The 57671-nt window shown below is 49.1% G+C and carries 55 protein-coding genes (1 of these 55 running past the window's edge); 44 read left to right on the forward strand and 11 right to left on the reverse strand.

The window, feature by feature from the left end; genetic code table 11:
* The first annotated feature begins 225 nt into the window (after positions 1 to 225).
* The 4 genes from K8S15_04525 to K8S15_04540 all read left to right on the forward strand — a co-directional run bounded on the left by K8S15_04525 (position 226) and on the right by K8S15_04540 (position 3537).
* Positions 226 to 1305: a glycosyltransferase family 4 protein gene (locus K8S15_04525; GenBank protein MCD4775300.1), complete on the forward strand. Its 1080-nt coding sequence runs from the start codon at positions 226 to 228 to the stop codon at positions 1303 to 1305.
* Between the two features lie 18 nt (positions 1306 to 1323).
* Positions 1324 to 2148: a DUF3108 domain-containing protein gene (locus K8S15_04530; protein ID MCD4775301.1), complete on the forward strand. Its 825-nt coding sequence runs from the start codon at positions 1324 to 1326 to the stop codon at positions 2146 to 2148.
* Positions 2145 to 3053 carry a ribonuclease HIII gene (locus K8S15_04535; GenBank protein ID MCD4775302.1) on the forward strand — a complete coding sequence of 303 codons (909 nt, stop codon included), beginning with the start codon at positions 2145 to 2147 and terminating at the stop codon, positions 3051 to 3053. The genes K8S15_04530 and K8S15_04535 overlap by 4 nt, the downstream gene beginning before the upstream one ends.
* Positions 3054 to 3222: 169 nt before the next feature.
* Positions 3223 to 3537: a hypothetical protein gene (locus K8S15_04540; protein MCD4775303.1), complete on the forward strand. Its 315-nt coding sequence runs from the start codon at positions 3223 to 3225 to the stop codon at positions 3535 to 3537.
* A gap of 5 nt (positions 3538 to 3542) precedes the next feature.
* Here the strand turns inward: K8S15_04540 and K8S15_04545 are convergent, their stop codons facing one another.
* Positions 3543 to 5936, reverse strand: a complete 2394-nt coding sequence (locus K8S15_04545) for a PD-(D/E)XK nuclease family protein (GenBank protein ID MCD4775304.1) — start codon at positions 5934 to 5936, stop codon at positions 3543 to 3545.
* Between the two features lie 139 nt (positions 5937 to 6075).
* Between K8S15_04545 and K8S15_04550 the strand changes: the two genes are divergently transcribed.
* Entirely contained in the window at positions 6076 to 8472 is a 2397-nt protein-coding gene (locus tag K8S15_04550) for a prolyl oligopeptidase family serine peptidase (GenBank protein ID MCD4775305.1), read from the forward strand.
* 137 nt (positions 8473 to 8609) lie between these two features.
* A complete protein-coding gene (locus K8S15_04555; protein ID MCD4775306.1) occupies positions 8610 to 9587 on the forward strand; it encodes a hypothetical protein in 978 nt (325 codons plus the stop codon).
* A 145-nt stretch (positions 9588 to 9732) separates the two neighbouring features.
* Here K8S15_04555 and K8S15_04560 read toward each other — a convergent pair whose 3' ends face one another.
* The gene (locus K8S15_04560; GenBank protein ID MCD4775307.1) at positions 9733 to 11799 is read right to left on the reverse strand and encodes a S9 family peptidase; all 2067 of its coding nucleotides are present in this window, start codon (positions 11797 to 11799) and stop codon (positions 9733 to 9735) included.
* 193 nt (positions 11800 to 11992) lie between these two features.
* Between K8S15_04560 and K8S15_04565 the strand changes: the two genes are divergently transcribed.
* The 21 genes from K8S15_04565 (at position 11993) to K8S15_04665 (ending at position 28730) form a co-directional block, all read left to right on the forward strand.
* Positions 11993 to 13231, forward strand: a complete 1239-nt coding sequence (locus K8S15_04565; protein ID MCD4775308.1) for an aminotransferase class I/II-fold pyridoxal phosphate-dependent enzyme — start codon at positions 11993 to 11995, stop codon at positions 13229 to 13231.
* Positions 13215 to 13556 carry a hypothetical protein gene (locus K8S15_04570; protein MCD4775309.1) on the forward strand — a complete coding sequence of 114 codons (342 nt, stop codon included), beginning with the start codon at positions 13215 to 13217 and terminating at the stop codon, positions 13554 to 13556. Before K8S15_04565 ends, K8S15_04570 begins: the two co-directional genes overlap by 17 nt.
* Positions 13549 to 14070 carry a 2-amino-4-hydroxy-6-hydroxymethyldihydropteridine diphosphokinase gene (folK, locus tag K8S15_04575; GenBank protein MCD4775310.1) on the forward strand — a complete coding sequence of 174 codons (522 nt, stop codon included), beginning with the start codon at positions 13549 to 13551 and terminating at the stop codon, positions 14068 to 14070. The genes K8S15_04570 and folK overlap by 8 nt, the downstream gene beginning before the upstream one ends.
* Entirely contained in the window at positions 14067 to 14717 is a 651-nt protein-coding gene (locus tag K8S15_04580; GenBank protein MCD4775311.1) for a deoxynucleoside kinase, read from the forward strand. Before folK ends, K8S15_04580 begins: the two co-directional genes overlap by 4 nt.
* Positions 14714 to 15571 carry a pantoate--beta-alanine ligase gene (gene panC / locus K8S15_04585; GenBank protein ID MCD4775312.1) on the forward strand — a complete coding sequence of 286 codons (858 nt, stop codon included), beginning with the start codon at positions 14714 to 14716 and terminating at the stop codon, positions 15569 to 15571. The genes K8S15_04580 and panC overlap by 4 nt, the downstream gene beginning before the upstream one ends.
* Before the next feature lie 23 nt (positions 15572 to 15594).
* Positions 15595 to 15954 (forward strand): aspartate 1-decarboxylase, encoded by a 360-nt coding sequence (locus K8S15_04590; GenBank protein MCD4775313.1) that lies wholly within the window; start codon positions 15595 to 15597, stop codon positions 15952 to 15954.
* 38 nt (positions 15955 to 15992) lie between these two features.
* Positions 15993 to 16907 (forward strand): NTP transferase domain-containing protein, encoded by a 915-nt coding sequence (locus tag K8S15_04595; GenBank protein ID MCD4775314.1) that lies wholly within the window; start codon positions 15993 to 15995, stop codon positions 16905 to 16907.
* Entirely contained in the window at positions 16904 to 17404 is a 501-nt protein-coding gene (locus tag K8S15_04600; GenBank protein MCD4775315.1) for an HIT domain-containing protein, read from the forward strand. Before K8S15_04595 ends, K8S15_04600 begins: the two co-directional genes overlap by 4 nt.
* Positions 17404 to 17901, forward strand: coding sequence for a LytR C-terminal domain-containing protein (locus tag K8S15_04605; protein MCD4775316.1), 498 nt, complete (start codon positions 17404 to 17406; stop codon positions 17899 to 17901). The genes K8S15_04600 and K8S15_04605 overlap by 1 nt, the downstream gene beginning before the upstream one ends.
* A gap of 27 nt (positions 17902 to 17928) precedes the next feature.
* On the forward strand, positions 17929 to 18309 hold the full coding sequence (rsfS, locus tag K8S15_04610) for a ribosome silencing factor (protein MCD4775317.1): 381 nt from the start codon (positions 17929 to 17931) through the stop codon (positions 18307 to 18309).
* The gene (argS, locus tag K8S15_04615; protein MCD4775318.1) at positions 18284 to 18997 is read left to right on the forward strand and encodes an arginine--tRNA ligase; all 714 of its coding nucleotides are present in this window, start codon (positions 18284 to 18286) and stop codon (positions 18995 to 18997) included. The genes rsfS and argS overlap by 26 nt, the downstream gene beginning before the upstream one ends.
* Positions 18978 to 19964: an arginine--tRNA ligase gene (locus tag K8S15_04620; GenBank protein ID MCD4775319.1), complete on the forward strand. Its 987-nt coding sequence runs from the start codon at positions 18978 to 18980 to the stop codon at positions 19962 to 19964. Before argS ends, K8S15_04620 begins: the two co-directional genes overlap by 20 nt.
* A gap of 33 nt (positions 19965 to 19997) precedes the next feature.
* Positions 19998 to 20915: a sugar kinase gene (locus tag K8S15_04625; GenBank protein MCD4775320.1), complete on the forward strand. Its 918-nt coding sequence runs from the start codon at positions 19998 to 20000 to the stop codon at positions 20913 to 20915.
* Positions 20912 to 21943 carry a phosphoribosylformylglycinamidine cyclo-ligase gene (gene purM / locus K8S15_04630; GenBank protein MCD4775321.1) on the forward strand — a complete coding sequence of 344 codons (1032 nt, stop codon included), beginning with the start codon at positions 20912 to 20914 and terminating at the stop codon, positions 21941 to 21943. Before K8S15_04625 ends, purM begins: the two co-directional genes overlap by 4 nt.
* 139 nt (positions 21944 to 22082) lie before the next feature.
* Positions 22083 to 23282 (forward strand): 2,3-bisphosphoglycerate-independent phosphoglycerate mutase, encoded by a 1200-nt coding sequence (locus tag K8S15_04635; GenBank protein ID MCD4775322.1) that lies wholly within the window; start codon positions 22083 to 22085, stop codon positions 23280 to 23282.
* Positions 23283 to 23284: 2 nt separating this feature from the next.
* A complete protein-coding gene (locus K8S15_04640) occupies positions 23285 to 24280 on the forward strand; it encodes a hypothetical protein (GenBank protein MCD4775323.1) in 996 nt (331 codons plus the stop codon).
* Positions 24273 to 25178, forward strand: coding sequence for a quinolinate synthase NadA (nadA, locus tag K8S15_04645; GenBank protein MCD4775324.1), 906 nt, complete (start codon positions 24273 to 24275; stop codon positions 25176 to 25178). The genes K8S15_04640 and nadA overlap by 8 nt, the downstream gene beginning before the upstream one ends.
* Positions 25175 to 25888, forward strand: a complete 714-nt coding sequence (locus K8S15_04650; protein ID MCD4775325.1) for a gamma-glutamyl-gamma-aminobutyrate hydrolase family protein — start codon at positions 25175 to 25177, stop codon at positions 25886 to 25888. Before nadA ends, K8S15_04650 begins: the two co-directional genes overlap by 4 nt.
* Positions 25888 to 26754 (forward strand): class I mannose-6-phosphate isomerase, encoded by an 867-nt coding sequence (locus K8S15_04655; protein ID MCD4775326.1) that lies wholly within the window; start codon positions 25888 to 25890, stop codon positions 26752 to 26754. Before K8S15_04650 ends, K8S15_04655 begins: the two co-directional genes overlap by 1 nt.
* Positions 26755 to 27783 (forward strand): NTP transferase domain-containing protein, encoded by a 1029-nt coding sequence (locus K8S15_04660; protein MCD4775327.1) that lies wholly within the window; start codon positions 26755 to 26757, stop codon positions 27781 to 27783.
* Positions 27784 to 27890: 107 nt separating this feature from the next.
* Positions 27891 to 28730 (forward strand): hypothetical protein, encoded by an 840-nt coding sequence (locus K8S15_04665; protein MCD4775328.1) that lies wholly within the window; start codon positions 27891 to 27893, stop codon positions 28728 to 28730.
* A gap of 98 nt (positions 28731 to 28828) precedes the next feature.
* Here K8S15_04665 and K8S15_04670 read toward each other — a convergent pair whose 3' ends face one another.
* Positions 28829 to 29314, reverse strand: a complete 486-nt coding sequence (locus tag K8S15_04670; protein ID MCD4775329.1) for a L,D-transpeptidase — start codon at positions 29312 to 29314, stop codon at positions 28829 to 28831.
* A 241-nt stretch (positions 29315 to 29555) separates the two neighbouring features.
* Here K8S15_04670 and K8S15_04675 point away from each other — a divergent pair, with 241 nt between their 5' ends.
* On the forward strand, positions 29556 to 30755 hold the full coding sequence (locus K8S15_04675) for a tetratricopeptide repeat protein (protein MCD4775330.1): 1200 nt from the start codon (positions 29556 to 29558) through the stop codon (positions 30753 to 30755).
* Positions 30756 to 30850: 95 nt separating this feature from the next.
* Here K8S15_04675 and K8S15_04680 read toward each other — a convergent pair whose 3' ends face one another.
* The 7 genes from K8S15_04680 to K8S15_04710 form a co-directional block, all read right to left on the reverse strand.
* A complete protein-coding gene (locus tag K8S15_04680) occupies positions 30851 to 31048 on the reverse strand; it encodes an acetyl-CoA carboxylase biotin carboxyl carrier protein subunit (GenBank protein MCD4775331.1) in 198 nt (65 codons plus the stop codon).
* 129 nt (positions 31049 to 31177) lie between these two features.
* A complete protein-coding gene (locus K8S15_04685; GenBank protein ID MCD4775332.1) occupies positions 31178 to 32713 on the reverse strand; it encodes an acyl-CoA carboxylase subunit beta in 1536 nt (511 codons plus the stop codon).
* A 34-nt stretch (positions 32714 to 32747) separates the two neighbouring features.
* Positions 32748 to 35180 carry a hypothetical protein gene (locus K8S15_04690; GenBank protein ID MCD4775333.1) on the reverse strand — a complete coding sequence of 811 codons (2433 nt, stop codon included), beginning with the start codon at positions 35178 to 35180 and terminating at the stop codon, positions 32748 to 32750.
* Positions 35167 to 36759: a DUF2723 domain-containing protein gene (locus tag K8S15_04695; GenBank protein ID MCD4775334.1), complete on the reverse strand. Its 1593-nt coding sequence runs from the start codon at positions 36757 to 36759 to the stop codon at positions 35167 to 35169. The genes K8S15_04690 and K8S15_04695 overlap by 14 nt, the downstream gene beginning before the upstream one ends.
* Entirely contained in the window at positions 36662 to 38854 is a 2193-nt protein-coding gene (locus K8S15_04700) for a hypothetical protein (protein ID MCD4775335.1), read from the reverse strand. Before K8S15_04700 ends, K8S15_04695 begins: the two co-directional genes overlap by 98 nt.
* Positions 38851 to 39621, reverse strand: a complete 771-nt coding sequence (locus K8S15_04705; GenBank protein MCD4775336.1) for a hypothetical protein — start codon at positions 39619 to 39621, stop codon at positions 38851 to 38853. Before K8S15_04705 ends, K8S15_04700 begins: the two co-directional genes overlap by 4 nt.
* Positions 39622 to 39743: 122 nt before the next feature.
* Complete coding sequence (locus K8S15_04710; GenBank protein ID MCD4775337.1) at positions 39744 to 41465, reverse strand: T9SS type A sorting domain-containing protein; 1722 nt, start codon at positions 41463 to 41465, stop codon at positions 39744 to 39746.
* A gap of 249 nt (positions 41466 to 41714) precedes the next feature.
* On the opposite strand from K8S15_04710, the gene K8S15_04715 reads away from it, so the two are divergent.
* The 13 genes from K8S15_04715 (at position 41715) to K8S15_04775 (ending at position 53653) form a co-directional block, all read left to right on the forward strand.
* Positions 41715 to 43106: an MBL fold metallo-hydrolase gene (locus K8S15_04715; protein ID MCD4775338.1), complete on the forward strand. Its 1392-nt coding sequence runs from the start codon at positions 41715 to 41717 to the stop codon at positions 43104 to 43106.
* 87 nt (positions 43107 to 43193) lie between these two features.
* Complete coding sequence (locus K8S15_04720) at positions 43194 to 44294, forward strand: hypothetical protein (protein MCD4775339.1); 1101 nt, start codon at positions 43194 to 43196, stop codon at positions 44292 to 44294.
* Positions 44279 to 45001, forward strand: a complete 723-nt coding sequence (gene kdsB / locus K8S15_04725; protein ID MCD4775340.1) for a 3-deoxy-manno-octulosonate cytidylyltransferase — start codon at positions 44279 to 44281, stop codon at positions 44999 to 45001. Before K8S15_04720 ends, kdsB begins: the two co-directional genes overlap by 16 nt.
* Positions 44988 to 45776, forward strand: a complete 789-nt coding sequence (gene kdsA, locus K8S15_04730) for a 3-deoxy-8-phosphooctulonate synthase (protein MCD4775341.1) — start codon at positions 44988 to 44990, stop codon at positions 45774 to 45776. Before kdsB ends, kdsA begins: the two co-directional genes overlap by 14 nt.
* Positions 45777 to 45778: 2 nt before the next feature.
* Positions 45779 to 46258, forward strand: a complete 480-nt coding sequence (locus K8S15_04735; GenBank protein MCD4775342.1) for an HAD hydrolase family protein — start codon at positions 45779 to 45781, stop codon at positions 46256 to 46258.
* Positions 46251 to 47210, forward strand: a complete 960-nt coding sequence (locus K8S15_04740) for a KpsF/GutQ family sugar-phosphate isomerase (GenBank protein ID MCD4775343.1) — start codon at positions 46251 to 46253, stop codon at positions 47208 to 47210. The genes K8S15_04735 and K8S15_04740 overlap by 8 nt, the downstream gene beginning before the upstream one ends.
* Before the next feature lie 7 nt (positions 47211 to 47217).
* Entirely contained in the window at positions 47218 to 48129 is a 912-nt protein-coding gene (locus K8S15_04745; protein ID MCD4775344.1) for a lysophospholipid acyltransferase family protein, read from the forward strand.
* Positions 48083 to 48622 carry an LPS export ABC transporter periplasmic protein LptC gene (gene lptC, locus K8S15_04750; GenBank protein ID MCD4775345.1) on the forward strand — a complete coding sequence of 180 codons (540 nt, stop codon included), beginning with the start codon at positions 48083 to 48085 and terminating at the stop codon, positions 48620 to 48622. The genes K8S15_04745 and lptC overlap by 47 nt, the downstream gene beginning before the upstream one ends.
* Complete coding sequence (locus K8S15_04755) at positions 48615 to 49670, forward strand: hypothetical protein (GenBank protein MCD4775346.1); 1056 nt, start codon at positions 48615 to 48617, stop codon at positions 49668 to 49670. Before lptC ends, K8S15_04755 begins: the two co-directional genes overlap by 8 nt.
* Positions 49667 to 50419 carry an LPS export ABC transporter ATP-binding protein gene (gene lptB, locus K8S15_04760; GenBank protein MCD4775347.1) on the forward strand — a complete coding sequence of 251 codons (753 nt, stop codon included), beginning with the start codon at positions 49667 to 49669 and terminating at the stop codon, positions 50417 to 50419. The genes K8S15_04755 and lptB overlap by 4 nt, the downstream gene beginning before the upstream one ends.
* Positions 50420 to 50453: 34 nt before the next feature.
* On the forward strand, positions 50454 to 51860 hold the full coding sequence (gene rpoN / locus K8S15_04765) for an RNA polymerase factor sigma-54 (protein ID MCD4775348.1): 1407 nt from the start codon (positions 50454 to 50456) through the stop codon (positions 51858 to 51860).
* A 36-nt stretch (positions 51861 to 51896) separates the two neighbouring features.
* Positions 51897 to 52373: an adenosine-specific kinase gene (locus tag K8S15_04770; protein MCD4775349.1), complete on the forward strand. Its 477-nt coding sequence runs from the start codon at positions 51897 to 51899 to the stop codon at positions 52371 to 52373.
* Positions 52374 to 52486: 113 nt separating this feature from the next.
* Positions 52487 to 53653 (forward strand): hypothetical protein, encoded by a 1167-nt coding sequence (locus K8S15_04775; protein ID MCD4775350.1) that lies wholly within the window; start codon positions 52487 to 52489, stop codon positions 53651 to 53653.
* Positions 53654 to 53663: 10 nt separating this feature from the next.
* Here the strand turns inward: K8S15_04775 and K8S15_04780 are convergent, their stop codons facing one another.
* The gene (locus tag K8S15_04780; protein MCD4775351.1) at positions 53664 to 54596 is read right to left on the reverse strand and encodes an NAD-dependent epimerase/dehydratase family protein; all 933 of its coding nucleotides are present in this window, start codon (positions 54594 to 54596) and stop codon (positions 53664 to 53666) included.
* Positions 54597 to 54685: 89 nt separating this feature from the next.
* On the opposite strand from K8S15_04780, the gene K8S15_04785 reads away from it, so the two are divergent.
* The 3 genes in view from K8S15_04785 to K8S15_04795 are tightly spaced (at most 15 nt apart) and all read left to right on the forward strand, a layout consistent with a single transcriptional unit that may run on beyond the window.
* Positions 54686 to 55879 (forward strand): pyridoxal phosphate-dependent aminotransferase family protein, encoded by a 1194-nt coding sequence (locus tag K8S15_04785; GenBank protein ID MCD4775352.1) that lies wholly within the window; start codon positions 54686 to 54688, stop codon positions 55877 to 55879.
* 13 nt (positions 55880 to 55892) lie between these two features.
* Positions 55893 to 57017, forward strand: coding sequence for an N-acetyltransferase (locus K8S15_04790; GenBank protein MCD4775353.1), 1125 nt, complete (start codon positions 55893 to 55895; stop codon positions 57015 to 57017).
* 15 nt (positions 57018 to 57032) lie between these two features.
* Positions 57033 to 57671 carry the beginning of an alanine--tRNA ligase gene (locus K8S15_04795; GenBank protein MCD4775354.1) on the forward strand. Its footprint extends 1149 nt past the window's final position, so 639 of the gene's 1788 nt are visible here — the first part of the coding sequence; its start codon is at positions 57033 to 57035; its stop codon lies off the right edge, out of view.

Raw genomic sequence — 57671 nt, forward strand, 5'->3', positions numbered from 1 at the left:
TCTCAGTATTGATCCAACCGCCTGAGCCATGTTGTAAATTCTTCTTCCTGACGACTTAAGCTCAGAAACCCTGGCCATGATTTCCGCTATGGGAGGCATTTTTATTGCGCTCATTCTTTCTGACGGGGAGAAGCTGTTCATGTGTGCCCTTTCCTTTGGTATATTGCAGCTATGATTACAGAACTATAAATGAGAAACACTTAAGAGAAAACCATTGGAGTTCGATTGAGAATTCTTGTTACCATCAACTGCATAGGTGTTGACGCTTCGGCTGCAGGCGGAATCGCCCTTGCCGGGATGATGGCTGAAACGGGACATACAGTTGCCGTTCAGGCTGCTCCTGACGGCCCCGTTGCGAGGGCTGCAGCCAGGCAGGGCCTTGAATGTACAGATCTGAACCTTCAGAAATCGGCCTTCGTTACCGGTCTTTTGCCCTTTAAGAAACTGATCAGGGGTTTCGCGCCGGATGTGATCTGTACAACCCGGGCTGACGGTCAGACGGCTTCCGCGATGGTTGCCGGTAACGTTCCAATGGTCAGGATAAGATGCGATATCAGGAAACCGCGTTCAGGAAAAACCTGGAAGATGGTGGACAGAAAGACAGATCTTGTCGTATTTCCTTCCTCCTTCATGATAGAAAAGGGCTATATCGGAGAAAGGGAGGGACCCGTTTCGGTAATACCCCACCCTGTGGATACTGATTTGTACTCCTTCAGTGAGGGCAGGGAGATATCTGAACCTCTTCTTGTTTCAATCGGCAGGCTCAGCCCCATAAAGGGACACAGGACACTGATAAAGGCTCTGAAGCTGCTTCCGGGAAATGTTAAGGCCGTAATAGCCGGGGCTCCAAGCCAGCAGTCAATAGAAGAACTTCAGACATTCGCGAAAACTTTAGGAGTGGAGAACAGGATCACTTTATCCGGAAAAGTTGAGAATGTAAGGGATATCATCGCAAGGGGAACAATTGGCGTTGTTACGAGCCTTGGAAGTGAAGTTGTCTCAAGAGCGGGAATGGAAATGATGAGTTCAGGACTGCCCCTGCTGGCGGCAGCCACAAATGGGCTTCTGGACCTTGTGAAGGATGGCAGAACAGGTTTTTTTCATTCTCCTGGGAATTCCAGACAGCTTGCTTCCCAGGCGGAATATCTGATAAGGAATCCTTCTCTTGCCATGAGAATGGGCAGGAAAGCCAGGAGGAACTGCATAGACAGTCTCAGTTATCCCGTAATTGCCGAGACATGGAATCTTGCCCTTACGGAATTGATAAGAGGGAACAAGATCTCTTCTCGCAGGTATCATCAGTAAAGTAGAAAGCAGGTTGATATGACAGCATTTCTTATTGTGATGAGTTTATTATGTGCGGATTCCCTGGAAACCGAAGCCTCCTTTGTGGAATATCTGCCGAGATACGTTGAAAACAGCGCTTTCGGCCCGGGAGAGAGGCTGGAGTTCAGCGTTGAATACGGTATTATCAAAGCGGGAACAGCAGTTCTGGCTGTAACCGGGCCGGAGCAATACGAGGGGCTTATGGCATACAGAATATCAGCAACTGCCAGGTCCAACCCCGCATTCAGTACCTTCTTCGAAGTTATCGATGTCAATGAAGCTCTACTTGACATAGTCCAGTTCCATACCCTCTATTTTTCGAAGAACCTGAGTGAGGGCGATTTTAAATATCAGGAGGAAGTTTTTTTCGATCAGGATGCCGGGATGGTCTACTATCCTGAAGAGACCGATTCTTCACTTATGGAGATGGAGATCCCCCCGCACGCTCTGGACGTCCTGAGCTGCCTATATTTCGCCAGAACACTTCCGCTTGAGGTTGGGGATACTTACTACATAGACAGTCACATAGATAACGAGAATTACCCCCTCGAGATAACCGTTCACGAAAGGGATCACATAAGGGTACCTGCAGGAGAATTCGACTGCATCATGGTTCAGCCCACCCTGCAGTCTCAGGGTCTTTTCGATCAGCAGGGGGAGATATGGGTCTGGCTTACAGACGATGAACGACATATGCCTGTTCTTATGCGCAGCGCTATTGTAATTGGTGAAATAGTATGTGTTCTTAAGGATTACTCAGTCGGGACTCCGATTGAAGTTGAAAACCCGGGTTTCGAGACATATTTAGTTGAAGCCCAGTGATTCCCGGAGGAGAACTCGACCGCAGGATTGATGAAGCAGTTGGAAGACTTGAGAAATCAGGGATTACCGCTGCGAACAGAAGAGTACTGTCCAACGGTATTCGGATAACCTTCAGTGATAACAGCAGAATTTGTGGAATAAATTTTTATTACTCGAAGAAAAAGGGATTTTCAGTGGTTCCTGGTGGCGGAGACAATCGGTTCTCTCAAGAAATAAAAGGAATTCTGATATCGGATGATACGGAAATGCCTGGCGGTACCTGGACCGGTTCTGACGAAGCGGGGAAAGGTGATTACATTGGACCGCTGACAGTGGCTGCAGTCTATGTAAATCGCCAGCGTGCTGAAACGTATCGGAATATAGGCATTACCGATTCCAAGGTGCTGAGTAATGATACAGTTAGTAAATATGCAAGAACGATAAAAGATACTTCGGATGGTTTTTTCTCAATTGTATCCGTTTCTCCTTTGGATTACAACACCAGGTTCAATAAGCTTTCGAAAATAGGAAAAAACAGCCTTGATCTGCTGGCCGAATGTCATGCAGAGGCTATCAGGGAACTTCTAAAAATGAATCCAATGCCTCAATGCGTTATCGTAGACAAGTTTTGTGATGAAAAGCGCATTTCGCATCTTCTTCCTGAAGGAGACTACAGGCTTGACCTCCGGATCAGGGGGGAGTCGGATCCTGCAGTAGCGGCGGCTTCCATACTTGCCAGGGATGCATACCTGAATGGCCTGGATAAGATCTCCGGAAAATTCGGGATCAAAGCGATTTCCGGATCCGGACATCAGACCGATACGATAGCAAGGAAATTCGTTAATGAGTTCGGAGCGGATATTCTTGATGAAGTTGTCAAGGTTCACTTCAAAAACACATTAAAGGTCATGTCCCTGTTCAGTTGAACCTGATTTCCTGTGGAAATTCAATACAGTTGCACTTAGAGTTGTTCTAAAAGGATGTCTGTTCTTGACATGCATAAAAAGTTGCCTTATTTATTGCGCTTGCATTAGGGAGATACTTTCTCCGTCAGATTCGATATTGTGCTAGTTAAAAATCCCGAAAGGAGCTAAAATGAAGTATTTGATAACCGGAATACTTACCGCTTTCATTCTTGTACTTGCCGCCGGCTGCGGAGAACAGGCTGAAGAGACACCAGATGTCCCGGAAGCTGCCGAAGAAGCAATAGAAGCTGCCGAAGAGGCTGCAGAAGAAGCCATGGAAGAAGCCGAAGAGGCCATGGAAGAAGCTGCGGAGGTTATGGAAGAAGCTGAGGAAGCTTTAGAAGAAGTAGTTGAAGACGCACCTGTTGAAGATGCACCTGTTGAAGATGCACCTGTTGAAGATGCACCTGCTGAAGAAGCACCTGCTGAAGAGGTAACTCAGTAATTTCATTACAGCGAAGATAAACCAGGGCGGCGCTTGCGCGTCGCCCTTTCATTAAAAAATTCCTTAATTCTGCTGATCCCGCCTGAGATAAGCTGTATCGATCCGTTTACGAACCAGTGTTCGGGCAACAGACCCAAATAAGGGTATTTCGTGAACCTTCTTCCGATAAGAATAAGGGCTTTACGCTCTCTTCCGTTTCTAATGAGCCTTCCAGCTGCCTGGATTACACGGACCATGCCAGGTATTGCCCAGGTGTGAATAAAGGCATCTCTGCCAAGGTTGGAGTAACTTTCAGATAGTAATTTCATACGGAGGTTCATACCGGGAAGCGATGGTCCTATAACGATTGCTCCGAGAATGTTCTCCGAATGAAGATCGATTCCCTCTGAGAAAACACCACCCGAAACGGTCATAACAAGCTGGTTTTCAGACTCTATACGGTCGATGAATGTTCCTCTTTCTTCGCGGCTCATGCCGGGTGTCTGGATGAGAAGCGGAATATCGCTGTTCTCAAAAAGGCCGGAGATCTGTTCAAGGTAGATATAGGAAGGGAAGAACACCAGCCAGGTGCCGGGTATTGCAAGGTAAATTTCACTAATTCTGTCCCTTAGAAGAGATGATGATTCTCTTCTGTCTTTGTACCTTGTATCTATTTCAGGGATTATCCATACTCCCAGATTCTCCCTGGGAAACGGCCACGCGATGCTCTTTGAAACAGTTTCGCCTCCGCCGGGAAATCCCAGTAGATATCTGAAATGCTCGAAGGGGGTCAGTGTGGCGGAAAAAGCTATTGCGCTAAGGCAGCTTTCAAGCCTGTCCCACAGGAATCCCGAAGGATCGGTACAGAACCACTGAATTATGTAATCGCCTTTCTCGAGTCGGAAAAGAAGGTGATACCTGTTGTCTGAAACCCCTGACAATTTTGAGAAATCAATGACCGCTTTAAACAGTTCCCGCAGTGTTTCGGGAGGATCCCGTAATTCATACATATGGGTGAATAACTTATCTTTATTCAAGGGAGTGTTCGTATCGGGAGGAATCTCAATTTCGTTATCGTCTGAGTTTTCCAGAAGAGCAATCCATTCCCCGAATCCATCAATCCATGGATCAAGCAGTTTTTTTATGGCAGGGGGGCATCTGGAATCCTCAAGAAGCTCCGTTATCCAGGAAAGTTTTATTTGCGGGGAATAGTAATCTCTTGCTCTTGATGGAAGGTTCGCGGCCTCGTCTATAAGAAGGCAGCACATTTCCGAAGTGTTTCTTTCAAGGAAGAATCGTTTCAGGAATACGTGTGGATCGAATACATAGTTGTAATCGCAGACAACAATATCGCATTGCGTGGAAAGGTAAAGCCCCAGTTCGAAGGCACATACTTCAGCACGGCGGGCTTTATCCTTAAGTACATCAGGGTTGATGATCTGAAGGTCAAGCAGGTTCTTAATAATTCCTGAACTGTGGATTTTTTTTCTAAAATCCGCGGCGTAAGGGCAGTCGTCAGCAAAGCAGCGTGACCTGCCCCTGTGGCAGATTCCGGACTTTGCCGTGATGAATATCCCACGCAGTGGTACTCCTTTATCGATTATGAGTCTGAGTGTATCTTCGACTATCTGCTTATGTGTATTCTTGGCTGTAAGGAAAAAGAGCGCAGCTCTTTCCGGTATGGTTTTTCTTATTGCCCCGGTTATTACAGCTGCTGTCTTTCCGGTTCCTGTTGGTGCCTGCAGCATGAGATAACCCTTGTTATCAATGCAGCTTCCAACTTCGTTTAACACTTCCTCCTGACCGGGTCTCAGTGAATTATAGGGGAATTTGAAATTTCCCAGGGCTGCAATCTGCGTGTTTTTACGGATGTCTTCATTTGTAATGTGTTCTGAAACATCTGTGAGCAGATTGTGCCAGAGTTCGTCAAGCCTGCCATCCTTGAAACTTACCGGGAAGGGATATACAGCTCGACTTTTTCTGTCCATGGATAAATACGCAAGGCTGAGCCTGATCTCTTCAATCGGAAAATCCTTCTCAATTGAGAAGGCTTTAGCGTAGAAATACAGCTGGAGGGCGTTGTTGGTTCTGCTATGCACAGGATCTGTGAATTCAGGTTTGCCTCGGATTGTTTTAACTTCCACAATTTCCGTTGAGCCGTCCGATTCCAGAAGGAGATCCATCCGCCCCCTGATAACGAACCGGATACCACCGAAGTTGAGCTCAAGGCTGACTGATATTTCCTTTTGCCAGCCTTTCTTTACCTGCTCCCTCTGGAACGCGGTGTGAACCCTCTGTCTTTCATGAATACTAAGGGGATTTTCCGAAGGAATAAGAGTATCGGGAAGCCTTCCATAATCGATAAGGTTCCCGATGCCCGTTTTGAACGTTTTTGTGGAAGGATCGTATCCGGTAATCATACGTTTACTATAAGCAGTCCTGCAAGTATTGTCACCATCCCGTTCGCAAGTAATTATTCTGAGGATTTTGGAAATCGTTGTATATTATTCTGAAAATCACTGTATTCATGGCTTTACAGCTATTCAGAAAGGGTATCTCATGCTTTTATCAGTTGCAGCGATTATCGCCCTGTTCGGCGCGGATGAATTCGCATCGTCCGGCTATATGGAACCTGACCAGGTGCTCATCGACATAGTTGATGTTCAGTGGGCTCCACGGACCAGCGTTTCTCCCGATTTCCATAACTGGCTTCTTCGATTTCCTCAGGCATATCCCTCAATTGCAGAACTCGCGCAGGACGAACTGAAACTCGCGGGTATGCGGTTCAGCCCACAAACATATGCTCCGACCCGTAGTAGAAAGTTCGTTGATCTGTCCTTGTTGAGATATCCTGGGCTTGAGACAGTAGAAATACACGGCCTGCCGGAAAACCCGCAGATACTCAGCACAAGCTGGTCGCCTGATGGCTCAAGAATTGCTTTCACCAACGAAACCCCGGCTGGGGTTGAGCTGTGGATAATCGATGCCGAGTCGGCTGAAGCGGAGAGACTCACCGGGCCGGTGGTCAGTCTCACCGCCAGCGAATGGCCGGAATGGCTTTCGGACGGTTCCGGTATACTCTGCTGCATCATTCCCGAAGATCATGGAGAATCCCCTTCTGAGAGTCCTGTTCCTTCGGGTCCTGTCATTCAGGAGACAACCGGGGAAGAATCGCCGGCAAGAACCTATCAGGACATTCTGGAAAACCCTTACGATGAGGATCTCTTCGAATACTACCTTACTTCGCAATTGTCAGTTGTCCGGATGGATGGCAGCATCGATGAAGTCGGAAACCCGGGTATTATCTGGTACTATTCCCCATCGCCTGATGCTGAGTACATTATGGTTTCACAGCTAATGAGACCTTTCTCCTATATGGTTACCGCCGGACGATTCCCTGAACTCATTGAAATCTGGGATCTTGAGGGAAACACCGTTTACGAAGTTGCCGATTTTCCCGTAAGGGATGCGATTCCAATAGCCACAGGAAGTACATTCGAAGGACCAAGAAACGTAAACTGGAGGAGCGATACCGATGCCACGCTCACCTGGGTAGAAGCGCTTGATGGGGGAGATGCCGGGGCTGAAGCTGAACTCAGGGACAGGGTTTTCATGCTTGACGCTCCCTTTGATTCGGAACCGGAAGAGCTTCAAAGCCTCCGGAGCAGATTCGGTGGTATTGAGTGGGGGAACGATTCACTTGCCATCGTTTCAGAATGGTGGTGGCCCACAAGGAACCAGAAGTCCTGGAGAGTAAGACCGGGACGGCCGAATTCCAATGCTGAGCTGCTTGTTGACCGTTCATGGGAGGACAGGTACAGTGATCCTGGAATCCCGATAACACACCTCAACAGCAGGGGAAAAAGCGTACTTGCTATATCCCCCGATGGTGGTTACATATATCTTGCGGGTGATGGTGCTTCACCGGAGGGAGACAGGCCTTTTCTTGACAGGCTGGATCTGAATACACTGGAGACCGAAAGGCTTTTTCATTCGCAACCTCCGTACTTTGAACGTCCATCCAGATTCATAAACGATGAATGCACCGAATTCCTTTTCAGGCGGGAGGCAGTTGATCAATACCCCAATTACTTCGTCAGGGATATGGAGGATGATTCCGAAGTACAGGTAACGTTTTACTCCAATCCGGTGACGGTTCTCGATGGTTTGCATAAAGAACTCATTACTTACAAACGTGAGGATGGTCTTGATCTTTCAGCGACACTCTATCTGCCTCCGGGTTACGATGCTACAGACGGCCCTCTTCCCATGGTGATGTGGGCTTATCCACAGAACTACGGTTCGGCTTCAGCAGCAGGTCAAATTTCAGGTTCACCCTGCAAGTTCGATTATATCGGCTGGTGGTCACCTTTAATATGGCTTACACAGGGCTACGCGGTGCTCGACGATACGGCCATGCCCATCGTCGGTGAAGGAGACGAGCAGCCCAACGATACGTTTATAGAGCAGCTTGTCATGAGCGCTCAGGCAGCAGTTGACGAGGTAGTTGGAATGGGAGTGGCTGATCCTGACAGAATAGCTGTCGGAGGGCATTCGTATGGAGCCTTCATGACTGCGAATCTCCTTGCCCATTCGGATCTTTTCGCGGCGGGACTGGCAAGGACCGGGGCGTACAACAGAACCCTGACACCCTTCGGTTTCCAGTCTGAGGACAGATCACTATGGGAAGCCAAGGAAACATACATCGAAATGTCACCCTTCATGAACGCGGATTTGATCAACGAACCGATACTCCTCATTCACGGAGACGCGGACAGTAATTCAGGAACATTTCCGATGCAGAGCGAACGGTTCTTCGCGGCTCTGAAAGGACTGGGGGGAGTTGCCAGGCTTGTCATGCTGCCGCTTGAAAGCCACAGCTACAGGGCACGGGAATCCATTCTTCATGTACTCTGGGAAACCCAGGAATGGCTGAAGACCTATGTCAAGGACTGAACCATCCATGTGCATATGAGGTCTTGATAACAAGGATTGCCGGAACAATCAATCTTTATTATTATTAATTATTCAAATTCATGAGTGGATGCATGGGGCATCCATTTGCCAGGAATTGAATGGTAAAGGAGTTCGAAATGAAGACAGCGTTTGTTTTATGTGTAATCATATCGTTGGTTGCATTCTCGTTTGATGACATCTATATCCAGGCACCTGATAACACCAACCTGGAATTGACAACGGAAGGCTCTTCAGGAAGTTTCGATTTCGCAAGTCCGTTCGGGTATGACGGCAATCCTGATTGTGGAGCGGTCTGGGACGAACCGACAGATCCTCCGCTTTACACCGCAACTCTCCTGAATACCTGGCAGATAGACGGGACTTTTGCCAACCGTGCATTTGGATTGGAATTCATGTCTATCGGTGGAAACTATAGCATTGGCTTCATAGACGGAGGCACAACAGACGCGCTCTACTTCGCGAGTCACACCGACCTGAACACCATGCTCTACGCTTCAGATTTGCATTCGAGCAATTCAAGCCCGTGGGGTACTACCGTGACACCGCCGAACATGACAAACACCGACTTTAGTAGTTCGAACCTTTTCAGAGGCCTATGGACCACATGGAGTTCCTATTCCAACCCAGCAGGAGACGATAGCAGGGGCATCACCAGAACCTCGGATGACTACCTGTGGCTGACAAGGACTACGGGAGCCTCGGGCTCCTACGACCAGTACCTTGGCCGCATGCAGAATGAGAACCCCGGAAGTATCGTATGGTACGACGCTAGTGCTGGATTAGGCGGAACACGACTTTTGAGCGGGCTCACCGACTTTACAAACTTCTCCGGCAACACAGTTCTTGCATACACCATCTACAACTCCGGATGGGTGCGTTTCCAGGAGTACAACGGGTCGGGAATAAGCTTTCTAGGATACGCCGTCCTGCCTGTCTCCTCCGTAGACGGCTCTTACGGAATCTGCTACAACAGTATCCGCGATTCGTTCTACTGGTCCTACTATAAAGACTCACACTACTATGTGGTTGAGATGAGCATCGACGTTACAGCACTCTCCCGTTCCACATGGGGACAGATTAAAACTTCGTTCTAGGTTTTTGATATAAGGGAGCGCGCATTGGCGCGCTCCCTTACAAAGAGTGTCATGTCCTGCATTTAAGCATTATTACCAAAACATACCATACATTTCAATACAAATGTGCATTATCAGAAATCTTCACTTATGTTCTGGATTCCCGCTATTCCTCTCTCAGCAACCCGAGAATGAAAGCGTATTCTTCCGCATAATCACGGAGCCAGCTGAATCGTCCCGAGGCGCCGCCGTGACCGGTTCCCATTTTCACACTGAGAAGGACTGGATCGAAACCGGTATTCAGGTTTCTGATACCGGCTATCCATTTCGTCGGTTCCCAGTAACCAACCTGAGCATCGTTCACGCCTGTATAGACGTAGATGGCCGGGTAATCAACAGCATCAAGGTTATCAACGGGCGAGTATGAGAGTATATACCAGTAAGCCTCCTCACTCTCCCCGGGATTCCCCCATTCGTCGTATTCGTTAGTTGTGAGGGGAATAGTCGGATCAAGCATTGTGGTCAGAGCGTCAACGAAGGGAACTCCCGCTACTACACCCCGCCATAGGTCCGGTCTGAGGTTGATTATTGCTCCCATAAGAAGGCCGCCGGCGCTTTCACCCATGGCGAATACTTTTTCAGTATCGCAATATCCCTCTTCGATTAGGTATTCCGCGCAGTCTATGAAATCGGTGAAGGTGTTCATCTTGTTCAGAACCCTTCCCTGGTTGTACCACCAGCGTCCCATTTCACTTCCACCTCTTACGTGGGCAATTGCGTAAACGAAACCTCTGTCAAGTAGAGAGAGCCTTGTAAAACTGAACATGGGGTCCAAACTGGAACCGTATGCTCCGTAGCCGTATATCAGGAGAGGATTCTCTCCTTCGTGGAAGAGGTCGGTCCTGTATACAAGGCTGATGGGAATCAGTGTACCGTCTTCCGCAGGGGCCATTATCCTGTGAGATTCATACAATGACCTGTCGAAATGTTCTCCAACATCTTCCATCTTCAGTACACGCATTGTGTCGGCGCCTACATCGTAGGCTATGGTTGACCAGGGAGTTGTCATGGATGAGTAGGCGAGCCTTACGGAGTCGGCCGAGCAATCGTAGTTATTGGATGTATAGATAATGGAAGCTTCATCTCCCAGATTAGCGTAGTGTCCTTCACCTGATTCTCTGTCAACGATGTATAGTTTCTTAAGACCATCTGTTCTTACCGAAACGGCTAGAATATCATCGAAAATGTCAATTCCTTCTATCAGAACGCTATCGGAGTAAGGTACAATTGTCTCCCATTCGGGCATTGAAAACGATTCCGATGAAGCCTGCATAACCGAATAGTTTTCACCTTCAGCGTTGGTGAGGAAATAAAACGTGTTTCCGATGGGTTCAACGTAGTATTCAAACTCCTCCGTTCTGGGGTGTATCAACCGGAAAGAATCCATGGGGGTTGCCGCTGAAAGTATCCAGCATTCGGATTCAAGTTTACTTGAAGTTGATATACCCAGCCAGTTTCTGTCATAAGAATTCCATACTCCGGGCCAGAATGTGGGATCGTCCTCTCTGTACACGCATATCTCATCATCGCATCCGATTGTTCTTCGCATTATCCTGTCTGTTCTTCCCCTTGGGTCATTCAGACCGTAAAAGACCATTTTTGAATCAGTTGCCCATGCGATGTCACCGGAAGCATTATGGATGTTATCCAGAATCTGACCTGTCCCTATATCCTGAAAAATAAGTGTATTCCAGTGTCCGCCGGTGGTATCGAATGCCCAGGCGAGCATTGAATTGTCCGGACTTACGCTCATAGCTTCGACCTGGAAGTATTCCCTTCCTGCCGCATGGACATTTTCGTCCAGCAGTATTTCAGCTTCACCGTCGGGATGTTTTCTTCTCATATTCACACTGTACTCATCACCCTCGCGGTATTCGTACCAGTACCAGTAACCGTTGCTGAAGTAGGGAACCGAAGCGTCTTCCTCCGTTATTCTCTCCCGCATTTCCATAATCAGCGTGTCAATCAACAGTGTACATCCACTCATCATGAAATCGGAATAGGCATTCTCCGCTTCAAGGTATTCACTGACTGCAGGATTTTCGATATCCCTCAGCCAGTAGTAGTTATCAATTCGGGTATGGCCGTGGGTCGTGATTTCATGGGGAATGATATCCGCTACAGGGGGCTGCAGCGAAAAAAGCATGAGCATAATGAGCTTTGCGGTTATCATGATTACCTCCGGAATATAAATGAACAGTATGGAGAGTCTACAAAGAATTATAATCACAAATCAGTGATTTTCTATTTCTTTTCCTTAAGAGAACGATAATCAAGGTCTTACGATGAGGAAAGCAAGTTAATATATTAGCCTGTAAAGATATGATATTTGCTTCGGACACTACAGGATTCTGGAAGAGGTTGATTTGAAAGAAAAGAAAAAGGGGAAGCGGGTTGTCATTTCCGCATCCGAGCGGTTGAGTATGCTTCCACCGTACCTGTTCGCGGAGATAGACAGGCAGAAAGAAGCGGCTTTGAGGAAGGGTATGGAGCTTATCGATTTTGGTATCGGGGATCCGGATATGCCGACACCCTCCCACATAGTCCGTGAAGCGCGGGAAGCTGTTGCGGAACCGATCTACCACAGGTATCCAAAGGGAGCCGGAAGCGATTTCTTTCTGGATGCGGTGAAAAACTGGATGAGGGAACAGTTCGGAGTAACTATCGATGAAAGGCTGGATGTGGGAGCCGTCATCGGAACCAAGGAGGGCATCGCTCATGTTCCCATTTTCTTCTGCAATCCAGGTGATGTTGTTCTGATACCAAATCCGGGATATCCTGTATACAGGGCATCGGCAATACTGGCGGACGCGATTCCAGTTGACCTGCCGCTTCTCAGGGAGAATGGATTCGTTCCTGACCTTACATCTTTTGCCAGCGAAGTAATCGACAGCACCAGATTGATTTTCCTCAACTATCCCAATAATCCCACCGGAGCGGTTCTTACCCTTGATCAAATGAAGGAAATAGTTGAATGGGCAAGGCGTGAAGATGTACTTATTGTTAGTGACAATTCCTACAGCCATATAAGATTTGACGGGAAGCCACCGGTATCGTTCCTTCAGATTCCGGGCTCCGAAGATGTCTGCCTTGAATTTCACAGTTTATCCAAAACGTTCAACATGACGGGATGGAGAGTCGGGTTCGTGGCGGGCGGCAGGAATCTTGTGAAGACTTTCATGAGTGCCAAGGAGAACATTGACTCGGGTGTATTCACAGCGGTTCAGAAGGCTGCTGAGAAAGCTCTTTACTCCAACACCTCCGGTTACTTCGGTATCTACAGCAGACGCAGGGAAGTTTTGGTGGCAGGGCTGAAGAAGCTTGACTGGGATGTCTGTGAATCTCCGGGAACATTTTACGTCTGGGTAAAACTCCCCAGGGGCACGCAATCCATGCGATTCACACGAAAGCTGATAACCCATACAGGTATCGTTGTTACACCCGGAAGCGGATTCGGAACGTACGGAGAAGAGTATGTCCGTTTTGCGCTTACGATACCTGAAGAACTCATACACCAGGCAATTGGAAGGCTTGAGCAGAAGGAGCTTTTCAGGCATAGAATAAAGGCTTGGCTTAAAAGGGAGTCGAATGAAGGGCAGGCTTGATCTGAAAAATATCATCCTCCGGGTGAAACTGGGAAGGGAACTCCATGAGAAGATATCCTCCAGGGATGTTCCCGTAACCGCGGTCTGGACGGGTGAGGTTGCCGGAAGCCTGTCGATTGATTACTCTGATGTATGCGACGCTCTTGCAGGATTCGAGGAAAGCGAATACGATTACATTGAAGAACTGACCTCTGATATATTGAACCTGCTTCGAAAGAAGTTTCCAGATGGTTTCTGGGAAGTAACCGTCACAAAGTCTTTCCCGCCGGTTTCCCTGAAGCTTGAATCTGCTTCATTTACCATTGGGGGAGGTGAAAATGGCTGAATTTGCGCTTGGAATGGGCAGTAATCTGGAGGACAGGGTAAAGAATATTATTGAAGGCATCCGCTTTCTTCTTTCCCGTTCAAAGATGGGATCATTCTGCCTTTCAGGTGTTTACGAAACACCTCCACTTGAAGGGGTTGAAGGTGACAGCTTTTTAAATTGCGTCCTTGCGGGAAACTTTTATGGAACTGTGGAAGAACTGCAGAGAGATTGCAGAGGGGCTGAGATCCTGATGGGTTCTATGGTAAGGAAGAACAACGCCTCCAGAACGCTTGATATTGATCTGCTTTTCTTCGATAACATCACCCGAAACGATAAGGATCTCATTCTACCCCATCCGGGATTGCATAAAAGGAAATTCGTACTCGAACCCCTTTCAGAAGTCTGGCATAAAAATATTCCCGGGATGAAAGCTACGCCCGAGGAACTTTTGAAGAATTGCTCCGATACAAGCAGGATATTCAGTATCTACGATATGCCTGACAGAGGCTGCTTCTGGGAGGTGCACAGCTGACGGCTGATTTTGGATACGTAGTTGTTGAAGGTCCCATAGGAGTAGGCAAAACGACAGTATGCAACCTGCTGGCATCCCAATGGAAAGCCGTGACAATTCTTGAGGAAGTGGAAGAGAATCCATTTCTTTCACGGTTCTACAGGAACAGGAAAGCCTGGGCGTTTCAGACCCAGCTGTTCTTTATGCTGAGCCGTTACGGACAGCAGAAGAAACTGGCCCAGCTTGATCTCTTCAGTAAAAAATTCGTTGCCGACTACATGTTCGCGAAGGATAGAATATTCGCTTCCATAAATCTCCAGGATGATGAATTCGTACTTTACGAAAAATTGTGTTCATTGCTGGCAGCTGATATTCCTCAACCTGATCTAGTGATATACCTTCAGGGTTCCTGCGATTCCCTTCTTAAAAGAATTTCCAGCCGCGGAAGATCCTTTGAGAGTGACATAAGCCGCTCCTATCTTGAAAAGCTGACCGATGCTTACAATGATTATTTCTTCAGGGCTAGAAAGCACCCGACGCTTGTAGTGAACACGGATCATGCCGATTTCAGACATAAAGGTGAGGATTTTAACCGTCTGGTTGAGGCCATTGGAAACCATACGGGCGGTGTTGAAAGCTTTGTTCCAAGACTTGGCGGGCGAAGATGAACTGCGTTTCGGTACTGAAAACGGCGAATCAGGTGGGGAAGCTTGTATGCGAGTGGCGAAAAGCGGGGATGACAATCGGATTTGTCCCCACGATGGGAGCGCTGCACAAAGGTCATCTCAGTCTTGTCTCGCTTGCTCTTGAAAAAGCTGACAGAGTGATAGTATCGATATTCGTTAACCCTTCACAGTTCGGGCCCGGAGAAGATCTCGAATCTTACCCGAGAACGTTTAATGAAGACTTGATGAAACTGGAAGAAGCGGGTGCGCACTGTGTATTTTTTCCATCGGTCGAAGAAATCTATCCTGATGGGTTTTCAACCTTCATTCACATTTCCGGCCTTACCGAAACCCTTTGTGGAAAATACAGGCCGGAGCATTTTGATGGGGTCGCAACTGTTTGCGCGGTTCTGTTCGGAATTGTGCGTCCCGATATCGCCGTCTTCGGGAAGAAGGACGCTCAGCAGCTGGCGGTTATTAAAAAAATGGTAAACGATCTAAGGATGGAAGTTGATATCTTTGGCGGGGATATCTTCAGAGAACCCGATGGCCTGGCGATGAGTTCGAGGAATTCTTATCTCATTCCGGAGGAGAGGAAGCAGGCGGCCGCGATATTCAAAGGATTATCGAGGGCTGTCGAACTGGTTTCAGAGGGTGAGAAGAACGTAGAGCGGATATGTAACGCGGTTCGGAAAATCGTTTATCGTGAGGCTCCTCTGGCTGAAATTCAATATCTGGAAGTAGTAGATTCGGGCACGATGGAGGTTCTTTGCGACCTGACCATCCCCGGTCTTCTTGCCATTGCTGTATATTTCACCCATACACGACTGATAGATAACGTGATCCTGAACCCCTGAGGGTTCTTGAAGGAGGATATATTTTGCATAGGTGCTTTCTAGGCGCGAAGTTACACAGAATGGTAATAACGGAGGCCGATCTCAATTATGTTGGCTCGATAACCATTGACAGTGATCTTCTTGATATGTCCGGCATCCTTCCAGGCGAAAGAGTGATGGTGGCTGACATAGAGAGCGGTGCGAGATTTGAGACTTACGTAATGGAGGGCAGGAAGGGAAGCGGAGTAATCTGTGTTAACGGCGCGGCTGCAAGACTGGTTCATACCGGTGACAGGGCGATTATTCTGCAGTACGTGTGGCTGGATAATGCCGAAGCTCCACCGAAAGCAAGAGTAGTGGTTGCGGACGATAGAAATCTCAGCCCATCATTGCTTGATACATGACAGCCTGCATCATTCTTGCCGCCGGCCAGGGAAAGAGGATGAAATCACCTCTTCCAAAGGTTGCCCATCCCGTTCTCGGTGTGCCTATGGTCTTAAGAGTGGTGAAGCAAGCTTTTAAAGCTGGTCTTGACAGCCCGGTTGTTGTTGTAGGCCACGGCAAAGAGAGTGTAATTCCACTTCTGGAGGAAGCGGGAGCTTCGTGGGCAGTTCAGGCTGAACAGCTGGGAACGGCACATGCCCTTTCGTGTGGTTTTAAAGACATGACGTCTGGAAGCGTAACTGTCCTTCTTGGTGATGTACCACTTATAAAAAGCAGTACTATTTCTGAGCTTGAGGAGGCTCGCAGGAAGGCAGGAGCGGCGATAGCTGTGCTTTCAACATTCCCGCCGGATCCTTCAGGATACGGAAGGATAGTACGGGACGGTGACATGCTCTCGGCAATAGTGGAAGACAGAGACTGCACGCCACGGCAACTGAAAACAGGTGAGATTAATACAGGCCTCATGTCATTTGATGGACGCGTCCTTTCCGAATTGTTGAGGAAGATCAAGACCGATAACGACCAGGGAGAATATTACCTGACCGATGCCGTTTCCATTGCCGTAAGCATGGGAATGCCGTGTATCGCGGTAGTCGCCGGGGATTACAGAGAAGTTTCAGGTGTGAATGATCGTATACAGCTTGCCTGCGCAACCGACAATCTCAGGAGACAGGTTCTTGAAGCTCAAATGACCAGCGGTGTTAATATCCCGGACCCCGGAGGGGTGTGGATAGAGGATTCTGTTGAGATAGGCACCGGAGTTTCAATTGGAAGATCGGCAAGATTATCCGGCGAAACGGTCATCGGCGATAACTGCATTGTAGGCGATGGGAGTGTTCTTATAGACACTGCAGTACCTTCCGGCACTATCATCGAACCCTATTCTGTCATGGGATGGAGAGGAACACTGTGAAACACCTCGCTGCTCCCTGGAGAAGCGCATATGTGACTAATTCCAAACCTGAAGACGGATGCGTTCTGTGCAGAATAGGCAGCGAGATGGATAAGGACAGTGAGAATTATGTACTCCACCGTGAGGGTGGTTTTTTTATTGTGCTGAACAGATATCCGTACATCAATGGTCATCTAATGATCGTTCCTCTCAGGCATGCGAATGATTTCGCTGACCTGAACAGCTCGGAACTTGACACTATGATCAGGCTTGTGGTGAAGTGCGAAAAGGCGCTGGCGGAAGGCATGAACTGCATGGGAATGAATGGAGGGTGGAATCTTGGCAGCTGTGCCGGGGCCGGAATTGAGGGGCATGTGCATATGCACATGCTTCCAAGATGGTCCGGCGATACGAACTTCATGGCCACCACTGGTGATACAAGGGTGATCTCTGCTTCCCTGGAGGACAGTTATAGCAGGCTTCAGCCACTATTCAGCGGCGAGGAGAACTTAAGATAATGATAGCAGGCAGAGGTTTTCCATGGAGATGGGTAATAGCAAGCCTGGCGGTTGCCGTCATTGTAATGACCATACTCGTACCACCTCCCGGAACGGTTCAGGATGTTCAGAATGCCGACGAGACGGTTGAAACAGGCTTCACGGAGGAGAACGAACCGGCCATTGAAGTCTGCGTTCCTGATACGATTCGGGTTATGGTTCTTAACGGAACATCGATTGACGGACTGGCTACTCGAACACAGCGACAGCTACTCGGCTCCTCTTCCGATTCAACGATCATCCTTGCTCCTTTTGACCCATCGAATACCGATATAAAACCATTCAAAGAGACTATCATCATATCCCATCTTGCCGATTTGTCGGCAGCGAGAATAATCACTGATATCCTTGGCAGGTCGGAAAACTGCATTGTATGGGAGGTCCCTGAGGGGGATGCTCCCGTTTTTATAGATGTTACCGTTTGTCTTGGTGAGAATGAGGATTTTCCCATTGAATAATTCCCACGAGCACTATGGAGGTGTTTTTTGTCCGAAAGCATTCTAGAGACTTTTGTAGAAGCTATTCACCAGCGTCACGGTTACAAGGTTGTAGCCCTGGACATGAGCGATGTACCACTCACGATGGAAGCTTTTATTCTTGCAACCGCTGAGAACAGGATACAGGCAAGGGCGATTGTTGATCATATAGAAGAAACGGCAAGGAAAACTGGCTTCAGAAAGCACCATATTGAGGGTTACGATGAAGGCAGCTGGATACTTGTAGATTACGTTGATCTGGTAATTCACATATTCCTTCCCGAAATCAGGGAATACTACAATCTTGAAATGCTCTGGAGCGATGTCCCAACTATTGAATACAATGATACGGAGGAACCGCCGGATGACTCCAGCCGCTCTGAGGACTGAACTTGAAAGGATTCTGGAATCTTCTGTCCGCAGCCTCTGGGGGAAACTGATACCGGATGAATTTCGAGCAGTAGTATCGAGATCGGATAACCTTGAATTCGGTGACCTTTCATGTCAGACAGCAATGAAACTCGCGAGCATCGTCAGGAATAATCCTCTATCAATCGCTGCAAAAATAGTTGAAGCCTCATCTGACGGATTTGAGGGAGTATCGGCCGTCAACGTTGATGGCCCCGGATTTATCAATTTCACGCTTTCAGATGATTACCTTGCGTCTGTTGCTTTCCATCTGGCATTCGGAGGACTTCAGTCCCTTCTGCCGGATACAGGACACGGTAGAGAAGCTCTGGTTGAATTCGTCAGCTCAAATCCAACTGGTCCGCTTACAGTCGGCCACTGCAGGCAGGCTGTTCTAGGAGAAACCATCAGCAGCCTCCTGGAAACTGTAGGATGGAGAGTCAGCCGAGAGTATTATTTCAACGATGCCGGAAGGCAGATGAACCTTCTTGGTGAATCACTCGCAGTCAGGTACACCTCCGCGCAAAGCGATGAATCAGACATTCCCGAGGGGGGTTATCACGGAAACTACATTCAGGGCTTCAAGAGGAACAGGACTGACCTGGGAAAGCGACCGGGATACCTTCATCGGTTTCGCCGAAGAAAAAGCGATGGAGATGATACGATCTGATCTTTCCCTTCTTGGCATTGAATTTGACAGATATTTCGCGGAGAGCGAGCTGATACCCGGTGCTGTGACGGAAGCAATCGAAAGACTGTCCGGAGTTACAATTGACGGTAAAAGCCTTGTCTATAGCGATGAAGACGGCTCGGAGAAACTCTGGCTCAGGTTCACATCACTGCGCAGGCCGAAGGACAGGGTGATTGTCCGGGATAACGGAACGTATACTTACAGGATGCCGGATATTGCCTACCATATCGAGAAGTTCTCCAGAAATTATGATCTGATGGTGGATATCTTCGGAGCGGATCACCTGGATACCAGTCGTGACGTAACAAGCGCACTGGAATGTCTACTTGGCATGGAGGAGGTTTCAAAGCGGCTAAAAGTTATTATCCATCAGTTCGTGACACTGGTCAGGGATGGCAGAAGGATAAAAATGTCAACAAGATCAGGTGAATTTGTTACACTCAGGGAACTTATCAGAGACGCCGGCTCGGCTGATGTCACGAAGTACCTTTTCCTGACAAGGAGAGCGGAAGCCCATATGGATTTCGACCTTGATCTTGCCAGGAAACAATCCAGTGAGAATCCGGTTTATTACGTTCAGTACGCCCATGCCAGAATAGCAGGAATACTCCGCGTAGCCAGTGAAGCAGGCATCGAACCTCCGGATGAGTTCTCCGACGAACTTGCGGAACTCCTTGATGGGGAACACGAACGCGAGCTGATGCGTCTTCTTGAATCCATTCCGGTTGAGGTTGCAGCTGCCGCTGACGCGATGGAACCTCACAGGCTTACGGAGATACTTGCAGACCTGGCCACCGGGTTCCACAGATTTTACCAGCATGTAAGAGTGGTCGACAGTGACAGTATAGATGTTTCGGCGGCCCGTCTGATGCTTTGTGAAGCATGCAGACGATGTATCAGCGGCCTGCTTTCAATACTTGGGGTGGATGCCCCGGACAGAATGTAAACCCGGAAAATACCTGAACAGGATTGGTTTAAAATGGCACTTCTTGTAGTTGGTTCTGTAGCGCTTGATACTGTAACAACCCCGGCGGGTAAGGTGGAGGAGGCCCTGGGGGGCTCGGCTATTTACTTCTCACTCGGAGCCGGATGCTTCGATGTGGTTCGGATAGTAGGGGTTGTTGGCCCTGATTTTCCAGTATCCGAGAAAAGATTTCTGGCGGAGCGTAGAATAGATGTAAGGGGTTTGACCACAGGACAGGGTCCCACATTCCGCTGGGAAGGCGCTTACGGCCCTGATTTCGGAGATGCCCGAACAATAAGGACAGAACTGGGGGTATTCGCCAGTTTTGAGCCGATACTTCCGGATGATTATGTAAATACTCCATGCGTTTTCCTTGCTAATATCGATCCTGTGCTGCAGCTGCAGGTATTGGATCAGGTTCATAATCCTCGCTGGATAGCTGTTGATACAATGAACCTTTGGATAGACCAGCAGAGGGACAAAGTACTTGAAGTATTCAGTAAAGTTGATATCGTTTTTGTCAACGCTTCCGAATCGATGCAGTTGTCACGCAAAAGAACTCTTTTTGAAGCCGCTGAATTTATCATCAACTCCGGTCCCCGCTACGCCGTTATTAAAATGGGTGGAGCGGGAGCCATGATCTTTGGAGGAAGTGAACCCTTCGTTCTTCCGGCTTATCCACTTGAAAAGGTTACCGATCCTACTGGAGCTGGAGACACCTTCGCTTCTGGAATGCTTGGATATCTCGCAGGCAGCGACAGTGACCTGAATTTCGAAAGTATGAAGAAGGGGCTGGCTTACGGATCTGTAAATGCCAGTTACGCCTGCAGCGGTTTCGGAGTTGAGCAATTGAGGGAACTGACCCGCGAAGACATCGATTCAAGAATGGAATACTACCTCTCCACGAATCAGCTCGGAGAATTCAGAATATGAAACCAGCCGATTACAAAAACAGCGGCGTTGATATCCTTGAGGGTGAAAGGGCCATCTCCCTGATGAAGGCTGAAGTAAGAAAGACATTCACGAAGAACGTCCTGTCCGACCTGGGCCATTTTGGAGGACTGTTCCGGGCGGATTTCAGCCATATGAAGGCACCAGTTCTTGTAGCAAGTACGGACGGTGTAGGCACAAAGCTCAAGGTTGCAGGCATGATGGGAAATTACGGAACCGTTGGAATGGATCTGGTCAACCATTGTGTGAACGACATTCTCGTTCAGGGCGCGTTACCCCTGTTCTTCATGGATTACATAGCCTGCGGCAAACTTGAGGCGCGAACCGCCGCTGACATAGTATCGGGACTTGCCACCGCATGCAGTGAGAATGGCTGTGCCCTGCTTGGTGGAGAGACAGCGGAAATGCCGGGTTTCTACGGCGAAGGTGATTACGATGTGGCCGGAACCATTATAGGATTGGTCGAGAAGGACCTGATCATTGACGGTTCGGATATCCGCCCCGGCATGATCATCGTAGGCCTTCCCTCAAACGGGCTGCATACGAACGGCTATTCCCTTGCGAGAAAAGTTATCTTCGAAACCGCCGGTCTGGCTCCTTCCGATACCCATCCTCTTCTCGGAAATAGAAGTGTCGGGGAAGCACTGCTTTCTGTTCATAAGAGTTATCTCAGGAATCTTGAGCCGCTTCTGAAGGAAAAACTAGTTAAAGGTATAGCACACATCACTGGAGGCGGCATTCCGGGGAATCTTTCAAGAATACTGCCTGCAGGCTGCGGCGCCCTTATCGAACCACACTGGGATGTACCCGCAGTATTCGAACTCATCCGCGAGTCAGGGAACATCGACATCGCAGAAATGAGAAAGGCGTTCAATATGGGAGCGGGCATGCTTCTTGTTGCTTTAAAGGCTGATGTGAACAGAATAATGGAGCTTCTCAGAATTACAGGTGAGGAAGCATTTACAGCCGGCAGAATAACTTCTGATGCCGGCATCGTTTTCAAAGACTGAAAAACCCTCAAGCTGGAAATGCTATACGGATTTTGTATTTATAAGACAATTTCCTATAAATAATATATTTATTGTATCAATACTATATATATTGTAGTAAATTCACCCGTAAGTTGAAGAAGTGTGGTACGTCCCCCTTATGTTTGGAGGTCTTGTGGAAGAACTTGTTCAGAAGAACGATTCGAGAATACTTCTGGCCGTGATTGACGGGCTTGGGGATATCTCAATTGAGGAACTCGGCGGAAAGACGCCGCTTGAAGCAGCTATCACTCCTGAAATGGACAGACTTGCGGCAGGTGGAGTACTCGGTGTCCATATTCCTATTGCCAGGGGTATTACTCCCGGAAGCGGGCCTGCGCACCTTGGTTTGTTCGGTTACGACCCGGTTCTATATCAGGTGGGAAGAGGGGCTCTCGCGGCATTGGGAGTTGGTTTTGAACTGAAGCACGGAGATCTTGCGGCCAGAATAAATTTCTGCACACTTGATGATCAGGGAATAGTGACGGACAGGAGAGCTGGGCGGATAACAAGCGAGAAGTGCGCGGAACTTGTGGGAATGCTTGCGGATATAAAAATAGAAGATGTTGAGACGTTCGTGGTTCCGGTAAAACAGCACAGGGCATGTGTTGTCTTTCGGGGCAACGGCCTCAGCGATGATATTCAGGATACCGACCCCGGTCTTGTTGGACTCGAGCCCATTCCTGTCGAAGGCTCCGATAAAACCCGGAATGTGGTGAGGGAATTTCTGCGGAAGGCGGAAGAAATCCTGAAGGGGCTTCATCCGGCGAATTTCATTCTCCTCCGGGGTTTTGCCCTTCATAAGGAATTCCCCTCGATAGAGGAACGGTTCGGCCTTACCGCTGCCGCAGTGGCGCTTTATCCCATGTACAGGGGTGTCGCGGGACTGGTTGGTATGAACGTCGTCAAATGCGACCCGGAGAATCTTTCAGGACAGGCAGAAGCCGTGAGAAGAGCTCTGGATGACGGCCACGATTTTGTTTTCCTTCATCACAAACCCGCCGACTCCGCGGGTGAGGACGGTAACGTCCAGGCAAAGATCAGGGCTATAGAAGAATTCGACAGGGCGCTGCCTTCCTTTCTTGATTCAGGATTTGATGTGGTATGTATAACGGGAGATCACAGCACTCCCTGCCCCATGAAACTTCACAGCTGGCATTCGGTACCTGTCCTTATCCATGGAGGACCGCAAAGATGGGGGTACAGCTCGGCATTCTCCGAGAAACAGGCCGTTTACGGAGCGATGGGTTCATTCATGGCAACCGATATTATGCCCCTTCTTCTGGCATCGGCCGGGAAACTGGCTAAATTCGGAGCCTGATTGTGTTTAGCAGAGCCCTTATCGCGCTGTCAGGAGGGGTGGATTCATCCTATGCTCTGGCTCTGAGTATTGAACGCTACAGCCAGCTGAGGGCTGGTTACGTAGATACGGCAGGAGATGGCATTCCCCCGGAAGTTGAGAAGACAGCGAATGCTGCCGGGGTGGAGCTGATCAGTATAGACGCGGCCGAAAGATTCCGCCGGGAAGTCGTACTCTGGTCTGAGAAGATGCTGGCCAAAGGTCTTACTCCCAATCCCTGCGCCAGATGCAACGCGAGAATCAAACTCCTTGCGCTTCATGAAATACTAAAACCTTCCGAAACACTCGTTACCGGCCATTATGTCGGCAGGAACGGCGAACTTATGAAGCGGGGCAGGGACGCGGACAAGGATCAGAGCTACTTCCTTTCACTTGTTGATAGTGAGATATTGAGAGACTGCGTATTTCCCCTTGGAGGAATGCTGAAGAAAAACGTTCGCAGGGAAGCTGTTCAGCTGAACATTCCCTTCAGGAAGAAGGAGAGTATGGATCTGTGCTTCAGCCTGACGGCTCCGGAGGGTAAACCGGGAAAAGTGATCGATATTTCGGGAAAGCAGGTTGGCAGACACGGCGGCATAGAGAATTACACCGTTGGTCAGAGGAAGGGGCTGGGAGCTTACGGAAAAAGGATGTACGTGGTTGCTGTCAATTCACTTGACGGAACAGTTACGATAGGTAAAAGGGAGGATCTGCTTTCAACGGGATGCAGCGTTATTGAGATGAACTGGTTTCGGAAACCATCGAGTTTTCCATCTGAAGCCCTTGTTCAGACAAGATACAGGAGGAAGGCGGTACCTGCGGTTCTTGATTGTAAAGACGGCAATCTGCATATTGAGTTCGGCAGGCCTGAGGAGGCTGTTGCTCCCGGGCAGGTTTGTGCTGTATATCTGAACACTTCGGTGATAGGAGGAGGGATAATCTCCTCAACTGAACAGCTTGATTGGAAAAGAAATGGATAACCGGATTGTCAGCGAGATACTTGAACTGAAGGGTAAGAAAGATGCTGTTATTCTGGCTCACAGCTACCAGCCGCCGGAAATCCAGGACATCGCGGATCATGTGGGAGATTCCCTCCAGCTGAGCCGGACTGCGGCATCCACGCGATCTTCCGTGATCGTTTTCTGCGGCGTTAGATTCATGGCTGAAACAGCACATATCCTCTCGCCCGAAAAAACGGTTCTTTTGCCTGAGCCTGAGGCCGGGTGCCCCCTCGCGGACTGTATAGAAGCGCCGGCGCTGAGGTCCATGCAGGAAATGTATCCTGATGCCCTTACAGTTCTGTACGTTAACTCACCGGCCGATGTTAAAGCGGAAAGCTACGCCTGCTGTACATCCGCTAACGCCCTCGAAGTGGTTGAGAGTGCGCCTTCCGACGAAATTATCTTCGCTCCCGACAGGAACCTCGGGACTTTCGTATCGAGAAGGTCTGATAAGACCATTCATATCTGGAACGGAGCCTGCAGATGCCATGCCACGGCTGACATACAGAATATCCGAGCCGTAATGGAAGAATGGCCTGACGCGGAACTCCTGGTTCATCCGGAAACCCCTCCGGAAGTATGGGAACCGGCCCATGCTGTTCTGGGGACGGGGGGCATGATAAGGCATATCGCGGAATCGAGTTCACAGCGGTTCATAATAGGAACCGAAGAGGGAATGGCGTACAGGCTCAAGACCCTTTATCCGGACAGGAAGTTCAGGACCGGAGGGAATATCTACTGCGTCAACATGAAAAAAATTACACTGGAGAAAATACTCGATTCCCTGAAAAGATTAAAGCCTGTCATCGAACTCGACACTGAGATAAGAGAAAAGGCTTACGCGGCCGTAGCAAGAATGACGGAGATAACCGGATGAGAAAACCTGTAATCGGTATTACGCTTAACTGGTATGCTAACGATCAATCCAAGGTTCAGTCCTATGGGAAATGGCTTTTCGGGCTCAACCAGAGCTACGCTGAATTTCTGGGGAAGGCGGATGTAATCACGATGGGGATTATTCCTTCCTCTGAGGATTTTCGGAGTATGCTGGAAGTTGTAGATATGGTTGTTCTTACAGGCGGTGGTGATACTGACCCGGAGCTGTACGGTCAGCGGGACAACGGTTCAATTCAACACTGGAGGGATAGACCCCTCTGGGAAATTGGACTGTACAGGAAAGCCAGGGAAATGAAGGTACCCGTTTTAGGGATATGCCTGGGGATCCAGACGATAGCTATAGCGGAGGGTGAGCAGCTCATCCAGGATATTTCCACCCAGATGGAAAACCCGGAAGAACACCATGGGGAAGCTGCCGATCCAAGGATGCATACGGTTGAGATCATTGAGGGTACCATACTGAGCGGAATCCTTGATAGAGAGATAGCAGTAAGCAGTTTTCATCACCAGGCCATAGCCGGAATTCCGGAAGGGTTTTACCAGTCGGCAAAATCTCATGATGGCGTAATAGAGGGAATGGAATCGGACGATGGTCTTGTAGTCGCGGTCCAATGGCATCCCGAGCGGGATTTCACAGGTCCGCTTATTCTTAAAAGCCTGATTCCAAGGTTTTGCGGGGATACAGAGTAATGCTGTACATCTCGGAGCCCAGGTACATACCCAGGATATGGGGTTCGCTGATGACCGCGGGGCAGGAAACACCCATCGGGGAGATCTGGTGGCTGTTCCAGAAGGATGGCACTTCATCAAAACTCCGAAGCACATCCGATGGAGATTCGACCACAGTGAACGATCTGGTTTTAACCGGAGAATTGCCAGGTAAGGAAGTGTATCCCGTTCTTCTGAAGACCCTCCATACTGCGGACAGGCTGTCTGTGCAGGTCCATCCGGGAATCGAGGGGGGAAGCCTTCGAAAGGAAGAAACCTGGATAGTACTTGCGGCGAAAGAGAACGCCTGGATGATGGGGGGACTGAAAGTCACCGGCAGGAACCTTCTCCTCGATCTCCTGCGGCAGAATAAAGCGGAGGAAGCTCTGCAGGAGATCGATCTTGTAAAAGGAGATATTTACCATCTTCCTCCCGGAACCGTTCATGCGCTGGGGCCGGGCCTTGAGATCCTGGAGGTTCAGAGCAATTGCGACGTCACTTACAGGCTTTACGACTGGGGCAGAACCGGAGCCGATGGAAAACCCAGGGAGCTTCACATCGAAAAAGGTGTTGAGGCTGTCAACTGGTCTTCCGGAGGGAAACCAGTTGCCGCCGGTTCAAAGGGACAGGTGAACCGGCTGAAGCTGAATGCGGACTATCGGGTAACAGATATACGAGGAACAATGGAGATGAGTATGCCTGGAGGAGCGCTATTTTTCGTTTCCTCGGGCAGTGCTGATGTCAGGGATCGCAAAATCGATTCCCCTGTATGCCTTATCGCCGATACGAATGGCGGGAAACTGGAGCTTGACGGTTCAGGTTACCTGATAGAACCCGGAGGAAATTAAATGGAATCATCGTTTTTCGCGGTAATCATGGCGGGGGGAAGGGGAACCCGCTTCTGGCCGGTTTCAACCGGAAGAATGCCCAAGCAGTTTCTGCGGCTTACGGGCAGCATGACGATGCTGCAGGAAACAGCCGTCAGATTCGAGGGGCTCTGCGGACATGGGGATATTATGGTAGTTACAGGTAGTGATTCTCGTTCAACGGTTATCGATCAGCTTCCATGGATCAGTGAGAACAACCTGCTGCTTGAACCCTCCGGCAGGAATACAGCCGCATGCATAGGCTGGGCGGCAAAGACCCTCATTGAAAGGGGCCGCGGTTCGGATCTTATGGTGGTTGTCCCCTCGGATCATGTCATCGATAACCCGGATGGATTCAGGAATACACTTTTGAAAGCGGCCATTCCCGCTGCGGACGGGAAACTTGTAACTATCGGAGTAACACCGGACCGTCCCGCAACCGGATACGGCTACCTTGAGAAGGGAAAATGTCACAGTGAAGGAATTTACGATGTTTCATCCTTCAGAGAAAAACCGAATCTGGAAGAAGCTGAAGAATACCTTGAAAACGGAGACTATTTCTGGAATGCCGGCATGTTCATCTGGAGGGCAGACGTGATCATGAAGGAAATTGCCAGATACCTTCCGGAGCTTTCGGAAGGGTTGCGGAAACTCGGTACTGGAACCTGTCCGGATCAGGTTAGGTACGATTCTCTTCAGTCTGTTTCCATAGATTTCGGAGTAATGGAAAAAGCTGATAACGTTGTATCGGTTCCCGCGCAGTTCGGATGGAACGACATCGGAGACTGGCCATCCGCAAGAAGATGCGGTGTGGGCAGGGGGGAGGTTCTCGCGATGGACAGTGTGAACACAACCGTCTGGAACGACGGGAAGCTTACCGTTCTTCTGGGCGTTAGCGATGTATCCGTCGTGGAGACCGATTCCGTAACCCTTATCATGAGTGATGAATATTCTCAGAAACTAAGAGAAGTCGTTGCAGATCTGGAAGATACAAAGCCAGATCTTGTATAGAACGCTGCGCATGAATTCAGTTGTTTGACAAGACCGATCTTTATGAATATATCTATTTTGTGTATTTGATATCGAACATTAACACTACAGCTCAATAAGGAGGAGAGATGAAGACAGCAGTACTGTTGTTACTGTGTTTTGCTCTGGCGGCTTCTGCCACAACCAGGGTAATAGAGGGATCAGGTAGTAACGAACCTGCGTCAACCAGAGGGACATATAGCGTTCTGGACATGTGGGATCCCAGCACACCCGGAAGCACGTATGGTATGGCTCTAAAGGACGATGTTGCCAACAGCCTGTGGCTATCCTGCTGGGGTGATGGTTATGTATACGAGTACGACGTGTCTACATCCTCTGCCACCGGCAGCTCATGGGAGATAACGAACGCCATAGATGCCGATGACATGTGCTTCTGTGAATACACCAGCGGAAACCAGTTCTTCATTGGCGATTACACCTTCAGCAACATCGGTGTATTCGACAATTCCGGAGTATGGGTTAAAGCCCTTGACGGTCCTGCTTCGTTTTCCAACGTGTACCCCATAGCCGCCGGACACGATATGCTTTATGCCGATAGACACGGGGAAATCGCATGGGGCTCCTACACCGGTACCGAAACCTCGGTAACCTGGACCGTTGTAGCATCACCGATAACATCCTGTTACGGAATGGCTGCATGGGGAGACTACGTTTTTGCCTGCTGCGGAAACGAAGGTGAGGATAATATTTTCATCTTTTATATCAACTCGGATGGAAGCCTCAACTTAACCCCTGTATGGTCATGCGAATTTGCTGAGGTCGCAGGAGGTGCTAACGGAGGAATCGACTTCGATGGCACTGACCTCTGGATTTACCCCCAGAACGATATGGTCTACAAACTGGATATTGACTGGGACCCCTCAAGCCTTGAGAATGCAACCTGGGGACATATTAAAGCTGACTTCTAATCACCTTCAGTTTATCTAATTCGCGTATGGAGAAGGCGGGGTTCATCCCCGTCTTCTTCATAGTGCGGGTGACCTGGAAATGAAAGGTTCTTGATTAATTATCTGTCGGAACTATAGCTTCTTCTGGGGCTTTCTGCCTGCACTCTTACGGTTGAACCAACACTGAGCCAGTAGTAGCTCCATCTTGCCGTTGTTTTGCCAAGCCTTATGCAACCGTGAGATTTTCTGATGCCAAGAGAATTCGTACCGGATAGAAAAGTCTGGTGAAGGCCTATCTGGCCGGAAGGATGTATGCACAGCCAGTAAGGCATTCTGACATTGTAAGAACTTGATACGGGAGACCGCCTTCTGTACAGGACCTCGAATGTGCCTGTGGGGGTATCGTAACCAGCTCTTCCTGTGGAAACCAGCGCAAGGTTCGCTTCCCGTCCGTCTTCCAGGAAAACGATGGTCTGGAAATCTATGAGAATGACCGCTTCGCGGGATGAAGTATTTCCGGAAGCTGGAGCAGGATTAAAGGATGTAGTCCAGGATACGGCAAGTATACCCAGAAAAATTCGGAAAAGTTCTGTAAGACAAATCAAATGTTAACCTCCAACGCACTGTAAACTGAATACTAATCCGCATGATGTCAATATTGACTTTCGTAAGTGAAAGGGTCAGATTTCATAATTGTAGATAATTATTTTTAATAGCAACACCATGAATGGAGGGTCAGATTTGACTTTACTGAATCGCAATCGAATGATGATTCTAATTTCTGTAGCAACATTCGCTTTACTATCAGCTTGCTCCTCACCGGCTGTAACGGGTATGAAGGTGCATATGCAGAACCAGGAGTACGACGAGATTATCTATCTCGCTGACAGCGTAATTGCCAGGGGAGATTCTCTGAATGCTGAAATCTGGTTCTGGAGAGGCATGGCCTTTACAGAGCAAGTTAAATGGTCTGAGGCCGCCGAATCATTCCTTAAAGCAGACGAACTTGATACAAACGGAGAGCTGGCGGTAAACGAATACTGGTTCGTATTCTTTAACAGCGCCGCTAATATTATGAACGACGGAGACATAGGACATACCGTTGAAATACTGGAAACGGGTATGCATGTAGCTCCCGAAAGACCTGATTTTGAGCTTATGCTGGGTGATATTGAGATAAACATAAACAATGATTTACCAGCAGCCCTTGAAGATTTTCAGAATGCATCCCTGAAAGCGGAAGAACTGATAGCAGACATTCAGGAACTTATTAACAGTACGGACGATCCGTATACACTGAATTATTACTCGCAGAGCCTTGAAAAGGCCAAAAGCCTTTTCATTCAGTCTCTTTTCAATTCGGGGAGCGTTCTGACCATGATAGCCATCGACGCCACGGAAGAAGAGATGCTGGAGTACTTGCATCAGGCCCAAGATGCTTATAGCAAGGCTCTTGAGATCGACCCTACGAACGTTGACATGCTCGACGCTCTCGCAGGGGCGTGTATGCTTGAAGGCGATTATGAATCAGCTCTCACCATTTTCAACGAAGCTTTCGCTAACATCGATCTGGGGCTTTCAGAAGGCTGGCTCGAAGAAGAAGAGGCGGATCAGATCAAGGCAAACATATTCGTATCCAAGGGTTACGCCTATATTGAGATGGAAGACTTCCAGCAGGCAATAATCGAGCTTGACAATGCGAGGAACCTCATAGGTGACGATTTCGTAGTTCTTTCAACTCTTGCGCATGCCAACTTCATAATGGAGAATTACGATGAAGCTCTTTCGATTCTCGATTCTATCATGATTATGGATGGATTGACTCCCGATCAACTTGCCAATGCTTACTATACAAGATATGCCTGCTGCAACAGGAAAGAACTGGATTCTGAAGCTGCAGAGGCTCTGGAAACAGCCCTTGAGTACCAGCCTGACAATGCCAACTACTGGCGCTACCTTGCAAGTACCTACAGCCGGCTTAACCGCAGGAATGACGCAATTGATGCAATGGAGAGAGCAAACCAGCTGGATTCAGAGAACGAATAGCAGCAGAATACGCTGAAAAGAAAAGGGAAGGGCAGAAGCCCTTCCCTTTTCTAGTTCATTCATTTGAGTGAAGTTTGAAGTAAGTATCGAAGCGGTCAGTCGCTGCCTATGCTTACAAGAAGCTGACTCTTCTGAACTGTATCACCCATTTTTACATGCATCCGCTCTACTCGGCCCTTGATTGTTGAGCATATCTCATTATGCATCTTCATGGCATCGAGAAGAAGCAGTACATCGCCCGGCTGAATACCGTCACCTTCGGATACTTTAATATCAACTATGGTTCCGGGTATGAAAGCCCTGACCTCAGAGGGATCTGGTGCGCCTTCGTAAGGCTTCAGGCTGCATTCAGGTATCTCTGTGGAGTAATCAGTATCGTCAATTGTGAGTTTATCCAGTTTACTATTCATGATTTCCCGCCTTTACAGAGGTATGTTTCTGTGGGGACGGCCTGTTCTGGACTGCTTGGCCACAGAGAGAACTTTAATAAGAGTGTCCCTGGTTTCGCTGGACTTTATTATCGTGTCAACGTATCCTTTTTTCGCGGCAACGTAGGGATTGGCGAATTTCTCTTCGTACTCATCGACCTTTTCCTGTCTATATGCATCAGGGTCGTCAGCAGCCGCTATTTCTCTTCTGAATATGATATTGGCCGCTCCCTCAGGTCCCATTACAGCGATTTCACCACTGGGCCAGGACGCGACGAATGTAGCTCCAAGGTGCCTGCTGCACATGGCAATGTAAGCTCCACCGTAAGCTTTTCTCATGATAACTGTCATCTTTGGAACTGAGGCTTCGCTGTAAGCGTAAAGGATCTTTGCTCCGTGTCTGATTACTCCCGCGTGTTCCTGATCCACTCCCGGAAGGTATCCGGGGGTATCCACAAGGGTCAGCAGGGGAATATTGAAGCAATCGCAGAATCTTATGAATCTTGCTGCCTTGTCCGAAGCGTTCACATCAAGAACACCGGCAAGAACCCTGGGCTGATTTGCTACGATTCCTATGGACCGGCCTGCAAGCCTTGCGAAGCCTACAACAATGTTTCTGGCGTAGTACTCGTGTACCTCAAGAAAATCGGAAGCGTCAACAATACCACGGATAATGTCTTTTACGGAGTAAGCCTGCCTGCGATTGTCAGGAATAACATCATCTCCAAGAGGCTGATCGGGAGGAATGGGTTTTCTGACCGGAGGGTTTTGCTTTGAGTTGGCCGGGAGGAATGAGAGAAGTTTCTTAACGGTGTTGAACGCATCCACTTCGGTTTTCGCATAGAAGTGCGCGTTACCGGTGATAGAAGCATGGGTCATCGCGCCACCAAGCTCCTCCTGGGTTACTTCTTCTCCCAGGACGGTTTTGATCACCTGTGGCCCGGTTATGAACATGTGGGATATTTTGTCGACAACAAACACGAAATCCGTAAGGGCGGGTGAATAGACCGCGCCACCTGCGCAGGGGCCCAGGATGACGGAAATTTGAGGAACATCTCCACTGAGTCTGGTATTGCGGTAGAACAGCTCGCCGTAACCGCAGAGGGATTCCACTCCTTCCTGTATTCTGGCTCCGCCGGAGTCGTTTATTCCAATAAGGGGTATTCCAGCCTCCGCTGCGCCATCCATTACCTTAACGATTTTCATTGCATGGGCTCTTCCGAGGGATCCTCCGGCAACTGTGAAGTCCTGCGCGAATACGGCAACTGCTTTGCTATCTACCTTTCCATAACCTGTTATGACTCCGTCCCCGGCCATTTCCTTCCTGTCCATCCCGAAATCCTTTACGGAATGCTCTACGAAAAGGTCTGTTTCAAGAAAAGAATCCTTATCAAGCAACAGATCTTCTATACGCTCTCTGGCCGTGTTTTTTCCCCTTTTCTTCTGTTTTTCAATTGCCTTATCACCGCCGCCCTTCAGTTTGCTGGACAACCGAGCGATGAAGTCGTTTACAGATCTTTTTATTGACATTGTTTATCCCCTCAGTTTTTCTCTGGCATCGTAGTCATTTGTGTTCTTCTTGTCGGGGTATACCTTCCGAGAGATATTCACCCCATTCTAACATGGATTCAACCGCAGGACTAAGATAATTAAGTTGCCTCAGCAAGCGGTAGTCTTCCATTGCCGCTTCTATAGAACCGTTCATCCATAAGTATCGGGCTCTTCGATATCTGGCCTCATGGAAGGCTTCGGCTTTATCAATGCATTCAGAATAGAATTCGATAGCCTGGTCAGGGCTGCCTGTGATTCCTGCGATATTTCCCCTTATCAGGAGTGTATAGAGATTTCTGTTCAGTGACAACGATGAGTCGCCCCAGAGTACAGCAAGGGAATCCATCCCGGCAAGGGCGGCCAAACCGCCCGAAACGGAAAACGTCCAGGGAGAGTGAGCCTCCGACCCGTTCATTACCGCCATTACGGAATCCATGGATCTATCACGCATTCCGCAGACGAACATCGCCGAGGCTTCCACTATACTGGAATCGGCCCCTGACATATCTCCCTTCAGGTACTTATCCCATATGACAGGATGTACATTTAATGGAGGTATACTGTTCTCTGAAGGGTGTTCACCGGCAAGCAGGGCCAGGCATCCCGTCAGCATTTCATCTCCTGAATATTCTGCCGCTTCAAGAGCCTCATCGAATCTCCCGTTTCTTGCGTTGGCCCACGCCTGCAACTTCCTCATCCTTGGATCATCGATGCATGGTGTATCTCCCCGCAGTGCTGACCTGAGAGCTGTTTCCAGACTGTCGTTTCCGAACTTGAAGGGAAGAGTATCGGTATCCGTTATAGAGCCATCGGAAAACAGAAGCGCTGTGGTTGTGATGATCGAAGGCGCGAAGTTAAGAGGGGGGGATGAAGCCAGCAGCAATTCTTCCTTCCAGCCTTCAGGCACCAGATAAAAAGGTGTTTCAAGAAATAAATCCTGGGACAGAGGGTCTATATGGGGAAAGCTGTGCCACTGGAATCCGATTGATTCGATGTACGTTTTCCTGCCGTATACGATGGTGACACTGTCCCAGTATACAGGACACCAAAGCGGGCTTGCCGAGAGTATGTAAGCGGATGATTCGCCGGGTTTCGGCCAGTCGTAAATGGCCAGGTTGATTCCGCGGGAATCTAATATGTTCATGACCGTGCGTGTGTCCTGCATGCGGGAACAGGCCAGAATAAGGTATTCGGCGTACATTCTTTCCGGGAATAGGTGACAACGCCCGTCCATGTACAAAGGTAGTCTTTCTCCGAAAGTGTACTGGAGGTATCCTGAAATTTCATTCGTATTGAATATCCTGGTTTCAAGCAGCTCATCGTTTTCTTCCAGGAATTCTGCCAGCTGTCTGGGATATATGGACCAGTCCACTCCGAGTCCTATTTCCCTGGGAGGACCGAACTCCATAGGTATTCCTGTTACGAACGGAACAACAGCAGCAGCAGCCAGCATCACTGTCGAAAGGCTGAATGGAACCCGCTTCAGGAGGGGGGCTGTCCAGGCTATAGCGGCGAGGGCGAGCATATCGATATTTCTACTGGAAAGAACGGTAGCAATTGAAAGAGCCCCCAGGGCTACCATTCGAGCTGTGCCAATTTTCTTCCTTTTAATTATCACCAGTGTCCATGTGGCGGCAAGGATTAATACAAGGATGATGGCAGTCGTTGAAATCGAATGGCCCGGCTGGTACAATGGATGAAAGGGGCTCCACCATTCCCTTATTGTTTTCCTGAAGAGGGGGCGGGAAAGGAAATCAGTGATGTAAGTGAATGACTTGAAACCGTTCGGGTGAACGCCGCAGCTCAGAATTGCCGCTCCCAGAACCCCGATTTTACGGATTACTGTCTTCCAGTTTTTCGCAAGCAGGCTCTCAAGGACTGGAATGCCGAGAAGAAAGTAACCCATAATGAATCCTGCGTGGGCATTGGTCCAGAGTATCTGAAGGGGAATGAAGATTGCGAGGGATTTCATGAAGCCGCCCGTTCCTCTGGCGAGAAGATAGAGGTAGAGGCTGAAAAAGAAGAGGGATAATATATGGGGCCGAACGATCCACCTTCCATGGCTCAGGATGAACCAGAGGAGCCCCGTGAGGACTACAGCCTGAACACTGGCCCCTCTCCGTCTGGCTGCAAGATAAACGAGCAGTATTGAAAATACTATCGTAAGAGTTTTAAACAGTACAAGACCCGAATCTCCACAGGTCATCCGGGAAGCGGCAAAGAACACTTCCGCCAGCCATTCCTGCTGAAGCCATGTATTCCCCCTGCAGGTCCAGGTGAATGGATCAGATGTGCGTATCTCCCCGGTTTCGATGATGTCTTCTCCATTGCGAAGATGCCAGAAGATGTTACCGTTATGCACTGGAGTCATGCAGTAGATCGCGCAGACCGCGAGAAATCCGGCAAGCAGAATCATGGTTCTGGCAGAAGATTCAGTATTTATCAAGTATCGTCCTTATCCTCTCTTCAGCAATCCTGTTTTCAACGTAGTTCAGCGCCTTTTCTTCGCAGATAATCCTGTCATTTTCATCTTCGGACTGTATCGCCCTTCGTGCCCATAATTCAGCAATTTCATCGGACGCGAATATATCATGAACATCTCCCTCGTAGCGGAAAATGTCGTATATGTTCCAGTCAACCGTATCGCCTTCCGAAGTAAAAAGAAGCCCGTTGAGATGGAGTTCAATCTGGTCCCAGCCGCGTGTTGCGTAGACCCGTCTTCCCGAAATATGGTCCGGTAGTTCGGAAGGTGGCGGAATCCGGAAAAAGCATTTGAAAGCATCCATTGGAAGTATGTCAGGTCTTATATCCTCTACTTCAAGGAGATACGCGGTATGGTATGTAGTCATGCCCACAGATACAAAGACCGCTTCGGGAGCGGTTCCTCTGATGAAATCACGGGTAATCAGAGGAGCAGCAGTATCGTTTCTCCTGGAAGCGTGGGAGATACCGGACAGTATCGAAGCCAGCAGCAGAATCCATGCAGCAGTTCTTTTGTAGACCCCGCTGCTCAGCATTCTGCCCAGGCCCAGAGATGCCCAGATCGTAAGGGGAACCAGAAGTATCCAGAGTATGCTGGCTGTATCCGGTATGGAATAGCTGGACAGGAAAATCAGACCGGCAGCCGCTGTGAGGAAAAGACCAGGGGACCACCTGCGGGAGTAAAATATGAATATTCCGATAACCGTAAGCGATATTACTCCTGTACTTCTGTAGAGAGCTTCAAACCCGCGGAGAGCAGGTACTGTCAATCTGGAGCCGTATATTGTAAGGTAATTCCAGAGAAGGGGGACATTCGCCGGATACGAGTAATGGCATACGGCCTGGAATGTTGATCTTATTGGAATGAACAACCAGAGAGAGAGTGGTATTATTCCGAACAGCACCCATCTTCGTTTGAAAATTCGTGATACTATGGATGGAAAAAACAGCACTGATACCGGATGGCCTCCGAACAAGGATAGTGAGAAGAAGTACGGACCTGCCGGTGAATTCCTGAGAGCAAGCGCGGTCAACACCAGAAGAATCGCAAATCCGTGAACTTCTACGATGTTAAGCTGTCCTAAAACAGGTCCGAGCGTGAAGAGTAGAATTGAACCGCTCAGGGCTCCCGCCCTGCTGCATCTAAAACTTCTTATAGCGGCGCAGGCGGCGATTACGCCTCCCCCCGCAAAGATGGCGGATGCAATCCTGAGGCAGGCATAATCAAGATTCATGCACGGAATGATAACGGAAAACAGCCTCAGCATGAAAATGAAAAGAGGATAGCCCGGCGGATGTGGCAGTTCCAGGTTCGTGCCGCACAGGACGAATTCAGGACCATCGATGAAATCGAACCCGGAAGAACCTGTAAACCAGGCTGCAGCACTGATTGCGGCTGCGACTATCAGAACCAGGCAGAGGTATCGCCTGTGCCGCACTATTCCTTTAATCGGCGGAGACCGATGACAGTGCATCATGCGATTCGGAAAGAAAGTGACTGAAAAGCTCGTTCTCAGGGTAAAGCTGTGAAGCATAAAATGCATGTGTCCGGAGCCTCCTGTTGTCGCCGGCTTCAGCAGCCGCGAGACAGGCTATCTCAAGAAGAGATGGATTCGGCTCCCCGGATGCGGCAATGGCTCTTTCGGCGTAGGCCGTCGCTTCCTCTGCACGGTTTGCATGCAGATACCACACAGCGGCGGTTCTGAGGATAGAGGGAGAAGCGGGATTCAATGCAAGGCATTTGTCAAGAAGATCCTCATGATCAGGTGTGCTGCCAGCTGTTATGGGCGCCATGAGACGTGAGGACATTATTTCAATGGAACCGGGGAATTTCGAGACGCCTTCAGAATAGAGGGAATCGTAATCGCCATTTTCCAGAGCTGTCAGATGTATTGCCCATGCGTAATGGTTTGCCCGGGCGTCAGGATGAGTCACAGCTGCCCTGGCCCAGGAGGCAGCTCTTTCCGAATATCCGTTCATTGAACAGGCTCTCGAAAAAGCATTGAAAAGCTCAGGTGATGCCCCGCTAATTTCCATTGCCCTCTGGATGAAGAGGGTATCCGTATTTCTCGATGCTCTGGCCAGTATTATCCCGGCAACATCCACACGATCAACAAGTTCTGGATTTGACAGAACCTCGATCATAATATTCTCGAATTCCTTCATCCTGCCCTGTGAAAAAGCCAGATTCAGCCCTGTTTTGTACGCGTCAGGCGAATCATCGCCCTGGATTACAGCAATTTCGTATGCCCATCTTGCTCTGTCCATATTGCCGTCATCCAGTTCCGACTTCGCCAGGTTAAGCATATTACCGCCCGCACTTGCCGCAGCGGTTGCGACCGGAAGGGAAAAATCCAGTCTTCCGTTTCTGCATACCGCGTCGTTGAGCCATGAGTAGTATTCTACAAATGAGGTTGTTCCCTCCGACTGGAACAGTATTACGAATAGAACTGTGAGTAGCCCGGCTACAGTTCCTGGAATGGCTTTCCTGACAAGCATTGCGAATACGCAGAGTACTGATGCGGGAATTATGTAGATTCCCCATGAAACACCCGCTGGACTGGAGGAAAGGAGAAACAGGACAGGCGCCAAAAGGAATCTTGATATCCATCCGGGCCCCGGGAGCAGTGTAACTGAAATCGCAAGAAGAGCAAAGACTGTTGTCGACCAGCCGACGGCAAATGAAGCTGAGACAGCGATTATGAACATTGCTGTTCGGGCAATACCTTTCGCAGTCCGTGATAACAAGATAAGAAGTGCCGCAAGAAGAGCGCCGGCAATTGATATGAAATCAGCGAATGTCATCACTCCGGATGCCGCGATATATACACTGAGAGCTCCGGACAGGGGAATTGATACTTGCCAGAACGAGTGTTTAAGGGAAGTTGCATACTCCTTCCACTCATCCCTGTGAAGAGTTCTGTAGAACCATGCCAGAATGAGTGTAACCGGAAGGAGATCAATAAGGTAAGTTGTATAATGGAGTGAACCTGTGAAATGCGGAGCCGTTACCGCATGCCACTGGAAGTATTCCTGAACCGTTAAAGCGTAGGGGAAGTGGTTGACAGTCAGGAGGTACACAAGACTTGGCCAGGTGAAGAACACCAGGAATACCGGCGCGAAAACAACACTCGTGGTTATACCTCTCAGAATTTTTCTGTTCGATGCGACTGCCCATGAAAACACACCGGCGAGTGCGCACCCTAAGGCAGCTTCGATCCTTATACCGGATGTGGTGCCTGTCAATTCCACCATAGGGTTGAAAAAATTCATCAGGAAGAATACAGCGTTGTTTCTGTGCAGTGGGAAATACCCGATAGCGGTCGATGATCCCATTATGAAATCAAGAAGGGGCGGGAGCAGTGTCAATGTCCAGGCGAAGATCATAAGACGCAGCAATTTTCTCAGGGGGTATCCCGAGAAAAGGTGCAGCAATCCCGTTAACCCGAGCATCGGGAATAAGTAAGCTATAGGGAAATGAAAAACAAACGCGGACAGGGGGAAAAGCAGCCCGGCTGAAACCGATTCAAGGAGATTTCTAGTAATTATCGTTGCCGCGAACAGCGCGATGAGTTGAGCATCTGAAGCTTTAATCCCAGAAATTCTATCCAAGGTGCTTACGATTAAATTCCTTTTCATTGGTAACTCCAGATATCATTGGTGTCTTCAAATATGGAAAGAGCGGGAACACTGCCCGGAAGGTCATCTGCCCATCTGAGTCCAGCAAGCAGCTGAATCGTAGAGAATAGACCACCTCTTGTAATTCCGCTTGGAGTGGAGCCGTTTATCCCTTCTCCCGCAAAAACACACCACCCCCTTGTATCAGGATTTTCAGAAATGGAGAACAGTACGATTCTGTATCGGGATAGAATATCAGGGGCTGTCCAGTATTCAGATATTTTAAGGACTGAGGATAGATCCGGGATTCTGAGCACCATCAGAATAAGATCAGGTTTGTACATGTCGAATAACTCCAGAAGAACATCCTGACGATTCGTGTTATTCAGCCATGCGGTTCCGGAAATTCCATCAAGAAGTTCTTCCGGTTGCGATCGTACGTTGCCGCCGCTGTCTACCCATATCCGGATATGGTCTCTGTTTATCTCGTAATCAAGGCAGCTGTCGCTGATGAGAGCCACAAACAGATCGTTTTCGAGAGCTTCGGTAACAAGCTGATTGCTACTATGGTCATCCTCGCGGGAGTTCGGGGTATCCGGAAGAAGCATGGAAGCAGACACGTTGTTGCGGCCCGATGAGATATCCCAGGGCAGGCGGGGGGATATTCCGATATCCCTGAATTGAATGATAACAGTGGGAGAGTAATCTGAACCTGTGTTGTCAGATTTATCGACTTTATTACCGCATCCTGCGATAATGAGTAGAAGGACCGGGATACATCGGGTCAAGGTTACCTCCATGGTTGTTTTTCTTCCGCAGGCGGAAATATAACCAAAAGCCTCAGGCGGGTTAACCTCAATAAAAAAGCAGGGACCCTTAAGAGGATCCCTGCATGAGAAGCGATCAACAGTTAGTTTGAGAGAACCACTTTCTGTGCTGAGATCTTATCGTTTGCGAACAGCATTATAAAATAGGTTCCATTAGACATGTCTGAACCTTCGAACTGCACCGAGTGGGAACCGGCCTGCATCTCTTCGTCTATAAGTGTGGAAGCAATTCTGCCGCTCATATCGTAGACACACATTTTGGCATTTCCATCGAATGGAAGGTCAAAGGTTACATAGCCACCGGCCTGGATGGGATTGGATGAGACATTCAGATTGAGAAGGTCTGTGGTTGAGGGGGATCCCTCTATGCCTGTAGTAGCCGTAATATTGAAAGTGTACAGGTGATCCAGAGGGGAATTGGACATAAATGCCGGGAAGAAGATCGCGTAGTCCCATCCGTCGGCGCCGACTGAAACACTGAAATCGCCGGTTGTGGGATCGCATTCGTACCAGTCGAAGACGAGTCTTCCGGCGTTATCCTGCATGATTACGCCGAGGTTCCATTCGAAGCTATCTCGGCCGTTGAAGGCCATTTCGATCCAGTCATTCTGATAGTTCGTCAGATCAACTTTTATCCAGTGGATGCCGTATCTATCCGGCTCGTAGTTGGTTGTCTGGTCACCGCTGGCCGGCAGAGTCGTAATGTTATGCCAGGGAAGAACCCTGGGGCCCGGGGTCCAGGTGGATGCTTCTTCTTTGTACATACCGCAGCCGGAGAACCAGTTACCTGCGGTGAACCATCTCCAGCAGCCGTAATCCATGAAGAACGATTCGAAATCGGTTCCGTGGCTGGCGAACATCTGCTCGTGGGCTTCGATCAAGCTGCTCCCGGATATTGCAGCGCAGTTTTCCCACACTTCGCGAACAGCTTCGTAGTTCCATCTGTCCCACATCATCCATGGCCATGTGAAAGCACCGTACCAGTACATCGCGTTGGAACGGATATCCATCCAGGGGGTACGGAGTGCGTTATCGCCGGAGGTGATGTACTGCCTGTAGTCGTCAACGTCGGGGTATACCATTTCTTCCATCCAGACCGCGCAGTTTTCCATGAACCAGGTTTGTTCTTCGTAGCTGTAGGAGAACTGGATGGCGTGCTGGAATTCGTGGGCTACAGTGCAATTTCTACAACCAACGTTCGTGATACTATTGCCTATGACAACATGGCTTGCGGAACACGCCTGGGAGGAATCGGGCGGGTGGTATTCGCCGTTGCGACTTGTGTATCCGAGTGTTCCTCCTTCAAGGTGGCAGATGTAGATATCGTAGAGATCGTCGCCGCCTACGCCGTTATCGGGAGGGGGATAAATAAAATTCATTTCGTTACATTCAACCTGCCAGGATGAATCCGCAGCGACGGCAACTGTGTACGCGTACGAATAGCTGGTCGCGTCTACACCCGAATTGGTCCAGTGGATTTTGAAGTGACCGTCATCTGAGTTGAACGTCTGTACAGGCCCGCTAAGGATGGGACGGCTTGCAAGCGGTGAGTCGATGTCAGCGGTAAGTCGGCTGGCTTCGAGAAAAGCGGGTGTTCCGCAGGGAACGTGATCGGTTCCCTCTGTATAAATCGATGGCAGATTATCGTAATCCGTTACGCTCCGGATCAGAAGATCCGCTGCAACAGTATTTGTGATCTCTCCCGTTTCCAGAGCCGACAGAATTCTGTCCATGGAAGTATCTCCAAGCGCGATGCCGGAGATAATCAACAGAAGAGAAGCAAGAAGAGCAAGAGTACTTTTCATTGATTCACCCTTTCAATAATTTCCGGGTGCATTGACACCCGAGTATTTGTGACAAAGTAATTACCTGTGGTACAATATCTTGCAGTAATCATCCGCATAGTCAATAGATCGGTAACATCGTATTGATTCTGCAAAGATACATTCAATATAAGGTAACGTCCATACGATGAATAGGGTTCCCGAAGCACAATTCCGAGGTTGCACAGGGTCTGCTTCCTCATCATAGTCGGGCTTTGGAGGTTAATGTAAATGAGAATTACTTTTTACGGAGCAGCACAGTCAGTTACCGGTTCAAAACACTTGCTGGAGGTCAACGGTAGAAAAATACTTCTGGACTGCGGCCTGCATCAGGGCCACAGAAAAGAAAACGAGAAACTGAACAGGGAGATGCCCTTCGATCCGGGAGAACTTGATTCCATAATTCTTTCCCATGCCCATATTGATCATTCGGGGAATCTTCCCGGAGCCGTGAAACATGGATTCGGAGGGATGATAACCTGCACCTTCGCAACGAGAGATCTTGCGGCGATAATGCTTCCCGACAGCGCACACATTCAGAAGTACGATACTCAGTATATAAATAAGAAAAGGGAACGAGAAGGACTGAAGCCCATTGAGCCTCTTTACGATGCTGAAGATGTCACAGAAACGCTCAAGCACTTCATGTCCATACCCTACAACAGATCGTTTCCTGTATTTCCGGATATCTCACTCAGATTCCTCGAAGCCGGGCATATATTGGGTTCCGCCCAGGTGGAACTCACAATAAAGGAGAAAGGAACGCAAAAGGTTCTCCTCTTCTCCGGAGATCTTGGAAGACCCGGAAGACCGATTTTGAAAGATCCTGACATGAGCGCACACGCGGATATTCTGATCATGGAAAGCACCTACGGCGGCAGGAATCATGGGAAACAGGAAGAGTCGCTGCAGAAGTTCAGAGCCATAGTCAACAGCACATTCAAATCCGGCGGAAAGCTTATAATTCCGTCTTTCAGTGTGGGACGCACGCAGGAAGTCCTTTTCGACATCCATGAACTGGTGGACAGGAATGAAATGCCCCCAATGAAAGTGTACGTTGACTCTCCTTTGTCTTTTGACGCCACTGAGGTTTACAAGCTTCATCAGGAGTGTTTCGATACGCACATGCGTGAGCTTCTTTACAGTAACAAGAGTCCTTTCCAGTTTGAGGGTCTTTATTTCACCCAGGGGGTAGGTGATTCCAAGGCTCTGAATAATGATTCCAGCCCTATGATCATTATCTCAGCCTCTGGAATGTGCGAGAATGGGAGAATCCTTCATCATCTTAAAAATAATATCGAAGACGAAAGAAGTACCGTGCTCGTTGTCGGGTTCATGGCGATGCATACGCTGGGCAGAAGGCTGCTGGAAGGCGAGAAACAGGTTAAGATATTCGGCGAGGAGTACACGGTGAATTCCCGTGTTGAAGTTATAAACGGGTTTTCAGCTCACGCTGATTCCGATGCCCTTGTTGATTACGCTGAGAAAGTCGGCAGTAACGCTGAGCGTATATTTCTTGTTCATGGCGAGCCCGATCAGAGTTCAATACTTTCAAACAGAATCGCGGACAGGATAAATACGATACCTGTAGTTCCCGCAAGGGGTGAAACGTTTGAATTGTAGTCACAGGATAACGGTCAGCTGGAACATTGTACAACCTGTCAGGATACATCGACTGATGATAAGGAAACGCGAAACACTGGAGACAATATGACCATTTGCACCTGTATTGTATTTGTTCTTTCAGGGATTTTCTCTGTTGATTACCTGCCTCCGCCTGATGGAATCGGTTCGGAAATACTGCCCCTGAACACAAGATCCTTCGGCATGGGTGGAGTATGTGTCGGAGTGCCTGACAGTACCGGTTTTTCGATGCTTAATCCCGCGGCTTCCGCCTGGACTCTTGATGGGGGTGTCTGCTTCGGGGGGAAATACAGTGAAGGAGATGTGAAAGCCTGGGATAATCAACTTGGTTTTCCGATGATCTCGGCCTTTGTGCCCTTGCCGGGAGGAATCGTGATATCCGGAGCCATAGATGGCAGAAGCAGGCTTGATTCCGAGCTTCAGGAAGCTGTCAGTGACAACTATACAGGAGAATTTACCTGGTCCGGTGGCATTGTGGAAACCTATACCGGCATCTCTATCAGCGCTAACGACTGGCTGGCCTTATCGTTTGGAGGGCGCTGCTCCTTCGGAAATATCCTTTCCGATATAACACTGATCCCATCCGACAGTATTTCTCCGATTCCGATCAATTCCGTTTACCGTGATGATGCCCGTTTGAGAATGGCATGGGGCGGCACATTCGGGATACTTGTCAATACTGACCGATTCGGGCTTGGATTCTCGATATCAACCGACAGGAAGGGAACCCTTGAAGTAAACAGGGACTTTCTAACGTCAGGATCACCTGACAGCTCCAGCAGCATCTATTCCCTTCCAGGTGAAATAACCGCAGGAATATCCTTCAGACCGGTTGAAAGGCTTCTTTTAGGTGTTGATATCTACAGTAGAAAAGTCCTGAACATCCTCGGAAGCTGTACGGATGACGGAAGTGTATATTCGGTTGGAGCGGAAGTGAATGTGGGAAACGGCTTATTAACCCGCTGCGGATTCAGCTATATGGATGGATTATGGAGGGACGGGGCTGAAACCTTCTCTGCCGGTGCCGGATACAGTTTCAGCGAAGGAAGGGCCGGAATAGATATTGCGGCCGGTTATCAGTACTGGCGCGGCGTTCAGGACCGCTTCCAGGAGGAAACGGTGTTATGTGTTTCATTATGGGCTACTGAGAAATGGCTGGGACGATAGCTGCTTCAGATAGAATCATTGCCATAGTCCCCGCCAGGTACGCTTCCACAAGACTTCCCGGGAAGCCACTGGCGGACATAGCAGGCATTCCAATGATAATCAGAGTACTGCAGGGGATAAGTGATTCCGTTGACAGGGCAGTGGCGGCAACCGATGATAAACGTATTATGAATACCGTACAGAACGCCGGCTTTGAGGCTGTTTATACTGGAGAAGCCATATCAGGTACTCAAAGGGTCTTCGATGCCTGGAAACTGCTTGGTTTTCCGGGAGATACCATAATAAACGTGCAGGGTGACGAACCCCTTGTAAATGAAGACTGGATCAATTCACTCACATCGGTACCCGCTCAGGATGATCGAATTGTTACACTTGCCAGGGAAACACCAGCTGAGCTCATAGGATCACCCGATTCAGTCAAAGTCGTGCTTGATGAAGAGCGGGAAGCTCTGTATTTTTCCAGGTATCCCATTCCTCATGGTTCGGATAATCTGCTGGAACACATCGGAATCTATTCTTTCAGTCCGGAATCGCTGACGAGGTGCGTCGAAGCAGGGAGTACCTTTCTTTCCAGGGCTGAAAGGCTTGAACAGCTTGCCTGGCTTGAACGGGGAATTCGAATCCGGGTTGTAACCGGTGAATTCCGGGGAATAAGTGTTGATACTTCGGAAGACCTTGAGAGGGCGGTGGATTATTTCAGTACATGATAAAACCCCGTTTTTTGTAATTGGCCCTTGCAGCCTTGAATCCAGGGAAATATCGGCAAGAGTTGCCGAATTCACGGCAGAACTTATAGGATCACTGGATCAACAGGTCGAGTGGGTTTTCAAGGGTTCCTTTTTAAAGGATAACCGAACCAGCCATAATTCCTACCGGGGTCCTGGAATGGATGAAGGCTTGAGGATACTGGAAGAAATTTCTGAATCGTTCGGTGTCAGAACCATTACCGATATTCACAACGCGCAGCAGGCCGTTCCTGTAGCCCAGGTGGTCGATGTTATCCAGATCCCGGCGTTCCTATGCCGGCAAACCTCGATTCTCGAGGCGGCAGGAGCTGCTGGAAAACCGGTGAACATTAAAAAGGGTCAGTTCATGAATCCTGAAAACATGAAGGGTGCTGTAACGAAGACTTCGGAAGCAGGATGTCCTGAAATTTGGTTGACCGAAAGAGGCACGTTTTTTGGCTACGGTGATCTCGTGGTTGATTTTCGTTCACTTTCGGTAATGAGCGAATTCTCGGACAAGGTTATTCTGGATGTGACCCATTCCCTTCAGCGCCCCGGAGCAGCCGGAGGTCAAAGTGGTGGCTGTCGGGAGTACGCTCCCGCCCTTGCGAGGGCAGGTGCGGCATGGGGTGTTGACGGCCTCTTTATTGAGACGCATCCTGACCCTTCTTCAGCGCTGAGTGATTCCGCGACAATGGTGGATTTCGATACTCTTGAAGCCATGGTAAGGAAAGCTGTTTTTCATTGGGAAAGCTGATAATGCGACTTGAAGGAATAAAACTGCTGGCTCTGGATGTTGACGGAGTACTTACAGACGGAGGGATGTACTACGGTGCTGAGGGAGTGATTCAGCGATTCAATTCAGCAGACGGGGCGGGGATAATTGAACTTCGAAGGAGGGATTTCCCGGTTGCACTGGTTTCCTTCAGAGATTTCCCCGCAACCAGGAGAAGGGCAGCTGACCTCGGGATAGAACTGCTGTGTCTGGGCAGCGCCGAGAAGGCAGAAGCCCTTAGAAGTATTTGCGGAAACCTGTCGATTGAACCTGAAGCCGCGTTATTCATGGGTGATGGTCTTATGGATCTGCCTGCAATAAGAACTGCAGGAATCGGAGCCTGTCCTTCCAACGCTCACCCTCTTGTAAAAGCTGAATGTGATATCATCACAGAAAATGCCGGTGGAGATGGAGCTGTCAGAGAGGTGGTGGATATGCTCCTCGAGAGTCAGGAAAATGGCTGACCTGTACGAAGAAGCTCTGAGGGTGCTCAGGATCGAAGCGGACTGGCTCGAAGCCACAGGAGTACTTGTCGAAAAAACCTTTACCCGGGCGGTTGAGATTCTGGCGGGAACCGAGGGCAAAATAATCATATGCGGGATGGGCAAATCCGGGCATGTGGGCAGGAAGATAGCCGCAACCATGACCAGTACAGGAAGCCCGGCGTATTTCCTGCATCCTTCGGAGGGTATCCATGGAGATATCGGAATACTTCAGAAGAACGATGTCGCTCTTGTCCTTTCCAAAAGCGGTGAAACGGAGGAGATAGCTCTGCTTCTTCCCGGTTTCATGAGATTGAAAATTCCCATAGTTGCCATAACCGGATCCGACGATTCTTTACTCTCCCGGGCGGCAGATGTGGTTTTGCCCCTTCCCGATATGAAGGAAGCCTGCCCTTACGATCTCGCGCCTACAGCAAGCACCACCTCGATGATGGCGCTTGGCGATGCCCTGGCAATGGCGCTGCTTCGGATCAGGAACTTCTCCTCCGATGATTTCGCGCAGGTTCATCCCGGCGGAACACTTGGCCGGAAGCTGCTTACAAGAGTAAGGGATCTGATGGTTTCCGATTCGCTTCCTGTAATGAACGAATCAGCACCCCTATCGGAAGCGATAGCAATGATGACGGGGCACCGTGGAGTGTGTTTTTCAACTGACGATGAGGGAAAACTCAGCGGGATTTTCGTTTACGGAGACCTTGGCAGACTCATGAAGAACAGAACCAATGTACTTGATCTGACACTTGAGGATGTTATTGTACGTGAACCCTCAATCTGTTTTGAAGAGGAACTTGCGACCATCGCTGTCTCAAGAATGGAAGAACTCGGAATAACCTGTCTCGTGGCTGTTGATCATGATCGTTTGCCTGTGGGCGTTTTCTATCTTCACGATGCACTCCAGGCAGGAGTGAAATAGATTTGTAATGGCATCAAATCTACCATTCCGTAGATTCAGGCATTCACTGCAGCTTCCTGTTGTGAAGCTCCTGGCTTTTCTCGGAAGGGTTATGCCCAGGAAGCTTATCTGGGATATCTCTTATTTATTGGGTTCGATTGCGTCCCTGATTCCCGGCAGATCCAGGAGAATATTCAATATAAACGAAAAACACATCATTCAGCCCTGCGGTTTGAAAGTCAGTCTCAGCCGTGTATACAGGTACATTATTGCAGGGATAATTGATTTCATCAATCTGAATTACAAGTCGGATGAGGATTTTCTCCAGGTGGTGGAAATTCGAGGCGAGGAACACATGAAAGCGGCGCTTTCCCTCGGGAAGGGAGCCATAGCAATAACCGCGCACTACTCTGCATGGGAGCTTATACCAAGAGCTATTCATCTTCAGGGGCATGAAGTTGGCATTATTACAAGGAAGTTGGCTCACAAAGGTACATCCACGTATTTCAACAGTCTGAGAACCCGGCACGGAGTTGCGCTTATTGACAGAGGAAGTGGAATTGCAAGGCTTATGCGGGTGTTGCGGGATAATACCGCTGTGGGTATCTTGATAGATCAGGATACCCTGGGAGTTGAAAGCGATTTTGTTGACTTCATGGGTCTTCCCGCGAGAACACCGGTTGGGCCGTCACAGCTGGCTGTAAGATTTGGAATACCCGTTCTTACACTGCATATATCAAGAAGAGAAAACGGGAAGTACCTGCTTGAAATCGACGAGGCTCTAGACCTGTCCAAGTACCAGGGTGATAAGGGTTATATTGAACTTACAGCCGATCTTACCGGAAGGATTGAGGAGTGGGTTAATGAAGATCCCGAACAGTGGGTCTGGATTCATGAGCGCTGGGCTCGCCGTCCTGGTGGGGCTCCTGGCCTGCGGTAACTCCGATAGCGCTGACATGGATCCCGATCGGGAACCGATGCAGACCGTTGAAGATTTTACATTGGTTCAGTCACTTAAAGGTGATCGGTCATGGCGTCTTGTCAGCGAAGTGGCAATTTATACCGAGGGTGACAGTCTGCTTCTTATCTCGGATGTTGATCTGACATTCTTTGAAGATGATATTCCAACAACGATTCTGAAGGGCGACTCCGGGCGGGTTGAACTGCAGACCGGCCTCATGAGAATATGGGGTAATGTCAACGCTGAAACGGATGACGGCAGGTATCTGGAAACTCAGGAGATAATCTGGGATGATGAAATGGAGATATTCCACAGTGACTGTCTGGTTGTAATGACAATTCCGGATTCGGCAGGGGAAACCGTGCTTTCCGGAAGAGGTGTTGATCTTGATACCGGTCTCGGAGCCGTTGAAGGTGTTGATATAGAAGAGAATTTTACCGCTGTATATCTTGGAGATCTGGAACTTGAATAACCTGATACTCGTCCTCTTCTCGGTTCTGACAGCTGGCACCGGTGTTTTTACAACGTCCGCTGACAGGGCTGTAAGCAGGGATACGGATATTGGAGAGATGGTGATTGACCTGGTTGGCAATGTAGTTGTCACCGATGGAGAGGTAACCGTAACCTCCGACAGCGGAACTGTATGGCAGGGATCAGGTAATGCCGTTTTCTACAGCAATGTAACCGTTGAAGCTGATACCCTCACGGGAACTTCTCATTACCTTGAATACATCAAGGAAGCGGGAATGATAACCATGACCGGCAATGTAATGTTAACCGATGGAGAGACGGTTCTGGAAGCCGGAGAAGTCGTTTACTTCCGGGAATCGGGAAAGGCTACCGCCAGAGATAGCGTACTCATGACAGGCCCGACCCTGGGAAGGGTAGAAGGACAGTATGCGCTGTACGACCGGGAGAGAGGAAGCCTGTTCGTAACGGTTGATCCTGTCCTGAGAAGAGTTGAGGACGGTGACAGCTTGATTGTCATAGCTGACAGGCTGGAATTCTTTCCCGAAGACAATTCTGCGGAAGCCCAGGGCAACGCTTCAGTTTCAATGCCTGAAAAGGATTTCTATTCCACTTCGGAGTATCTGCGATATTTCGGAAACGAAGACCGTTTTGAGCTTTTTGGTTCACCCGTTCTCGAATCTGAGGATGCTGAATTAACCGGAGACTGGATGGAGATACTGCTGGAATCCTCAGGCGACCCACGCTCCGTCAGGATAGAAGGGGGCGCTTCCGGCCATTTCCTTGATACAGGTGTTGATCCGCCTGCCGAAACATGGTTCTCGTCGGAACGGGCTTTCTTCGCATTCAAGAACAATGATCCTGATTCAATAATGCTCACAGGGTCCGCAACACTCAGGATGAAATCCGGTGGTGAAGCTGCCTCAAGAAATGAAATGAACACGGTCAGAGGTAACACTCTGCTTATCAGTTTTGAGAATGGAGAGGCAGTGGAAGTTATTGTATCGGGCAGCGTAACCGGAACGTACAGCTACCTCGGAGGTAATCCATGACCGCTCATAAGGTCAGAAATCCAAAGTTGGAAATTTTAAGAACTGACAAACTAATCAAGAGGTACCGGAGAAGGGCAGTTGTCAACGGTATCTCACTGTCCGTCAGCCGGGGTGAGACGGTTGGGCTTTTAGGGCCTAACGGTGCCGGGAAGACTACTACTTTTAACCAGATTGTTGGTTTCATCAGACCGGACTCCGGTGATGTATATATGGACGATATAGTCCTCACGCATTTGCCCATGTATAAAAGATGCAGGCTTGGAATAGGTTATCTGCCCCAGGAATCAAGCGTGTTCAGAAAGTTGTCTGTAGCTGACAACCTGATGAGTATTCTGGAAACAACGGGGCTGAAAAAGAGGGAGCGAAAAAAAAGACAGGCCCGGCTCCTTGCGGATCTGGGTATTGAAAAGCTTGCTGATCAGAAGGCTTACACTCTTTCCGGAGGAGAGAGAAGAAGAGTTGAGATAGCAAGAGCCCTTGTTACGGACCCGGCGTTTCTGCTTCTGGATGAACCCTTTGCGGGGATAGACCCTATAGCTGTTGATGATATTCAGAGTATCATCATGGACCTCAGAACCAGAGGGCTTGGTATTCTCATCACCGATCATAACGTAAGGGAAACCCTTGAAATTACCGACAGAGCTTATATTATGTACGATGGAAAAATCTTGATATCCGGTTCCGCCCAGGAACTTGCTGAAGACCCCGAAGCCAGAAAGATCTACCTGGGAGAAAGGTTCAAGTTGTAGTATGCCCGATTTCAAGTTGAGTCAGAATCTCCGAATGGTCCAGACCCAGAAACTGGCGCTTACCCAGAGGATCAGGCAGGCTCTGGAAATTCTTCAGGTTCCATCCCTGGACCTTGAAAATCTGATAAAACAGGAACTCCAGGAAAATCCGCTTCTTGAGCAGAGCGGTCCCGAGGACAGGAAAGCGGATGAAAAAAATGATGGAGATGAGAACCGCGAGAGGGAAGAGCCATGGGACGAGGAGCCTTCCAGAAGCGATAGCAAGGAAGATGATACTCTTGATATTCTCAGAAAACTGGACGAGCACTCCGGTGACAACTTTTCAGAGCCTTACCGTGGTGATGACGAGCCCTGGATTCGTGAACCCCCAAGCGAGTCAACGCTTTACGAGTATCTTCTTAAACAGGTATGGTCGATTATGCTTCCAGGTGACATTGAGGAAGCTGTGGTTTACATAGTCTACTCTCTTGACAGGCACGGGTTGTTATCCCTTCCAATTTTTGAACTGCAGTCAGCATGGGAAGGAAACCCCGATCTCATTGTACAGGCTATTGAGATCGTCCGTACTCTTGAACCGACCGGTGTCGGAGCGCTGAGCGCGAGCGGCGCTCTTGAAATGCAGCTGGAAGAACTGGGATATGAGCATGACAGTCTTGAGTACCGGATTGTAGCTGAGCATTTCAGCGAAATCGCTGAGAGAAAGATAAAGGATATAGCGGCAGCTGAAGGTGTATCGGCACATAGGATTCAGGAAGCAGTTGATCGAATATCTGTTCTTAATCCGTGGCCTGGCAACGAATTCACATCATCGGCGAATACAGCTGTAATACCTGATATTATCATCGTCAAAATAGAAGACCATTTTGAGGCAATTCTCAACGACAACAGGTTTCCGCACCTGATGATATCCGCAAGGAACAGACGGATACTCGAATCACCCGGTACTTCATCGAAGGAGAAGGAATACGTAAAGAACAAGTTCCGGAAAGCTTCATGGTTCATTAAGGCTATAAGGCAGCGGCAGGAAACCGTTACCAGGATAGGAGAATTCATAACTGACTATCAGAAAGATTATTTTGAGTGGGGCATTGAGGGGCTGCGGCCTCTTACACTGCAGATTGTGGCCGATGCTCTCGGGTACAATCAGTCCACTATAAGTCGAGCCATAAACGGAAAATACGTTCAGTCGCCAAAGGGCATTCACGAAATGAGGTTTTTCTTCAGCAGGGCTCTTCCGGGCGAGAGGGGTGATGTCTCCAGCAGAACCGTCAAAGATGAACTAAGAAAAATCATTGAAACGGAGGATAAGAGCAAACCTCTGTCCGATACGAAGCTTGTTCTGGCACTTGAGGCTGCCGGCATGAAAGTCAAGAGGCGGACGGTCGCGAACTACCGGTTGGAAATGGATATTCCATCCGCGAGAAAAAGAAAAAGATACTGATTATCTGAAAAGGCGGTACCTGTGGATAAACCCGGAATTGAACTCGTAGACATTGATTTCCCTGAGGGCTGCAACATCATTCTGGGACAGTCCCATTTTATTAAAACCGTTGAAGATCTGTACGAAGCGGTTATCGGCACTGTTCCGGAAGCCCGGTTCGGACTTGCATTCTCCGAAAGTTCGGGGCCAAGACTGATTAGAAGCGACGGGAGTGACCTCGAACTGAGATCCATAGCTGAGAAGAATCTTCTAAAGCTTGGATGCGGCCACACTTTCCTGATTGTATTGAACGGAGTTTTTCCAATACAGATATTGAATCAGGTGAAAAATGTGCCCGAAGTCTGCAGTATCTACTGCGCCACAGCAAATCCACTGCAGGTTATTGTCGGTCGGTCACGACAGGGAGGCGGAGTCATGGGAGTAATAGATGGGGAATCTCCACTTGCCGTCGAAATAGAAGAGGATATCGAAAATCGTATCGAACTCCTGAAAAGAATAGGGTACAAAAGATAGTATCTCACAGGAAGAAACTGCTTCTTGCAGCCGTTGTTCTGCCACCACTGTCAGCACTGCTGCTCCCGCTGATATTCCAGGTTGACGTTCCAGTTCACGATCAGTGGGACCTGGTGCCGGCGATGTCTTCATGGTGCGACGGCAGACTGCCTGCAAGTGAGATATGGCATCCCTACGGTGAGCACAGGATGTTCCTGCCCAGGCTGCTGATGCTCCTGATGGGCAGAGCTTCCGGATGGCGTATTCAGCTTGAGTCACTGCTTTCTTCGCTGCTTCTTATATCGGGAGCTGTTCTGATTGCGATAAAGGTCGTTCGCGAATCACGTGAATGTAATCGAAATATCTGGATACCCCTTGCCCTTACTTCGCTGCTGGCCCTTGCTCCAAACCGTGCTGAAGCCTATATGTGGGGATGGCAGCTGCAGGTTTCCCTCGCCCTGTTCTTCACTGTATCCGCAATGATGCTGTTTGAAAGATCACAGAACCGTCTGATACTTCTGATTCCTGCTGTTATCTTCGGTTTCGCCGCGTCATTCTCATTCGGAGCCGGTCTGGCGGTCTGGCCATCGGGTCTGCTGATTTTGCTGCCATTTCGATCAAAACGCTCATGGATTGCAGCTGCCGTATGGTTTGCCGCAGCTGCAGCGGTTGTTTCCCTTTATCTGGGGTCCATGTTCGAAACTTCCCGGACGATCATGATTGATGATATTCCGCGGATCGTATTCTACGCGATAGTCTTTGTTGGCTCGCCCCTTCTTTCCTATGCGCACAGGGTGCCGGCGGTCGGGATATATATTGCCGGACTTATAGGATTATCAGGAATAATTATGCTTGCGCTGCTTGTATCCAGAATATGGAGATCCGGAGGTGATAACTGGAGATTCTGGGGCGCTCTCGGGTGCATTTCCATCTTTTCGGGACTGCTTGCAGGATCTGGAAGATCGGGATTCGGTGCCGAGCAGGCACTGGCTCTCCGCTATATACCGTTCTCTTCCCTGCTATGGATCTCAATTGTCGTTTTGATGATTGCGGCGAAGAATCCGCCTTTCACTGTCCGCGCGAGGAAAACGGCTACGTGGATTCTTGTTCTTATGCTGCTTCTCTCTTCTGCTCACGGTATATACTACTGCTGCAGAAGGATGGAGCGACTGAAGCCGGTACCGCAAATGCTTCTCGATGAAAGGTTTGATCAAGCTGCTCCCAGGGTTCTGATTGAACAGGAAAAACTTCAGCATCTCTGTGAACATCTCAGGGATAACAGGCTTTCTGTCTACAGGTAACTTCCTGAGTTCAGATTCCTTCGCGTATGTGCTGGAACGTTTCTTTCATGGCTTCCTCAACAGGGAGAATCGGTTCCCATCCTGTGACACTGCGCGACAGCCCATCCTCAACAGGCCATTCCGATGCCAGAAGTTCCCTGCATTTGTCCCTGCAGAAGAACGGAATTCTTCTGGTTAAGGATGCCAGGGCTTCCGACATGAATCCAGCGGTGTACACCAGAAATGGAGGAATTCTGATATGAAGTATTTTTCTGGCGGCAGCTTTCTCCAGGATTCTATGAAAATCCTTCCATGAAAAGAGTTCTCCGTAGGATGGTTCGAGTGTCTTTCCAACAGTATCAGGATAATAGGGAAGGTCTGCTATCAGTCTCGCCAGGTCCCTGGCGTAAACCAGGCAAAACCCTTTGCCATTGATCCAGGGGGATACGAAAATGCCTTTGAGAGCAAGCTTCATCACAGGTGTGGAAGCTGGATCGCCGGGTCCGAAAATGGCAGGGGGACGTAATATCACCCAGTTGTCCGTATCCCTGACGGCGAATTCGCCCAGAAGTTTGCTTCTTCCGTAATCGGTCACCGGTGCTCTTCCTGTCGGTCCCGATGCGGCCTGGCTGGAAACGAAGATGAAGAGGGCGTTCGGTGCATACCTTTCTCTGGCGGTCAGCAGATTTTTCGTTACAAGGGCATTCGCTCTGTCGAATTCCTCCTGGCTCGCGGCGCTGGTCGCGCCGGCTGCGTGTACAATCACATCAGCATCGGAGACTGCCTCAGCCATCGAATCCGGATTCATAAAGTCTACTCGCGCGAATTCGCATTCATCAGGCAGATTTTTCAGCGATGAGGATTTTCTGAGAAGGGCGTGGACAGGGATGCCCCTGTCCAGCATTGTCTTTATAATATGGCTTCCGAGGAAACCTGAAGCGCCGGTAATGATAGTCTTATTCATATTTGCCGGAATCCGTTGACTTTTGAGGGTATACTGATTAATTTTCTTTGCAATGCTACATATTGATTCAACCAATGACAAGGTGTAATATGAATAACCTGCCCAACGATGTATTTCAGAAATGCTACGATTACGAAAGACTTGATAAGGTAGTTAAATCGGGTCTCTATCCATACTTCGTACCACTGAGCGGGCATGTCGGGGCAGAAATGGAGATCGAAGGTCACAGTATAATCATGCTGGGTTCGAACAATTATCTGGGTCTCACCGATCATCCAAGGGTCATGGAGAAGGCGAAGGAAGCCATTGATAAATACGGCACCGGCTGTACCGGAAGCCGGTTTTTAAACGGAACCCTTGATCTCCATATCGAGCTTGAGGAAAGAATGGCACAGTTTCTTAACAAGGAAATGGTTATCACTTTCAGTACAGGGTTCCAGTCCAACCTGGGGGTCATTTCAACTATTGCGGGCCGTAACGACATCATATATCTGGACAGACTGGATCACGCATCGATAATTGATGGTTCAAGAATGAGCTTCGGCAGAGTTCTGAAATACAGACATAACGATCACGAGCATCTAAAGTATCTGCTTGAGAATAACAGGGAACATCCTGGTGTGATTGTCACCGATGGCGTTTTCAGCATGGAGGGAGACCTTGCCAATATTCCCGGACTGGTCGAGATCAGCAGGGAATTCGGTGTAAGGCTCATGGTCGACGATGCACATGGAGTAGGTGCCATGGGGGCAGCGGGCAGAGGAACCGCTGAACATTTTGGATGTCATGATGATGTGGATTTACTGGTAGGTACATTCAGCAAATCATTCGCATGTGTTGGGGGTTTCGCGGCGGGACCCGCCAGGGTAATGGACTATATCAAACATACCGCCAGGACTATGATATTCTCAGCAAGCCTTCCACCCGCAGCTGTAGCGACTGTTATTGCAGCGCTCGATGTTCTGGAGCAGGAACCGGAACTTATTGCCAACTCTCACAAGGCTGCCGAGAGGGCCAGACAGGGACTGGCATCATTGGGATTTAATGTTGGTAATTCCGAAACGCCGATCATTCCGATAATTGTGGGAGACGAGTATCAAACGCTTCTATTCTGGAAGAGACTTTTCCAGGAAGGGGTCTTTGCCAATCCTGTTATCAGTCCCGCGGTTGCCAGCGGGGGCGAAATGCTGCGAACCAGCTATATGGCTACCCATACTGATGATATGATAGACAGAGCGCTGGATATTTTCGAAAAGTGCGGCAAAGAACTCGATTTAATTTGATCCTGGAGGTTCGATGTCTTTTTCAATCGAGGAGGTAAGCGGCAGCCGGCTGCTTCGCGAATTCATAGACCTTCCTTTCGGGTTGTACAGTAACGATCCGAATTGGGTACCTCCGGTGAGATATTTCCAGAAGGAGCTTTTCAACAGGAAGAAGCACCCTTTCCACGGCCATGGCGATGTGACTGCGCTTCTGGCCAGGAACAGGGAAGGCAGGGCAGTTGGCCGGATCGTATCCATCGTAAATCATGCACACAATGAATACCATAATGAAAAAACAGGATTCTTTGGATTCCTGGAGGGAGAGAAGGATGAAGAACTTTTCAGCCTTCTTCTACACACTGCGGAAGAAAAACTGCGCGGAGCCGGCATGGATAAAGTACGGGGGCCTATGAATTTCTCAACGAATGAGGAATGCGGACTGATGATCAAGGGGTTCGATTCCCCTCCGCTGATAATGATGACCTACAATCCGCCCTGGTACGCGGATATGATTGAGAGAACAGGCTATCAGAAATTAAAGGATCTTTACGCCTATTACCTTGATTCAGGTATTTCGGACTATTCCCGGATAGCACGGGTAGCGGGGCTTGTAAGGAAAAGAACCAACGCGGTGATAAGGAATATTTCCGTTGTACATATTCATAAAGAGGTTCCCGTGATAATGGATATCTATAATGAATGCTGGGAGGATAACTGGGGATTTGTTCCAATGACCCAGCGGGAAATGGATATGATGGCGGACGAACTCAAGATGATCATGCTCCCCCAGCTTGCCCCGATAGTGGAGATCGATGGAGAACCGGTAGCTTTTGCTGTTTCCATCCCCGATGCGAACCAGGCATTCATACGAGCTGGTGGCGGCCTGATCAGGGCAGTCATGGCGCTGAAAGCTCCGCTGTTCCGAACACGGATCAACCAGGTAAGGGTGCTTCTGCTGGGAGTGAGAAAGGCTTACCGCGGACGGGGCCTTGAAGCCCTGCTGATAGATAGAGTAATAGAATCCAGCATTAAGAAAGGAATGGGAAGAGGAGAGCTTTCCTGGATACTGGAAGATAACGTGTCCATGAGAAGAATACTCGAGAAAGACCTTTGCGCGCAGCAGTATAGAACTTACAGGATATATCAGAAAGATATCTGACTTAGAAGGATAGCAATGACCTCAGAAGAACTAAGACGACTCTATTTTGACTTTTTCATCGGGAAAGGTCACTCCGTTATCCAGGGGGCTTCACTCATTCCACAGGAGGATTCCACCATACTGTATACCCCGGCGGGAATGCAGCCCCTTGTTCCGTACCTGCTGGGAGAGAAGCATCCTGCGGGAAGAAGACTCGTTGATGTTCAGAAGTGCATTCGCACAGGGGACATCGAAGAGGTGGGAGACGCATCCCATCTGACTTTTTTCGAGATGCTGGGAAACTGGTCCCTTGGAGACTATTTCAAGCGCGAATGCATCACCTGGAGTTTCGAGTTTCTTACATCCGGCTCGTGGCTGGGTTTCAAGCCTGAGCAGCTTCACGTAACTGTATTTGCCGGGGACGAACAAGTACCCCCGGACGAGGAGGCTGCATCGATCTGGGAGGAAGTCGGGATTCCCGTGGAACGGATTTACTTTCTGGGAAGGGACGACAACTGGTGGGGACCCACGGGAAATACAGGCCCCTGCGGGCCCGATACCGAGATATTCATCGACACCGGAAAACCACCCTGCGGTCCCGACTGCAAACCGGGCTGTGGCTGCGGAAAATACTTTGAGATATGGAACGATGTTTTTATGGAATACCTCAGAACC

The organism is Candidatus Aegiribacteria sp., from assembly GCA_021108005.1.
Lineage (GTDB): Bacteria > Fermentibacterota > Fermentibacteria > Fermentibacterales > JCC-6 > Aegiribacteria.

Excerpts from the sequence above, each read along its gene's own strand:
- K8S15_04740 (MCD4775343.1), top strand. The coding sequence starts at position 46,251 with ATGGCTGACCTGTACGAAGAAGCTCTGAGGGTGCTCAGGATCGAAGCG.
- panC (MCD4775312.1), top strand. The coding sequence starts at position 14,714 with ATGAACTGCGTTTCGGTACTGAAAACGGCGAATCAGGTGGGGAAGCTT.
- K8S15_04660 (MCD4775327.1), top strand. The coding sequence starts at position 26,755 with ATGGAATCATCGTTTTTCGCGGTAATCATGGCGGGGGGAAGGGGAACC.
- K8S15_04635 (MCD4775322.1), top strand. The coding sequence starts at position 22,083 with ATGTTTGGAGGTCTTGTGGAAGAACTTGTTCAGAAGAACGATTCGAGA.
- K8S15_04675 (MCD4775330.1), top strand. The coding sequence starts at position 29,556 with ATGCAGAACCAGGAGTACGACGAGATTATCTATCTCGCTGACAGCGTA.
- K8S15_04595 (MCD4775314.1), top strand. The coding sequence starts at position 15,993 with ATGAAATCACCTCTTCCAAAGGTTGCCCATCCCGTTCTCGGTGTGCCT.
- purM (MCD4775321.1), top strand. The coding sequence starts at position 20,912 with ATGAAACCAGCCGATTACAAAAACAGCGGCGTTGATATCCTTGAGGGT.
- K8S15_04560 (MCD4775307.1), bottom strand. The coding sequence starts at position 11,799 with ATGATAACCGCAAAGCTCATTATGCTCATGCTTTTTTCGCTGCAGCCC.
- lptB (MCD4775347.1), top strand. The coding sequence starts at position 49,667 with ATGACCGCTCATAAGGTCAGAAATCCAAAGTTGGAAATTTTAAGAACT.
- K8S15_04665 (MCD4775328.1), top strand. The coding sequence starts at position 27,891 with ATGAAGACAGCAGTACTGTTGTTACTGTGTTTTGCTCTGGCGGCTTCT.
- K8S15_04685 (MCD4775332.1), bottom strand. The coding sequence starts at position 32,713 with ATGTCAATAAAAAGATCTGTAAACGACTTCATCGCTCGGTTGTCCAGC.
- K8S15_04540 (MCD4775303.1), top strand. The coding sequence starts at position 3,223 with ATGAAGTATTTGATAACCGGAATACTTACCGCTTTCATTCTTGTACTT.
- K8S15_04715 (MCD4775338.1), top strand. The coding sequence starts at position 41,715 with ATGAGAATTACTTTTTACGGAGCAGCACAGTCAGTTACCGGTTCAAAA.
- K8S15_04735 (MCD4775342.1), top strand. The coding sequence starts at position 45,779 with ATGCGACTTGAAGGAATAAAACTGCTGGCTCTGGATGTTGACGGAGTA.
- K8S15_04545 (MCD4775304.1), bottom strand. The coding sequence starts at position 5,936 with ATGATTACCGGATACGATCCTTCCACAAAAACGTTCAAAACGGGCATC.
- nadA (MCD4775324.1), top strand. The coding sequence starts at position 24,273 with ATGGATAACCGGATTGTCAGCGAGATACTTGAACTGAAGGGTAAGAAA.
- K8S15_04780 (MCD4775351.1), bottom strand. The coding sequence starts at position 54,596 with ATGAATAAGACTATCATTACCGGCGCTTCAGGTTTCCTCGGAAGCCAT.
- argS (MCD4775318.1), top strand. The coding sequence starts at position 18,284 with ATGACTCCAGCCGCTCTGAGGACTGAACTTGAAAGGATTCTGGAATCT.
- K8S15_04785 (MCD4775352.1), top strand. The coding sequence starts at position 54,686 with ATGAATAACCTGCCCAACGATGTATTTCAGAAATGCTACGATTACGAA.
- K8S15_04700 (MCD4775335.1), bottom strand. The coding sequence starts at position 38,854 with ATGAAAAGGAATTTAATCGTAAGCACCTTGGATAGAATTTCTGGGATT.
- K8S15_04790 (MCD4775353.1), top strand. The coding sequence starts at position 55,893 with ATGTCTTTTTCAATCGAGGAGGTAAGCGGCAGCCGGCTGCTTCGCGAA.
- K8S15_04605 (MCD4775316.1), top strand. The coding sequence starts at position 17,404 with ATGATAGCAGGCAGAGGTTTTCCATGGAGATGGGTAATAGCAAGCCTG.
- K8S15_04530 (MCD4775301.1), top strand. The coding sequence starts at position 1,324 with ATGACAGCATTTCTTATTGTGATGAGTTTATTATGTGCGGATTCCCTG.
- K8S15_04655 (MCD4775326.1), top strand. The coding sequence starts at position 25,888 with ATGCTGTACATCTCGGAGCCCAGGTACATACCCAGGATATGGGGTTCG.
- kdsB (MCD4775340.1), top strand. The coding sequence starts at position 44,279 with ATGGCTGGGACGATAGCTGCTTCAGATAGAATCATTGCCATAGTCCCC.
- rpoN (MCD4775348.1), top strand. The coding sequence starts at position 50,454 with ATGGTCCAGACCCAGAAACTGGCGCTTACCCAGAGGATCAGGCAGGCT.
- K8S15_04550 (MCD4775305.1), top strand. The coding sequence starts at position 6,076 with ATGCTTTTATCAGTTGCAGCGATTATCGCCCTGTTCGGCGCGGATGAA.
- K8S15_04620 (MCD4775319.1), top strand. The coding sequence starts at position 18,978 with ATGGAGATGATACGATCTGATCTTTCCCTTCTTGGCATTGAATTTGAC.
- K8S15_04695 (MCD4775334.1), bottom strand. The coding sequence starts at position 36,759 with ATGCATTTTATGCTTCACAGCTTTACCCTGAGAACGAGCTTTTCAGTC.
- K8S15_04710 (MCD4775337.1), bottom strand. The coding sequence starts at position 41,465 with ATGAAAAGTACTCTTGCTCTTCTTGCTTCTCTTCTGTTGATTATCTCC.
- K8S15_04570 (MCD4775309.1), top strand. The coding sequence starts at position 13,215 with ATGAAGGGCAGGCTTGATCTGAAAAATATCATCCTCCGGGTGAAACTG.
- K8S15_04745 (MCD4775344.1), top strand. The coding sequence starts at position 47,218 with ATGGCATCAAATCTACCATTCCGTAGATTCAGGCATTCACTGCAGCTT.
- folK (MCD4775310.1), top strand. The coding sequence starts at position 13,549 with ATGGCTGAATTTGCGCTTGGAATGGGCAGTAATCTGGAGGACAGGGTA.
- K8S15_04720 (MCD4775339.1), top strand. The coding sequence starts at position 43,194 with ATGACCATTTGCACCTGTATTGTATTTGTTCTTTCAGGGATTTTCTCT.
- lptC (MCD4775345.1), top strand. The coding sequence starts at position 48,083 with ATGAGCGCTGGGCTCGCCGTCCTGGTGGGGCTCCTGGCCTGCGGTAAC.
- K8S15_04650 (MCD4775325.1), top strand. The coding sequence starts at position 25,175 with ATGAGAAAACCTGTAATCGGTATTACGCTTAACTGGTATGCTAACGAT.
- K8S15_04625 (MCD4775320.1), top strand. The coding sequence starts at position 19,998 with ATGGCACTTCTTGTAGTTGGTTCTGTAGCGCTTGATACTGTAACAACC.
- K8S15_04555 (MCD4775306.1), top strand. The coding sequence starts at position 8,610 with ATGAAGACAGCGTTTGTTTTATGTGTAATCATATCGTTGGTTGCATTC.